General features: G+C 37.5%; 50 protein-coding genes (1 of these 50 running past the window's edge). 6 read left to right on the top strand and 44 right to left on the bottom strand.

Annotated elements, in window-relative coordinates:
- The 13 genes from uvrA to Q0R51_RS05740 form a co-directional block, all read right to left on the bottom strand.
- Positions 1-2,543, bottom strand: partial view of an excinuclease ABC subunit UvrA gene (uvrA, locus tag Q0R51_RS05800; RefSeq protein WP_294757302.1) — the 5' portion only. It extends 307 nt beyond the left edge of the window; the window shows 2,543 of its 2,850 coding nt (coding positions 1-2,543); its start codon is at positions 2,541-2,543; its stop codon lies off the left edge, out of view.
- Entirely contained in the window at positions 2,533-4,575 is a 2,043-nt protein-coding gene (gene uvrB, locus Q0R51_RS05795) for an excinuclease ABC subunit UvrB (RefSeq protein ID WP_294757300.1), read from the bottom strand. Before uvrB ends, uvrA begins: the two co-directional genes overlap by 11 nt.
- 99 nt (positions 4,576-4,674) lie before the next feature.
- Positions 4,675-6,399, bottom strand: coding sequence for a phospho-sugar mutase (locus Q0R51_RS05790; protein ID WP_294757298.1), 1,725 nt, complete (start codon positions 6,397-6,399; stop codon positions 4,675-4,677).
- A gap of 126 nt (positions 6,400-6,525) precedes the next feature.
- Positions 6,526-7,461: a thioredoxin-disulfide reductase gene (trxB, locus tag Q0R51_RS05785; protein WP_046324612.1), complete on the bottom strand. Its 936-nt coding sequence runs from the start codon at positions 7,459-7,461 to the stop codon at positions 6,526-6,528.
- Between the two features lie 58 nt (positions 7,462-7,519).
- Positions 7,520-8,539, bottom strand: coding sequence for an NAD(P)H-dependent glycerol-3-phosphate dehydrogenase (locus tag Q0R51_RS05780; protein WP_294757296.1), 1,020 nt, complete (start codon positions 8,537-8,539; stop codon positions 7,520-7,522).
- Positions 8,540-8,567: 28 nt separating this feature from the next.
- Complete coding sequence (gene lgt, locus Q0R51_RS05775) at positions 8,568-9,404, bottom strand: prolipoprotein diacylglyceryl transferase (protein ID WP_294757295.1); 837 nt, start codon at positions 9,402-9,404, stop codon at positions 8,568-8,570.
- Positions 9,401-10,363 carry an HPr(Ser) kinase/phosphatase gene (gene hprK, locus Q0R51_RS05770; RefSeq protein WP_294757294.1) on the bottom strand — a complete coding sequence of 321 codons (963 nt, stop codon included), beginning with the start codon at positions 10,361-10,363 and terminating at the stop codon, positions 9,401-9,403. Before hprK ends, lgt begins: the two co-directional genes overlap by 4 nt.
- Before the next feature lie 17 nt (positions 10,364-10,380).
- A complete protein-coding gene (locus tag Q0R51_RS05765; protein WP_046324608.1) occupies positions 10,381-10,662 on the bottom strand; it encodes a hypothetical protein in 282 nt (93 codons plus the stop codon).
- Positions 10,663-10,670: 8 nt separating this feature from the next.
- Positions 10,671-11,787, bottom strand: a protein-coding gene (gene prfB / locus Q0R51_RS05760) for a peptide chain release factor 2 (protein WP_294757293.1) whose coding sequence is annotated in 2 segments (ribosomal slippage) — positions 10,671-11,714 and positions 11,716-11,787 — 1,116 coding nt in all. Because the reading frame shifts where the segments join, the coding sequence is not laid out codon by codon here.
- Between the two features lie 80 nt (positions 11,788-11,867).
- Positions 11,868-14,267: a preprotein translocase subunit SecA gene (gene secA / locus Q0R51_RS05755; RefSeq protein ID WP_294757291.1), complete on the bottom strand. Its 2,400-nt coding sequence runs from the start codon at positions 14,265-14,267 to the stop codon at positions 11,868-11,870.
- A 130-nt stretch (positions 14,268-14,397) separates the two neighbouring features.
- A complete protein-coding gene (raiA, locus tag Q0R51_RS05750; RefSeq protein WP_122037414.1) occupies positions 14,398-14,946 on the bottom strand; it encodes a ribosome hibernation-promoting factor, HPF/YfiA family in 549 nt (182 codons plus the stop codon).
- 94 nt (positions 14,947-15,040) lie between these two features.
- Positions 15,041-15,730: a ComF family protein gene (locus tag Q0R51_RS05745; protein ID WP_294757289.1), complete on the bottom strand. Its 690-nt coding sequence runs from the start codon at positions 15,728-15,730 to the stop codon at positions 15,041-15,043.
- Positions 15,727-17,010 carry a DEAD/DEAH box helicase gene (locus Q0R51_RS05740; protein WP_294757287.1) on the bottom strand — a complete coding sequence of 428 codons (1,284 nt, stop codon included), beginning with the start codon at positions 17,008-17,010 and terminating at the stop codon, positions 15,727-15,729. The genes Q0R51_RS05745 and Q0R51_RS05740 overlap by 4 nt, the downstream gene beginning before the upstream one ends.
- A gap of 42 nt (positions 17,011-17,052) precedes the next feature.
- Between Q0R51_RS05740 and Q0R51_RS05735 the strand changes: the two genes are divergently transcribed.
- Complete coding sequence (locus tag Q0R51_RS05735; RefSeq protein WP_294757285.1) at positions 17,053-17,715, top strand: YigZ family protein; 663 nt, start codon at positions 17,053-17,055, stop codon at positions 17,713-17,715.
- A 37-nt stretch (positions 17,716-17,752) separates the two neighbouring features.
- Here Q0R51_RS05735 and Q0R51_RS05730 read toward each other — a convergent pair whose 3' ends face one another.
- The 19 genes from Q0R51_RS05730 to Q0R51_RS05640 all read right to left on the bottom strand — a co-directional run bounded on the left by Q0R51_RS05730 (position 17,753) and on the right by Q0R51_RS05640 (position 41,001).
- On the bottom strand, positions 17,753-18,907 hold the full coding sequence (locus Q0R51_RS05730) for a glycosyltransferase family 4 protein (protein WP_046324601.1): 1,155 nt from the start codon (positions 18,905-18,907) through the stop codon (positions 17,753-17,755).
- A 141-nt stretch (positions 18,908-19,048) separates the two neighbouring features.
- Positions 19,049-20,845 carry an FAD-binding protein gene (locus Q0R51_RS05725; protein WP_294757283.1) on the bottom strand — a complete coding sequence of 599 codons (1,797 nt, stop codon included), beginning with the start codon at positions 20,843-20,845 and terminating at the stop codon, positions 19,049-19,051.
- Between the two features lie 21 nt (positions 20,846-20,866).
- Positions 20,867-22,672: an FAD-dependent oxidoreductase gene (locus Q0R51_RS05720; RefSeq protein ID WP_294757282.1), complete on the bottom strand. Its 1,806-nt coding sequence runs from the start codon at positions 22,670-22,672 to the stop codon at positions 20,867-20,869.
- Between the two features lie 15 nt (positions 22,673-22,687).
- Complete coding sequence (locus Q0R51_RS05715; RefSeq protein WP_294757280.1) at positions 22,688-23,683, bottom strand: helix-turn-helix transcriptional regulator; 996 nt, start codon at positions 23,681-23,683, stop codon at positions 22,688-22,690.
- Positions 23,684-23,830: 147 nt separating this feature from the next.
- Positions 23,831-25,462: a ribonuclease Y gene (gene rny, locus Q0R51_RS05710; protein ID WP_122037410.1), complete on the bottom strand. Its 1,632-nt coding sequence runs from the start codon at positions 25,460-25,462 to the stop codon at positions 23,831-23,833.
- A 130-nt stretch (positions 25,463-25,592) separates the two neighbouring features.
- On the bottom strand, positions 25,593-26,702 hold the full coding sequence (recA, locus tag Q0R51_RS05705) for a recombinase RecA (protein WP_122037409.1): 1,110 nt from the start codon (positions 26,700-26,702) through the stop codon (positions 25,593-25,595).
- 151 nt (positions 26,703-26,853) lie between these two features.
- Positions 26,854-27,513, bottom strand: a complete 660-nt coding sequence (locus Q0R51_RS05700; RefSeq protein ID WP_294757277.1) for an ABC transporter permease — start codon at positions 27,511-27,513, stop codon at positions 26,854-26,856.
- Positions 27,513-28,448, bottom strand: coding sequence for an osmoprotectant ABC transporter substrate-binding protein (locus tag Q0R51_RS05695; RefSeq protein WP_294757275.1), 936 nt, complete (start codon positions 28,446-28,448; stop codon positions 27,513-27,515). Before Q0R51_RS05695 ends, Q0R51_RS05700 begins: the two co-directional genes overlap by 1 nt.
- 13 nt (positions 28,449-28,461) lie before the next feature.
- On the bottom strand, positions 28,462-29,085 hold the full coding sequence (locus Q0R51_RS05690; protein ID WP_294757273.1) for an ABC transporter permease: 624 nt from the start codon (positions 29,083-29,085) through the stop codon (positions 28,462-28,464).
- Between the two features lies 1 nt (position 29,086).
- Positions 29,087-30,265, bottom strand: coding sequence for a betaine/proline/choline family ABC transporter ATP-binding protein (locus Q0R51_RS05685; protein ID WP_046324593.1), 1,179 nt, complete (start codon positions 30,263-30,265; stop codon positions 29,087-29,089).
- A 157-nt stretch (positions 30,266-30,422) separates the two neighbouring features.
- Complete coding sequence (pgsA, locus tag Q0R51_RS05680; RefSeq protein WP_294757270.1) at positions 30,423-30,983, bottom strand: CDP-diacylglycerol--glycerol-3-phosphate 3-phosphatidyltransferase; 561 nt, start codon at positions 30,981-30,983, stop codon at positions 30,423-30,425.
- A gap of 27 nt (positions 30,984-31,010) precedes the next feature.
- On the bottom strand, positions 31,011-32,129 hold the full coding sequence (locus Q0R51_RS05675) for a RodZ family helix-turn-helix domain-containing protein (protein WP_294757268.1): 1,119 nt from the start codon (positions 32,127-32,129) through the stop codon (positions 31,011-31,013).
- Positions 32,130-32,194: 65 nt separating this feature from the next.
- Positions 32,195-32,923 carry an elongation factor P 5-aminopentanone reductase gene (locus Q0R51_RS05670; protein WP_046324590.1) on the bottom strand — a complete coding sequence of 243 codons (729 nt, stop codon included), beginning with the start codon at positions 32,921-32,923 and terminating at the stop codon, positions 32,195-32,197.
- A 171-nt stretch (positions 32,924-33,094) separates the two neighbouring features.
- Positions 33,095-35,545: a DNA translocase FtsK gene (locus Q0R51_RS05665; RefSeq protein ID WP_294757266.1), complete on the bottom strand. Its 2,451-nt coding sequence runs from the start codon at positions 35,543-35,545 to the stop codon at positions 33,095-33,097.
- A 19-nt stretch (positions 35,546-35,564) separates the two neighbouring features.
- Complete coding sequence (locus Q0R51_RS05660) at positions 35,565-35,957, bottom strand: DUF1149 family protein (RefSeq protein WP_122025839.1); 393 nt, start codon at positions 35,955-35,957, stop codon at positions 35,565-35,567.
- Position 35,958: 1 nt separating this feature from the next.
- On the bottom strand, positions 35,959-36,516 hold the full coding sequence (locus Q0R51_RS05655) for a tRNA (cytidine(34)-2'-O)-methyltransferase (RefSeq protein WP_294757263.1): 558 nt from the start codon (positions 36,514-36,516) through the stop codon (positions 35,959-35,961).
- 57 nt (positions 36,517-36,573) lie between these two features.
- On the bottom strand, positions 36,574-37,770 hold the full coding sequence (locus tag Q0R51_RS05650; protein ID WP_294757261.1) for an AI-2E family transporter: 1,197 nt from the start codon (positions 37,768-37,770) through the stop codon (positions 36,574-36,576).
- Positions 37,771-37,783: 13 nt separating this feature from the next.
- Positions 37,784-38,164 carry a PTS glucitol/sorbitol transporter subunit IIA gene (locus tag Q0R51_RS05645; RefSeq protein ID WP_122025836.1) on the bottom strand — a complete coding sequence of 127 codons (381 nt, stop codon included), beginning with the start codon at positions 38,162-38,164 and terminating at the stop codon, positions 37,784-37,786.
- 80 nt (positions 38,165-38,244) lie between these two features.
- On the bottom strand, positions 38,245-41,001 hold the full coding sequence (locus Q0R51_RS05640) for a cation-transporting P-type ATPase (protein WP_294757259.1): 2,757 nt from the start codon (positions 40,999-41,001) through the stop codon (positions 38,245-38,247).
- A gap of 164 nt (positions 41,002-41,165) precedes the next feature.
- Between Q0R51_RS05640 and Q0R51_RS05635 the strand changes: the two genes are divergently transcribed.
- Entirely contained in the window at positions 41,166-42,200 is a 1,035-nt protein-coding gene (locus Q0R51_RS05635) for a lactonase family protein (protein ID WP_122025834.1), read from the top strand.
- A gap of 65 nt (positions 42,201-42,265) precedes the next feature.
- Here Q0R51_RS05635 and Q0R51_RS05630 read toward each other — a convergent pair whose 3' ends face one another.
- The 3 genes from Q0R51_RS05630 to Q0R51_RS05620 are packed head-to-tail and all read right to left on the bottom strand — an operon-like array spanning position 42,266 to position 44,572.
- A complete protein-coding gene (locus Q0R51_RS05630) occupies positions 42,266-43,150 on the bottom strand; it encodes an RluA family pseudouridine synthase (protein WP_294757257.1) in 885 nt (294 codons plus the stop codon).
- Positions 43,137-43,943 carry an NAD kinase gene (locus Q0R51_RS05625; protein ID WP_122025832.1) on the bottom strand — a complete coding sequence of 269 codons (807 nt, stop codon included), beginning with the start codon at positions 43,941-43,943 and terminating at the stop codon, positions 43,137-43,139. The genes Q0R51_RS05630 and Q0R51_RS05625 overlap by 14 nt, the downstream gene beginning before the upstream one ends.
- A complete protein-coding gene (locus Q0R51_RS05620) occupies positions 43,943-44,572 on the bottom strand; it encodes a GTP pyrophosphokinase family protein (protein ID WP_294757254.1) in 630 nt (209 codons plus the stop codon). Before Q0R51_RS05620 ends, Q0R51_RS05625 begins: the two co-directional genes overlap by 1 nt.
- Before the next feature lie 337 nt (positions 44,573-44,909).
- On the opposite strand from Q0R51_RS05620, the gene Q0R51_RS05615 reads away from it, so the two are divergent.
- Positions 44,910-45,533: a CYTH domain-containing protein gene (locus Q0R51_RS05615; RefSeq protein ID WP_294757252.1), complete on the top strand. Its 624-nt coding sequence runs from the start codon at positions 44,910-44,912 to the stop codon at positions 45,531-45,533.
- A gap of 71 nt (positions 45,534-45,604) precedes the next feature.
- A complete protein-coding gene (locus tag Q0R51_RS05610; RefSeq protein WP_294757251.1) occupies positions 45,605-46,225 on the top strand; it encodes a DsbA family protein in 621 nt (206 codons plus the stop codon).
- Here the strand turns inward: Q0R51_RS05610 and Q0R51_RS05605 are convergent.
- The 7 genes from Q0R51_RS05605 to Q0R51_RS05575 form a co-directional block, all read right to left on the bottom strand.
- A complete protein-coding gene (locus tag Q0R51_RS05605) occupies positions 46,211-47,047 on the bottom strand; it encodes a competence protein CoiA (RefSeq protein ID WP_294757249.1) in 837 nt (278 codons plus the stop codon). The two genes, Q0R51_RS05610 and Q0R51_RS05605, sit on opposite strands and share 15 nt — an antisense overlap.
- A 74-nt stretch (positions 47,048-47,121) precedes the next feature.
- Positions 47,122-47,844: an adaptor protein MecA gene (locus Q0R51_RS05600; protein ID WP_294757247.1), complete on the bottom strand. Its 723-nt coding sequence runs from the start codon at positions 47,842-47,844 to the stop codon at positions 47,122-47,124.
- Positions 47,845-47,961: 117 nt separating this feature from the next.
- The gene (locus tag Q0R51_RS05595; RefSeq protein WP_367178620.1) at positions 47,962-49,356 is read right to left on the bottom strand and encodes an IS3 family transposase; all 1,395 of its coding nucleotides are present in this window, start codon (positions 49,354-49,356) and stop codon (positions 47,962-47,964) included.
- Positions 49,357-49,430: 74 nt separating this feature from the next.
- Positions 49,431-49,829 (bottom strand): transcriptional regulator SpxA, encoded by a 399-nt coding sequence (gene spxA / locus Q0R51_RS05590; protein ID WP_046324575.1) that lies wholly within the window; start codon positions 49,827-49,829, stop codon positions 49,431-49,433.
- A gap of 195 nt (positions 49,830-50,024) precedes the next feature.
- Positions 50,025-51,758: a phosphoenolpyruvate--protein phosphotransferase gene (ptsP, locus tag Q0R51_RS05585; protein WP_294757245.1), complete on the bottom strand. Its 1,734-nt coding sequence runs from the start codon at positions 51,756-51,758 to the stop codon at positions 50,025-50,027.
- Positions 51,758-52,024, bottom strand: coding sequence for a phosphocarrier protein HPr (locus Q0R51_RS05580; protein ID WP_046324573.1), 267 nt, complete (start codon positions 52,022-52,024; stop codon positions 51,758-51,760). The genes ptsP and Q0R51_RS05580 overlap by 1 nt, the downstream gene beginning before the upstream one ends.
- A gap of 113 nt (positions 52,025-52,137) precedes the next feature.
- Positions 52,138-52,320 carry a hypothetical protein gene (locus tag Q0R51_RS05575; protein ID WP_181413642.1) on the bottom strand — a complete coding sequence of 61 codons (183 nt, stop codon included), beginning with the start codon at positions 52,318-52,320 and terminating at the stop codon, positions 52,138-52,140.
- Positions 52,321-52,490: 170 nt separating this feature from the next.
- Between Q0R51_RS05575 and Q0R51_RS05570 the strand changes: the two genes are divergently transcribed.
- Both Q0R51_RS05570 and Q0R51_RS05565 read left to right on the top strand, forming a co-directional pair.
- A complete protein-coding gene (locus Q0R51_RS05570) occupies positions 52,491-54,695 on the top strand; it encodes an ATP-dependent Clp protease ATP-binding subunit (protein WP_294757243.1) in 2,205 nt (734 codons plus the stop codon).
- Between the two features lie 129 nt (positions 54,696-54,824).
- Positions 54,825-55,106 carry a DUF1827 family protein gene (locus Q0R51_RS05565; RefSeq protein ID WP_294757240.1) on the top strand — a complete coding sequence of 94 codons (282 nt, stop codon included), beginning with the start codon at positions 54,825-54,827 and terminating at the stop codon, positions 55,104-55,106.
- Positions 55,107-55,134: 28 nt separating this feature from the next.
- Here Q0R51_RS05565 and Q0R51_RS05560 read toward each other — a convergent pair whose 3' ends face one another.
- Both Q0R51_RS05560 and Q0R51_RS05555 read right to left on the bottom strand, forming a co-directional pair.
- The gene (locus Q0R51_RS05560; protein WP_294757238.1) at positions 55,135-56,706 is read right to left on the bottom strand and encodes a peptide chain release factor 3; all 1,572 of its coding nucleotides are present in this window, start codon (positions 56,704-56,706) and stop codon (positions 55,135-55,137) included.
- Complete coding sequence (locus tag Q0R51_RS05555) at positions 56,706-57,578, bottom strand: hemolysin family protein (RefSeq protein ID WP_294757237.1); 873 nt, start codon at positions 57,576-57,578, stop codon at positions 56,706-56,708. The genes Q0R51_RS05560 and Q0R51_RS05555 overlap by 1 nt, the downstream gene beginning before the upstream one ends.
- Between the last annotated feature and the right edge of the window lie 93 nt (positions 57,579-57,671).

Below are 57,671 nucleotides of genomic sequence, written 5' to 3'. Positions count from 1 at the left end.
TAAAAGTTCTTACCTGTTGATAACTTCTGCAACTCCGCAGCAAGCTTCATCCTTTGCGCTTCACCACCAGATAAGGTAGTAGCAGACTGACCTAGTTTGACATAACCTAAACCGACATCCACAATTGTTTGTAATTTGCGCGCAATTTTAGGAATATTTTTAAAGAACAAGCAAGCCTCACTAATTGTCATATCTAAAACCTGTGCAATATTTTTCTTGCGATAGGTTACTTCAAGAGTTTCAGAATTATAACGACTGCCATGACAAACTTCACACGGAACATAGACGTCCGGTAAAAAATTCATTTCTATTTTAATAATGCCATCGCCATGGCAGGCTTCACAACGGCCGCCTTTAACATTAAAGGAAAAGCGCGCCTTAGTGTAACCACGGAGTTTGGCTTCATTTGTTTGGGCAAATAAAGCTCTAATATCATCAAAAACACTGGTATAAGTAGCGGGATTACTTCGAGGAGTGCGACCGATCGGACTTTGATCAATATCAATGATTTTTTCAATGTTTTGGTAGCCACTGATAGTTTTATATTTGCCAGGTTTAGTTTGATTTCGATTCAATTTTTGTGCTAAAGCACGTTTTAATATCATATTTACCAAGGTTGATTTACCAGAACCTGAAACTCCAGTAACCACAATTAATTTGCCTAAAGGAAATTCAACCTTTAAATTCTTGAGATTATTTTCAGTTGCACCGGTAATTGTAATTTTTTTACCATTACCTTTACGCCTTTTTAACGGAACAGGTACAAACTTTTTACCTGCCATATATTGTCCAGTTAGAGATTTTTCATTCTGTTCAACTTCTTCAGGCGTACCGGCAGCCATAACTTCACCGCCGTAAGTCCCGGCACCCGGACCCATATCGATCAGGTAATCGGCTTGTCTCATAGTCTCGTCATCATGTTCAACTACAATTAAGGAATTACCTAAATCACGCATGCGCTTTAAAGCAGCTATCAGCCGGTCATTATCACGCTGATGTAAACCAATTGACGGCTCATCCAAAACATACATGACCCCAGAAAGATTAGAACCAATTTGGGTCGCAAGTCGGATTCTCTGAGCTTCCCCACCAGATAAAGTATTAGCAGAACGTGACAAGGTCAAATAATCTAGGCCCACGCTATTTAAGAAAGTAAGCCTGTCGCGCACCTCCTTTAATATCGGCTTAGCAATGACAGATTCCTGCTCATCAAGTTTGATATTATTGAAAAATTCAAGGGCATGACTGATTGCCAATTCCGATGCTTCAGCAATATCCTTGCCATTAACCTTTACCGCTAATGCTTTACGATTTAATCTTTTGCCATGACAGGTTGAGCAAGTAAGTTCTGTCATATATTTGCCCATCACATCTCTCATGAACTTGGACATCGGATGATAATAACGTCTTTCAACGTTATCCATAGCGCCTTCAAAAGGCGCTGTCGTATCATTAACTCCGAAATCACCGGTAACATGAAACTTAATTTTTTTAGTTGAGCCGTGTAAAATTGTCTCTTTTTGCTTCTTAGTCAACTTAGAAAATGGTTTATCAAGCGGAATTTTCAAAGCCGTACATGCCTGTTCAAGCATTTGTCCGTAATACTTGGAATTTTTCCAAGGTGCAACTGCGCCTTGGGCTAAAGTTTTGCTTTGATCTGGAACAACCAAGTCCTCATCAACTGCTAACTTGACACCTAACCCGTCACAATCAGGACAAGCGCCAAACGGTGCATTAAAAGAGAAAAGCCGTGGTTCCATTTCTCCTACAGTAAAGCCGCATTTAGGACAAGCATAGTATTCTGAAAAGTTGATCGTTTCTGCGCCGATCACATCAACATTCATATAGCCGTCTGATAGGCGCAGAGCTGCCTCTACCGAATCAAAAAGCCGTGACCGAATGCCTTCTTTAACAATCAAACGGTCAACCACGATATCAATTGAATGGCGCTTATTTTTTTCTAAATCAAATTTTTCACCGATTTCATGCATAGTGCCATCAACGATTACACGAACATAGCCTGCTCTTTGTACGCGTTTAAAGACTTCCTTATGTGCTCCTCTTTTAGCTCTAATTACTGGTGCCAAAATTTGAATACGGCTCCGTTCAGGCAAAGTCAAAATGCGATTAACCATTTGTTCAACCGACTGTCTTTCAATTAAAGTACCATCGTTAGGACAAACTGGATGCCCAACTCGAGCCCATAATAATCTGAGATAGTCATTTATTTCAGTAACCGTGCCCACGGTTGATCTTGGGTTATGCGATGTCGTTTTTTGGTCAATTGAGATTGCAGGATTTAAGCCATCAATTGAATCAACATCTGGCTTATCCATTTGTCCTAAAAATTGGCGCGCATAGCTTGACAGTGATTGAACATATCTTCTGCGCCCTTCGGCATACAAAGTATCAAAAGCCAAAGAACTTTTGCCAGAACCCGACAACCCAGTAATAACAACTAATTTATCCTTAGGTATTGACAGGTTAATGTCTTTTAAATTGTGTTCACGCGCACCCCGAATAACAATTTTATCATTTACCATTTAATGCTTTCCCTTTTTTCTTAATTGGACTTCTAGTTGAACTTTCCAGTTCCATGATAGCATCCCGCAAGGTTGCAGCGCCTTCGAAATCAAGCTTCTTAGCAGCTTCCTGCATTTGCTTGCGCAAGTCTTTAATCATAGTTCTCTTTTGTTTAACGGTTAATTCGTCAAAATTCAAATCAGCAAAACTATCAGTTTGTGTATCTTCATCAGCCACTTTTGTGGCAGAAATAACATCTCTGATTGGTTTAACAATAGTTTTCGGTTTCATACCGTGCTCTTCATTAAATTTAATCTGTAATTTACGTCTTCTCTGCGTTGCATCAATAGCTTCCCGCATTGAGTCTGTGATTGTATCGGCATACATAATTACAGCCCCATCTGCGTTTCTGGAAGCACGCCCCATTGTTTGCACTAGTGGCCGGTATGCACGTAGAAAGCCTTCCTTATCAGCATCAAGAATTGCAACAAGTGAAACTTCCGGTACATCAATACCCTCACGCAATAAGTTAATACCAATTAAAACGTCATACTTGCCAGTACGCAAGTCACGCAATATTTGCATCCGTTCCAAAGTTTTAACATCTGAATGAAGATATTGCACTTTAATCCCGAGATCTTTTAAATAATCTGTTAAGTCCTCAGCCATTTTTTTCGTTAATGTAGTAACGAAAACACGTTCATTCTTTTCAATCCGCTTGTTAATTTCAGCAACTAGATCATCAATTTGACCCTCAACCGGTTTAACCTCAATTTTAGGATCAAGCAAACCAGTTGGTCTGATGATTTGTTCGACCTTATGATTTGTCCGTTCGAGCTCATAATCTCCCGGGGTTGCTGAAACATATAATATTTGGTTAACGTGTTTTTCAAATTCAGCCAGCTTCAAGGGCCTGTTATCAAGCGCAGAAGGTAAACGAAAGCCGTAATCAATCAAAGTCTTTTTACGGTTGCGATCTCCGTTGTACATTGCCCTAATTTCCGGCATAGTGGCGTGAGACTCATCAATTAGAATGAGAAAATCATCCGGAAAGAAGTCAAGTAAAGTATAAGGGGGTTCTCCTTCTTTTCTTCCTTCCATATGACGAGAATAGTTTTCAATACCGTTGGTATAGCCAACTTCACCCATCATTTCCATATCGAAAGTGGTCCGCTGTTTAATACGTTCGGCTTCCAGCAACTTTCCCTCGCCTTCAAACTTTTTCACCTGAATATTCATTTCTTGTGAAATGGCCTTAAGAGCCCGTCTCATTTGCTCTTCATTGGTCATGAAGTGCGTTGCTGGGAAAAGTGAAATACTCTCCCTTTCACCAATAACTTCACCGGTTAAGGCATCAACTTCTACAATTCTGTCAATTTCATCACCGAAAAATTCGATCCGATAAGCGTGATTAGAATTACCTGCAGGAAAAACTTCCACAACATCTCCGCGGACGCGAAAACGACCACGTTGAAAGTCAATATCATTGCGATCATATTGAATATTAACTAAATCACGCAGCAAAGTATTCCTGTTATATTCTTCACCTTCATGAACCGTAATCACACTCGCAGCATATTCTTTCGGGTCACCTAAGCCGTAAATGCATGAAACTGACGCTACGACAATAACATCGTTACGTTCCATTAAGTCGCTGGTAGCTTGGTGACGCAACTGGTCAATTTCATCATTAATTGCTGAGTCCTTTTCAATATATGTGTCTGATTGCGGCACATATGCTTCAGGTTGGTAATAATCATAGTATGATACGAAATAGTCAACGGCATTATGTGGGAAAAACTCTTTAAATTCTCCATATAGCTGTCCCACCAAAGTCTTATTATGAGAAATGACTAAAGTGGGTTTATTTAGCTTAGCAATAATATTAGCCATAGTGAAAGTTTTGCCAGTACCGGTGGCACCTTCCAAAATCTGTTCTTTATACCCTTTTTTAAAGCCAGCAGCCAATTTGTCAATAGCTTGTTGCTGATCACCTGCTGGATTAAATTTAGAAACGAGTTCAAATTTACGTTCTTCTTGTCGTTTAATCATCGAAAGACTCCTCGTAGAAAAAGTTGGACAAAATTGCCCAACTCTTGTTTGACTTATTATATTTTACACTCTCGAACGTATTTTCGCATTATTTTTGTCTTATTTTAACAGTTTTGCCATTGCCTTTTGATAACTTTCAGCCGTTTCATGAGCAGTTGCAATATCGGGTTTATTAACTCCGACATAGGCTTTAATTACTGGTTCCGTACCAGATGGTCTTAAGGCCAGCCAAGTTTCATCTGCTAAATAATATTTTAATACATTGGATTTAGGTAATCCTGCTAGCGGTTTAACACCATTCTCGGTAATTTCTTGCTGCTTTAAAAAGTCTTGAATTTTGTTAACCTTAACCCCATTTATTTCTTCTAAATGCTCTGAACGTAATTTTGACATCAAAAGCGCCATTTTCTTTTGTCCACCAATACCGGGCATTTCAACAGCTTTAGTAATTTCGTATGAAGTACCGTATTTTTGCCAAATTTCATTGAGACCATCTAGTACGGTCATGCTGCGTGAAGCATAATAAGAAGCTACTTCAGCAAACATTAGTGCACCCTGCATAGCGTCTTTATCTCGCGCAAAAGGCTTAAAAAGATAGCCGTAGCTTTCCTCAAAGCCCATCAAGAATTTGCCATCATGCATCTTACTCATGCGATCGATTTCTTCGCCAATAAACTTGAAACCGGTCAAAACATATTTGGTTTTAATACCAAAATCTTGGGCAATTTTAAACGGCATGCTACTGGAAACTACCGAGGTAATTAACTCATAATCGCTGGATAATTGTCCCTTATTTTTTAAATTAACCAGCAAATAATAAATCATCAGCGTGGCAATTTGGTTACCAGTTAGTACCTGAAAATCACCGTTTTTAGTGCGCACGCATGCACCCATTCGATCAGCATCAGGATCCGTGGCAATGATTAAGTCTGCCTGTTTTTCATTTGCTAATTTTATTCCCGGATCAAAAACATCACGGTATTCCGGATTTGGTTTTTTAGTTGTTGGAAATTCCGGATCAATGATTGTCTGGCTGGGAACCGGAATTACATTAGTAAAACCTCCTTGCCTGAATGCGCGATCATAAATCATTTTACCTGTACCATGCAATGGGGTATAAATAATGGTTAATTTGTCGGCATTTTGCCGTATAAGGTCGGTGTTAACATTTACCGTTTTTAATTCTGCTAAATATGCTTCATCAATGTCTTCACCAATCAGCTGTAAAGTTTTTCGTGCACGGAGTTGCACTACTGGCGCTGCTTTAACGTTAAAAATATCTGTTACTCTTTGAGAATACTCAAAAACTCGCTCTGCATCTTCAGGACCCATTTGGGCGCCATCGGCACCATAAACCTTGTAACCATTATATTGTTTGGCATTATGAGAAGCAGTAATATTAATTCCGGCTGCAGCGTGTAAGTACCTAACCGCAAATGATAATTCGGGAGTTGGTCTTAAATCATCAAACAGATAAACATGGATATTATGGCTTCCTAAGATTCGCGCCGCATGTTCCGCAAATTCACGAGAATGATAACGTGAATCAAAAGAAATTACCACCCCATTATTTTGAGCTTGCTCACCTTTTTCATCTATCAACCGAGCTAAGCCATCTGTTACACGGCCAACAGTGTACAAATTGATGCGATTAGTTCCAGGCTCTAGTCTGCCCCTCATGCCGGCTGTACCGAAATTAATATCTTGCCCAAACGCATCTTCAACCCAATTTGGATTTTGACCAAGTTCAGACAGTTGATCTTTTAAATAATCGGGCAGATCTGGTGCCTGTTGCCATTTTTGAAATGTTTCTCTTGCTTTCATTTCAGTAAAGTTCCTCTTTTTCTAGCTTTTAATTCGTTTTCATAAATTATATTCTAGCATTTATCACTATCGCTATCTGTAAAAATAAAAAAAGAATTCATTTAAGCTGAATTCTTTTTATAATCCTTATATTTTCCGATCATTTAAATCTTGCAAGTAATTGTATGCCTGTTGGCCAGCAATACTGCCGTCACCAACTGCATTAGCAATTTGGCGTAAGTCTTTTGCCCTTACATCACCCAGGGCAAAAATACCATCAACCTTAGTTCTCATATGCTCATCTGTTGGAATCCAACCATTCTCATCAGTTACGCCCAAATCTTTAAAAGGAGCAGTTTGAGGAATAACGCCAACGTAGATAAAAACACCGCGAGTCTTTAAGTGTTTTTCTTCACCGGTCTCTTTATCTTTATAGGTAACGCCAGTCACCTTATTGCCGTCACCATCAATAGATTGAGTTAAGCCATTCCAAATGAAATGCATTTTAGGATTGGCAAAAGCACGTTTTTGCAGAGTTGGTTGAGCGCGTAGTTGATCCCGCCGGTGAATAACCGTAACAGATTTAGCACTTTGAGCCAAGTAAATTCCTTCTTCAATAGCTGAATCGCCGCCACCTATAACCGCAATATCTTCATCTTTAAAAAAGGCAGCATCACAAACAGCGCAATAAGAAACACCCTTACCGGAATATTCATCTTCACCAGGAACACCTAAATGACGATGATCCGCTCCGGTAGCAATAATTAAGGCAGGTGCACTGTACTCGCCAGTATCTGTTTTAACTATTTTTAGGTCACCATCAGTGGTTACTGTTTGAACATCACCATATTCAAATTTGGCACCAAACTTCATAACAGAATTGTACATTTTTTCGCCCAACTCTGGTCCTTTAATTTCACTAAAGCCGGGATAGTTATCAATTGCATCGGTGTTATTCATTTGCCCACCATACAAACCACGATCAAGCATTAACACTGAAAGGTTTGCACGAGAAGCATAAAGAGCAGCAGTTAAGCCACCAGGTCCTGCTCCGATAATGATTACGTCATATTTTTCCGTCATAGTTTTACCCCCAGTACTTTCTTATTTTTCGTAAGTAAATATTACAACGATTTGCATGTTAAAGTCTAATCTCCTGTTTAGGACTTCTACCCATCATCTGGGTAATTTCATCATCTACATTAGAATTTTGGTATAAAACGCGGTAGATAGCTTCACTAATCGGCATATCAATATGCTTTTCTGCGCATAATTCGTGCACAGCCTTTACTGTTGTAGCACCTTCAACAACCTGACCCATATTTTGCAAGACATAGTCAAGACTCTTGCCCTCACCTAATTGCTTACCACAGCGCCAATTACGCGAATTAACAGATGTGCAAGTCACAATTAGATCACCAATTCCTGCAAGGCCACTAAAAGTCATTGGATCGGCACCAAAGTAATTAACTCCTAAACGCGTAATCTCTGCTAATCCTCTGGTCATTAAAGCCGCTTTAGCATCGTCGCCATAGTGTTTACCAACTAAAATTCCTGCCGCAATAGCAATAACATTTTTAACCGCACCGGCCACTTCGACACCAATTAAGTCGCTATTGGTATATAAACGGAAATAGTCATTTGAAAATAACTGCTGCACTTTTTGTGCATTTTCCATGCTGCTTGAAGCACATGAAATGGCAGTCAAATCTTTTTGAGCAACACTTTCAGCATGGCTAGGTCCTGAAATAGCTACAATTTTATCCTCATCATCTGGATAGATTTCTTCAGTTAAAATTTCCGATATCAGTTTTTTGGAACCCGGTTCAATACCTTTCGTAGCAGTGACTATAAGCGGCTTTGAATTAGTTTGTCTTAAAATTTTACTTACATTCTGAGCAACACTGCGAATAGCTTGAGTAGGTAAAACAAATAATACAATTTCGGCTTCCGTTAAAGCTTCATTTAAATCACCTGTCGCAACAGCCGTTTTATTTACCTGCCAGTTTCTCATGTAGTGCTCATTGGTATGATTCTGGTTAATTTCGGCATTAACTTTTTCGTTATTACCATACAGAACGATATTATATCCTTTATCAGCAAGCATTGATCCTAAAACCGTGCCCCATGAACCTGCTCCTAAAACTGCAATTTTCGTCATTTTTTACTCTCTTTCACTTAAATAATTATTAATCTCGACTATAAGGGTATTTCAAGCCACTGCCTTCTAGATACCATTTAGGTTTAACAACTCGTCTGCGATAAATAAATAATACTATAACCACAATCAGCAATATGACACTAAGCATTTGCGAAACCCGAATTGATCCCAAAAGGTAAAGGCTATCTGTCCGCATACCTTCTACAAAAAAACGCACGACAGAATACCATGCCAAATAGAGCATAAATATTTCGCCTTGTTTAAACAGATGCTTTCTGTGTCTTAATAACAATATTATCAGTAAACCAATCAAATTAAAGAAAGATTCATATAAAAAAGTAGGCTGATAGTATACTCCACCGATTTTCATCTGATTAATAATAAAATCAGGTAAGTGTAAGCTTTGTAAAAACGCCAAGGTTGTGGGCCCACCATGAGCTTCTTGATTAATAAAATTACCCCAGCGGCCTAATATTTGAGCAGCCATTACTCCTGGAGTGATGATGTCCAGCATCAGAAATGGTGGCAACATTCTCTTATAACAAAATACCAGTAAAACTGCCAAACCGGCCAGTAAGCCGCCATAGATAGCAATGCCACCATTCCAAATAGCAATTATCTCGTCAAGATGCTGAGAATAATAATGCCATTCAAAAATAACATAGTAAATGCGAGCACCCACATAACCAATAGGAACAGCCCATAACAGCAAATCCATGAAGTCATCACTTTCAATTTGACGTTTGCGACCTTCAAAAATTGCCATTGAGACAGCTAAAATAATTGCTACAGCCATAATAATGCCATACCACTTGACACTTAGGTTTCCAAATTTAAATGCTACAGGATTGATGGTCAATATCATTTATTCTTATCCTTTGCTGTGTCTGCTTGAGAGTTTTTCTTAATTAATTTCGTTAAATTATTGTCAAAAGTTTTGGTAGCATTATAGCCGCTTCTCTTGGCGCGGAAATTCATAGTTGCAATTTCAATAATATCTTCCATATTACGACCAACTTTAACAGGAATAGTGATTTGGGGAACTTCAACATTACAAATATCTCGTTTGCTTTCCTCAAAACCCAAGCGATCATAATTAGCTTTCTTATCCCAGTTGACAAGTTTGATAACTAGCTGAATGCTTTCACGGTTTTTAACGGCACCAACACCGAATAAATCCATAACATCAATGATACCAATACCACGAATTTCCATTAGGTGTTTTAATATTTCCGGAGCTTCACCCATCACGGTTTCCACGTCTTTTTGATAAACATCAACTCGATCATCAGCAATTAAACGGTGACCGCGATGAATTAAACCTAAGGCAGTTTCAGATTTCCCTACACCCGAATCACCAGTCAGTAACACGCCCATACCTTTAACTTCGACTAAGACGCCATGAATCGTATCACGTACAGCTAGCCGCTCTCTTAAATATTCCGTCAAAATACTGGAAACATAGGTAGTTGACTCTGGCGAAGAAAGAATAGGAATCTCCGCCTCATCAGCAGCTTGAGCTAGTTCCGGTGGTATTCGCAGAGAACGCGATACAAAAAAGCAGGGCGTATCAGGGGTACAAAGTTTTTTAAAAACCTCCACTAAACTATCGTGGTCTAGTCTAGCAGCATAAGAAATTTCTGTGCGCCCAAGTAACTGAATACGCTGGCGGGGGTAAAAGTCAAAGTAGCCTGTTAACTCCAGTCCTGGTCTATAAATATCAGATACAACAATCTCCTTATTATTGATATATTGTTTTCCCTGCACAACATGAACAATTTTATTATCACGAATTAAATTTCTTAATTTAACAGCGTTTGTCATTTCAAAATGCCCCTTTATTATTTGTCGACATCTTTGGTTTTAGCATCGCGTACTTTTTTCCGTTTTGGTTTAGTTTGATTATTTTCATTCCAATTGTCCCAGCTATAAGAACCAGAATTAAGATCAGAGTGTCCAGCATTATTATCATCATTTTTGGTAAAATGATTGATTAACCAGATAATACCAATAATTACTAAGGCTGCCGGTAATATCATGAAAAAGATGTGAAATATGGCAAAAATAATACTTAAAATAACAACTGCCAATAATACTAAACCAACAATTCCCCAAAAACTCATCTAATCACCTACTCTGGATTTTCCTGGCTCAAAAGCCATTGTAAATATGCATAAACAAACGGTTGCAGCTTGCCATCCATTACACCACTTGTATCGGAAGTTTCATAGCCTGTGCGCAGATCTTTAACCAAATTATAAGGATGAAAAACATAAGATCTAATTTGTGAGCCCCAACCAATTTCTTTTTGGTCACCTTTAAGCTCCTGCTTGTGCTTACGTTTCTTTTCTTCTTCCAGGTGAAATAATTTTGCTCGCAGTTCATTCATTGCGGTTTCCCGATTCTGCAACTGTGAACGCTGCGCCTGAGACGTAGTTACGATTCCTGTCGGTAAATGAGTGATTCTGACAGCGCTTGATGTTTTATTAATATGCTGGCCGCCTGCACCACTCGACCGGTAAACGTCAACACGGAGATCTTTAGGATCGATATCCACCTTAATACTCTCATCAATTTCCGGAATAACTTCAACCGAAGCAAAAGATGTATGTCTCCTCTTGGCCGAATCGAAGGGAGAAATTCTCACCAAGCGGTGAACACCATTTTCCGATTTCATCAGGCCGTAGGCATTTTTACCAGTAATCTTGGCACTAACGCTTTTAAGACCAGCTTCTTCTCCAGGTTCATAATTACTAATTTCAAATTTAAAGCCGCGAATATCAGCATATCTCTGGTACATCCGCAAGAGCATTTGGCCCCAGTCCATCGCTTCAGTGCCACCTGCTCCCGGATGAATTTCAATCAGCGCATTGTGATCATCATATTTGCCAGATAAGAGTAAATCTAGCTCATAATCATGAAACTCGGTTTGCAATTTTTGCAGATCGGTTTCAACTTCTTTTTGTAAATCTTGATCTGCTTCTTCACGCAGTAATTCTAGTGCTGTTATTTCATTTTGATAATCCTTTTCCAACTTGACAAAAGAATCACGTTTTTCTTTCAACACATTTGTCTCACTAATCAAACGTTGTGCTTTTTCCTGATCATCCCAAAAAGTCGGATCTTGCATCTTATTTTCATTGACAATGATACTTTCGTTTATTGAATCTAAGTCAAAGAGACCCCCTAAAGTGGTCTAACCGCTTTTTCAAACTATCCAATTCATTTTGAATGTCACTTATTTCCATATTTTACAATAGCTCCTTTATTTTTAATAAAATTTCAGTAAAAAAGAGAAAGCAGCTGCTTTCTCCTCCCATCTTAACTATTAACGACTAAGATTTTGTCTAATTTCAGCTTTCATAAATAAACGAGTCACGTCAAATTCAATATTTGATACCATTTCTTCAAACATGTTGTAGCCAGAATCCTGGTATTCTACCAGCGGATTAAGTTGACCGTAGCCACGTAAACTGATTGATTGCCGTAATTGGTCCATAGCATCTATATGATCAGTCCAGCGATCGTCAACTACCCGCAAGATAACTACTTTTTCAAATTCAAGCATTTCTGAAGGATCAGCCAAAATCGCTTCTTTTTCTTCATAGTTGGCTTCAACGATATCATACAGCTTTTGCTTTAAGTCAGGAACCGTAATTGTCTTGAAGTCAATTGCATCAGTTTCTTCTTCGTTCGTCAAACTTGAAGAAATGAAGTCACGCAGTGAATCAAGCCGCCATTTACTACGATCACCCTGTGTAAACATATCAACTTGACTATTAATAGTACGGCGAATCATTGGGATTAAAACATCCTTAAGTGACTTTTCTTCACCAATAACCTGCATCCGTTCACCATAAATAATCTCCCGTTGAATACGCATAACATCATCATACTGCAATGTTTGCTTACGGGTATCATAGTTATTACCTTCAACACGTTTTTGAGCAGACTCAACTTGTCTAGTGATCAAGCGACTCTCAATTACCTTGTCATCATCATTGTCAGACAAACGGTCAAGGAAGTCTTTGACTCTGTCGCCACCAAAGCGTTTCATCAAATCATCTTCAAGTGAGAGATAGAAACGAGTAACACCAGGGTCACCTTGACGACCTGAACGTCCACGGAGCTGGTTATCAATTCTACGAGACTCATGACGTTCAGTACCGATGACAGAAAGTCCACCTAGTTCTTTCACACCTGGCCCTAATTTAATGTCGGTACCACGGCCAGCCATGTTAGTCGCAATAGTGACCGCACCGCGTTGACCGGCATTCATGATAATCTGAGCTTCCTTAGCATGGTTTTTAGCATTCAAAACAGCGTGAGGAATTCCTTCTTTGTCAAGTAACTTACTCAGTCTTTCAGAACTTTCAACCGCAACGGTACCAACTAATACCGGTTGGCCCTTTGAGTGCCGGTCTTTAATTTCATTGACAACTGCCGCAAACTTGGATGACAAAGTAGGATAAAGAATATCCGGATTATCTTTCCTGATCAAAGGACGGTTAGTCGGGATAGTAATTACCTGCATGTTGTAAATTTCACGGAACTCTTCTTCTTCAGTTTTAGCAGTACCTGTCATACCGGCAAGTTTTTTATACATTCTGAAGAAGTTCTGATAAGTAATTGTTGCCTGTGTCTTAGATTCTTCCTGAATCTTAACGCCTTCTTTAGCTTCAATAGCCTGGTGCAGGCCATCAGAATAGCGCCGTCCCTGCATAACACGACCGGTGAAAGAATCAACGATTAAAACTTCCCCGTTTTGCACAACATAATCGATGTCTTTAAGCATAATGTAATTTGCTCTTAAAGCCTGATCAAGGTGGTGCACTAATTTCTGATTTTCAACGTCATACAAGTTTTTAAGGCCAAAATGATCACAAGCTTTTTGGATACCAGTTCTAGTTAAAGAAATGGTCTTAGTTGGCCAGTCAATTTTATAATCACCATAGTCCTTATCATCATCCGCATCATCATCACTTTTGTCTTCTTTAAGAGTTTTAACAAAGCGATCAGCACGAATATAGTCACCATTAGCCTGTTCTGCTTCGCCGGAAATAATTAATGGTGTCCTAGCCTCATCGATTAAAATTGAGTCAACCTCATCGATAATAGCATAGTTAAGTTCACGTTGAACCATTTGTTCTTTATAAACGACCATATTATCACGCAGATAATCAAAGCCTAGTTCTGAGTTAGTGGAATAAGTAACATCACAATTATAAGCTTCACGCTTTTCATCAGGAGACATAGCATTCAAGTTAAGACCAACTGTTAAGCCTAACCATTTGTATAACTGACCCATTTCTTCGGCATCACGACTGGACAAATATTCGTTAACGGTAACAACGTGAACGCCTTTTCCTGTTAGTGCATTCAGATAAACAGGCATAGTCGCAGTTAAGGTCTTACCTTCACCAGTCATCATTTCGGCAATATTACCGTAGTGCAGCGCAATACCACCTAATACTTGAACGTGAAATGGGTATAGGCCTAAAACTCTTTTAGCTCCTTCACGAGAAACTGCAAAAGCTTCCGGCAAGAGCGAATCTAAGCTTTCGCCATTTTTCAATCTATCACGAAATTCAGGTGTTTTTGCCTGTAATTCTTCGTCTGAAAGCCGACTGTATTCGTCTGCATGACTTTCAACTTTATCTGCAATTTTTTCAAATTTTTTCAGTTCTCTTTTATCGTTATTGTATAGTTTCTTTAAAATGTTTACCATTTAATCGATCCTTATATGTAGTTAAAGTATAAAAACACATTATAATTTTACCATGATTAGCGCTAAATGAAAAATAAACAAAACAAAGACCTCACACTAAATGTGGGGCCCTTACTTGATAATATTATTGCTATTTGGTCTCAATCAAACCATAACGGCCGTCATTTCTGCGATAGACAACACTTGTACCGCTGGTTTCACCATCTTGGAAAACAAAGAAATCATGCTCAAGCATATTCATTTGCAAAATTGCTTCTTCAGGACTCATTGGTTTCAAGCCAATTTGCTTATTACGAACAATTGTAAATTCATTACTTTCTTTGTCTTTTGAATCTTCCTGCGCGCTTTCAACGAAGAAATCATTAATTCCTTTTTCACGGCTCTTACGATTTACACGTGTCTTATATTTTCTGATTTGTCTTTCCAATTTTTCAGAAACAAAATCAATACTGCGATACATATCGTCAGTTGTTTCTTCAGCTCTCAATACTAAGTATGGCAGTGGTATAGTTACCTCAACTTTAGCCTTATGATCACGATACACCTTTAAATTAACATGAGCAATCATATCTTGATTTAAATCGAAATATTTTTCTAATTTTTTAAGGCGCTTTTCTACGTAACTTCTTAAAGCATCCGTTACCTCGATATTTTCACCACGAACATTATACTTTAACATATGAGATTCTCCTTTCAACTGCTTGAGGCAGTCTGATGTTATCTATATTATAGCAAAATTATAACAAAACATGAAAGCGCTGAACAATTTTGTTTTATCTACATAAGGTAAAACTACTAATTTTCGCATTGGGAAAAATATTTGCTAGCGCATCTCGAGCATGATAAAGCGTTCTGCCAGTAGTGTATATGTCATCCAGCAAGAGAACAGTGCATTTTTGAAAATTAATCGTAAAGTTTTCCTTAACAAAAAAACTTTGCTTACTTCTTAATCTTTCAGCACGATTTTTCTCCCCCTGGGCTCCTAGTCCTGATTTTTTACCCAGCATGTTTGTTAAAGGAACAAGACCACCGTATAATGCAGTGATTGTATCGAATTGTCTTTTAGCGATGTGCTCAGAAGAAGTTGGAACTGGGACATAAACATCAGCTTTATATTCAGACAGTTCTTTAACACACAATTCTTGTAGTGCAGCGTATAAAACGTAGTCACCATAACGTTTATAGTTAACCATTAAATCATGGAATGCTCTGTTATATAAATACACAGAGTGATTAATTAACAACTTTTCGCCATATATTTTTTGCCAATTCATACAGTCTGAACAAATCTGATTTTGATTTAAATTTCCCGAGCATATTGGGCAATGCTTTTCAGGTATATGAATGAACTTTTTTAAACAGTGGTCGCAAATACTTTTTCGATCCTCCTGGTGCCAGGAAAATAGACTTAAAAATGACATTTTTGAAATGAAATATTGTTCACACAATAGGCATTTTTTCATTTATTCATCTCACGGATTTGTTTCATCGCATTACGCAGACTTGAAGTATATTTTTGGTAGCAAAATAATATTAAACCCGTTGGATCAGTTTTAGCCCGACCAACTCTTCCCGCAATTTGGACCAAACTAGAAGTATTATAAATTTTATCATCAGCCTGGACCACAATTACCCAAACATGATTAAAGGTTACGCCACGTTCCAAAATAGTAGTGGTAACAAGCAATTGTATTTGTCCCTGCCTGAATTTATCAACTTTTGCAATTCTCTGCACATCATTTGCATTTACACCCTCTATTGTTATTTGCTTAAATTCAGGCTCATTTCTAAGTGCGCTAACATATGGCTTAATCAAATCAATTCTGGGCAAGAATAAGAGTAGTGGATGCTTAGCCTTAATTACTTTGCTAATTTCTTGCACAAGTTTTGGATTAATTCTTTTACCTTTTAAAAATGGACGTAAAAACAGTTTTTCTTTTGGTACGGGCAAAAGATGACCATGAAAACGTCTATTTAACTTTAATTGCTGAATTTGACCCTTTTTAACAAGTTTTAACAGTTCTTTTGTAGGCGTTGCTGTTAGATAGACTATCTGACCATTATTCTTAAGCGCATTTTTCGCTGCAAAATTAAGTTCAGGATTCTGTACATATGGAAAAGAATCAGCTTCATCAATAATCAATAAGTCAAAAGCACGAAAAAATTTCAATAATTGATGGGTGGTACAGATGGTTAACTGCTCTAAGCCTGGCTCTTGGTATTCATGCCCATGGTATTTACCAATTCTAATTTTAGTGAATGCCATCTGCAAGCGGGGAAATAATTCATTAACTACATCTATTCTCGGTGCAGCTATGCAGCACCGCTTCCCTTCCGCTAAACAGTGCGCAATCAAAGGAAACATCATCTCAGTTTTACCAGCACCGGTTACTGCATGAACTAAAGTATTTTGCTTATTTATGTAGTTCTGAACCAAATCCTTAGCGATTTTTTCTTGTTGAACTGTTAATTTACCATTCCAAGTCAAACCACCGTTTCTTGTTCGCGGGAAGTTTACTTTCTCCTCATTACGAATAAGATAATCGCCTTCAACTACTCTTCCTAAACCAATACATTCGCGACAATATCTTTTGCCATTGGGCAATTTAGCCCAAACCTTAGCATTGCATCGTGAACACCGACCATTGATAACAGCCTTGATTTTTGTTATACCTTTCTTTGTGCTAAAATCCAGTTGACTACTAAGCCATTGACGACCAGCAAGATGAGAAATATTTTCCATTTTGTCCTCCAATGATAAATACGCAAAAAAGGGCTGATTGTTTTGAATGAAGAAGAAAATTATTTAACCATTAAGGAAAATGGTAACCACGAATTAGTAATTAAAAAAAGTCGCTTTATTGCTACTGTTATAAGAACTTTAACCGTTAAAGAGGCCGAAAGTGCAATTAATGCTGTCACTCAAAAATACCGTGACGCTACCCATAACACTTTTGCTTACACTATTGGATTAAACGACGAGCATGTCAAAGCAAGCGATAATGGTGAACCATCCGGAACTGCAGGTGTTCCAGAGTTAAAGGCACTTCAATTAATGAATCTGAAAAACGTTACTGTGGTAGTAACGCGCTATTTTGGTGGGATAAAGTTGGGAGCTGGCGGCTTAATCCGTGCATATTCCAACAGTGTCACTAAGGCTGTTGAAGCTATTGGAGTGGTTAAGCGCGTGCAACAACAGGGCTTGAAATTTCAAGTCGATTATAAAAAATTTGACGAAACTCAGCATTATCTTAATCAAAAAAAGATTTTCATTGATAATATCGACTATGAAGCGAAAGTCACAATTTCCATTTTTATTGATGAAAACAAATTAAAGCAGCTTGAAAATGACTTAATTAATATTTTGGCGGGCAAAGTAAAATTTGAGCTTCTTCCCCAAAGATATAACGAAGTACCTGTCACTAAACACAACTATCATGAGCAGTAAAAAAACTCACATGTGAAATGTGAGTCAAGTTTAAAATTTATTCTTTTTTCTTCTTTTTTAATTGCTCAGGTTTATCCTGTCCCAGATGCCATACCTCAACTGTTGGATCTTTTTTACTGCGCGAATTAATTAATTTTTGGGTTAAATTCAGCAAGGGTTTATATTTTTCACCTAAAAGCCCAATGGACTCTACAAAAAATTCAAGGGCAACTGCCAGACCAGCAATTAAGACCCACATGCCCCACATTGGTGACAATAAAAATAACAGGGAAATAAAAGAGAAGACTAATGATATTGCATAAATACTTAAAACCGTTTGTCTGTGGGTCAAGCCCATTCTCATTAGTTGATGATGCAAATGGTGCTTATCAGCTTGGGAAACGGGTCGATTATTAAGCTTCCGCCGAATCATAGCATAAAGCGTATCGGTAATCGGCACGCCTAGAATAGTAACCGGCACAAGCAGCGAAATGAAAGTTACGTTCTTCAAGCCTTTTAGAGAAAATACGGCAATCATGAATCCGATGTATAAAGCACCGGTATCACCTAAAAATATTTTAGCCGGGTGAAAGTTATATGGTAAAAAGCCCAGTAAACAAGCTGCCAGCATAAAACAGCCGATCGGAATATAGAGTTGGCCGGTGTGCAAAAAGAAATAGCCGACAATTCCCATAGTTATGAGTGAAATCATAGAGACACCATCAGCCAATCCGTCAAGCCCATCAATTAAGTCAACAGCATTAGTTAAAGCTAAGATCCAAAAAATAGTAATTGGCAGACTCCACCATCCCAAATTTATTTGTTTGTTCAAGAATGGCAGATTGAGAACATTCATTTTAATACCGGCAAGAAAATAAATTACTAAAGCACCGATAAAAATACCCAGCATTTTTTGTCTTGGTTTCAGCTCCATAATATCATCGATTATGCCAGTCAAGACAATTACACTTGAGCCTAAAAGTATGCTAAATGCTTCATGAGTTGGAAACTGATCGCGCAGAAGAATAAAAGCTCCTATATTGAAGGTGACAAAAATACCCAAACCCCCTAGGGTTGGCATTGGCTTTTTATTTACTCTTCTTTTATTGGGAATGTCGACAGCACCTAATACAAAAGCTAATCGCCTAATAAAAGGTGTGATCGCAGCCTGTATAATCACTAAAAAGAATAATTCAACAATAATTTTAAACATAGTCGGCTACTTTCATTTAAAGTTGTCTTAATTATACAGGGTAGAGCAAAAATGCACAAATTAGGTTGATTATCATAAATATTTCCAAATAAAAAACTGGATGCAAATGTATCCAGTTTTAATTATATTTAACTCCAAAAACTAATTCTGTGAAGCACCAGAATTAGTATCAGTTTTTACTTGAGCATTCTTTGCAGCACTTTCACCGGCAATTCTGCCAAAAACAATAGCGTTTGTAATACCCATTCCGCAACCTGGATAGGTCATTCCTCGCCATCCGCCTGTCGTACTACCAGCAGCAAAGAGATTACTAATTTTTCTATCAAAATTATCCAAAACTTCTGCTTTAGTATTGATGCACAATCCTCCAGCCATATCCGGTGTTGATGGCGCAAGTTTAGCGGCATAGTATGGAGCCTTAAAAGCAGTTAAATCTTTTTGGCGACCAAATTCCGTATCTTGACCATTGTTTACATCATTATTCCATTTAGCAATTGTTTTCTCTAACACATTAGGGTTTAAATTAATTTGCTCTGCTAATTCCGCGATAGTATCTGCTTTTTTAAAGTAGCCATCTTCTACTTCGCGTTTTAAATGCGGTGAAGGAGCTGGGGCAGAAAAGGCAGCTGGCATTTCATTTGCCATTCCTTCATCGAAAATCAGCCACACGAAACCATGATCTAGGTCAGCAATTTTCTTAGAAGCGTATTCGAAATACATATCTTCTCTAAAGTGTCTTCTAGCATCTGTTCCAACCCAAATATAAGGTTTTGTCCAAGCTGTGCACAAAGGACCAATACAAACATTATCGCCTGATTGAGTTCCAATAGAATTTGCTATTGGCATCCACATATCTTTTAACCTGGCGCCAATTTCAGCACCCATTGTGATACCATCACCCATTTGCCTAATAGAACCATATGATTCCCCTACAGCAAAATCTGGTGCAAAGCTTTTAAGCATTTCTTTATTGCGTGAAAAACCTGCAGTTGCAATAACAACGCTTTGAGCTTTGTAGTTACCTTTATTAGTATGTACACCAACTACATTATTTTTCTCATCAGTAATTAAGTTCTCAGCTGTAATATTAAAAATAAATTTTGTGCCAACTGCTTTTGCCTTATTGTAAAGTGGCTTTGAAAGACCATAGCCACTTTTTTCGACAGTTAAATGAGACCTTGCTGCCGGAGTCGCATATTCTTTCATTGCTTCTTCATTGCCAATTTCTTGTACTTCTTGGAAATTGACCCCAACTTCTCCAGCAAGCCATTCATAATCTTCAGCAGCATGTTCTACTATTGTTTCACGCATATCCGCATCTTCGTATCCTTGACCGACTGCCTTCAAATAATTATTCCAATTGTCTTTAGAGTCTTTAATACCTTGCGCTTTTTGCAAGCTAGTACCACCACCAGCATTGTAATAACCTCCAGACAGAGTCATATCAGAGAGCATATAGCTTGATGTATATTCCAAACATATTACGGAAGCACTTTTTTGCCTTGCTGTAATGGAAGCTGCAAGTCCAGCAGCTCCAGCACCAATTACCAACACGTCAGCATGATCTTCAAATTGCAAATCATCTGGATTGACGTTACGGTAGTCCTTACCATCATCCTTTTTCACTGTATTTCTAAGATCAACTCTTTTATCAAGACCACTGGGATCTCCAGCTTTTGAAACAGCATCTTTGACTGCTTTTTGTACAGCTTGAAAACTAATAGTTGCTCCGGTTACTGCGTCAATATTATATGACTGATGCTCAACAATTAGCTTCGGTGCTTTTTTTAAAGCAGCAGTGCTTATGCCAGAAGTTTCATCTTGTTGATCAATTGTTATATCCGTAATTTTATTATCTTTGACTTTTACCGAAACCCTGACTTCACCACGATTACCAGAGCCTTTTCCCTGATAAATACCATCTTTTAAATTTGCCATTTCTTACCCTTTCGTTAAAATCTATGCCTGCTTCAAAGCAGATTCTACAGCTTCTTTAAATGCGCGACTTGATGCAGAAGCTCCAGAAACAGCATCTACGTTAGCTGTTTTCTGAGCTAGCATTTCTGTTTTCATTTCCTTAATTGCTTTTTCACCGTAGTCAGGTGATTCGCTTTCTTTTAAAACTTCAATATTGCTTGGACGCTTATCACTGTCAACTGTCACTCGCACTATGATTTCATTGCCCATGCCACTTGAAGATTTACCAATGTATTGATTTTCAGCAGTTGAATAACTTTCTTCTTTAACATCTGATTCAGGAAATGCAGTATCAGCATTATTTTCACTAACACTGGCACCTGAAACAACTTGATCATCTTTAATTTTGGCGGCATTTTCTCCTGCTATCTTACCAAATATTAAGCAGTCAGCCATGTCACCCCCGCCATTATATTGATTTGCACCTATATGACCCAGTTCACCAGCAGCATATAAGTGTGGCAAAACTTTCTGATCTGTATCTAATACTTCAGCATTTTTATTTCGGCGTGGGCCACCCTGGGTGTTTAACATGGTGTGTTGTTGAGCTAACGAATAAAATGGACCCGTAAGTGAAATTTTGGTCATTGACTCTGGCTTACGTCCACATTGGTAATCAACTCCACGATCAACGAAGAAATTATACGTGTTCAAAGTATTTTCTAAAACTGCCGGATCAACTTTTATTTCTTGAGCTAAATCAGCGATAGTTTCTGACTTAACCACTTTGCTTAAAGCTTCCTTTTGAAATTCATCATTCTCAGCTGAGAATAGTTCATCGTATTTATTCTGATCAAAAATCATATGAGGATGCACTTGGGCTAAAGGAATTCTCCAAATACCATGATTATAGCGATGACCATGACGGGTTGGATCGTCTTCTGCTACATAACGTGTACCATCATCGCCAACTGTGATCAGTGAACCGGCAAATAATGCTTTCCAGGCCATAATGTTATGAGCTCTTTGGCCTTTGGGAGCAGCTAAATTAACAGTTCCACCTGGTTCATAATTATTCATGTGCCACAAATCTGCACCAACTTCTATAGCCATTTTGATGCCATCGCCATTGTTATAAAGCGTACCATATGGTAATAAATTAGTTTCACCTAAATAATCCTGCACCATTTGTTCGTTATTTTCAAATCCACCAAGTGCTAAAACTACACCATTTTTTGCATGGACGTTGAACAACTTGCCTTTATTTTCAATCTGTACACCTATTATTGTCTTATCAGTATCCTGAATTAAATGCTTTGCTGGCGTTGAATAAAGCACATCAATCTTGTCGCTGCGGTCTAAAACATTCTGGCGCAATTTTTTCCAAAGAGCAGCATCGAATATTTGATCATGCACTAACAAGTCGTCGTTTGTATCTGCACCTTCAAATTCGGGATATTCAGCACTCATGTATGCCAACATGGCAACATTTTTGTTACCTGGGTTATTTTTAACGCTGAATGCTTTACCACCGAGATACTTTTCGAAGTAATCTGGTAAATTGACCATCCCTTTTACAAAAGTTTCTAGCACCTGCTCATCTAAATCAAGTGGAGCAGTCATTTTTTGATAATACTTTTTTAGCTTTTCATAATCATAACCTGCTTCAACAATCTGTCCACAATATCTGGTATTACCACCTTCATGTCCCTCTGGTGCACTATCTACTAAAAGGACTTTTGCTCCTTTATCTGCTGCGAAACGTGCTGCTGTAGCACCTGCTCCACCAAAACCGATTACCACAACATCATAAGTTGCATTCCATGATTCGTTATCTTTTAAAAACATTTTGTTTCCTCCTAATTAAATTACCGCATTTATACTATTAGTTTTTAATATTGCTTGAAGCCTATATTCTTTAACAGTCACTCCTGTCCATTTCTTAAAGGCTTTATAGAACGAAGAAACACTATTAAAGCCAACTAGAAAACTTACTTCTGCAGTATTTAAAGTTCTGTCTTGAAGTAGATTTTGAGCCAAAATTTTCTGCACAATACTTAACTGTTTTTTAAAAGTTGTGCCTTCATTTTGCAGCCATCTTTGTAATGTTCTTGATGAAATACCCAGTTTATTTGCTACGTCTTTTACCTGAAAATTACCTCCGGCTATCAATTTAAACAGAGTGTTTTGTACAACTGCAGAAATTGGAGGATTTATATTTAATTCTTTTATGTACTTTTTCAAACCAGGCTCCATGAAATTCCACATTACATCATTTTTGGTTACAAATGACTGCTCCAAATCATACTTTCTAAACACCAAATAATTGTCTAAGCTATTTTGAGCTTCAATACCTAAATATTTATTTATTCTTGATCCATACTCATATTTGCTCCCAATAGATACGGGTATAACACATTTATTTGTACCTGCTCTAATCAGACTTACTAAAGAAATTTGATCTACTAATAGGCTAAAACGTGAAAATTTACGATATTTGTCCAAATATTTAATATGAATTCTTAATTTTTCACCTTCCTCAAAAGTTCCCATTTCAATTGGACCTATAAGCTGCTGGTAAGCTGCTAGGCGGGAAATTGCCTGTAAGCCATTTTTGCTTGACAAAGCTGCAAAATATGGAGGAACAAATTGGTAAAAATTACGAACATCACTACACTTCAACAGCTGTTTATCATTTGCTTCTTTGTCTAACATTTCAAATACATGAGAATTTTTAATCCACTTTGCATTCAGATATTTGTCCATTACGCTAGAATCAAGTAAACCAGAAATTGAATTAAATGGGTAACCTAATTCTAGTAGGAAATCTTTTAATTCAGTTGTTATTTTTAGATTCATAGCAGGTTCCTCCATTCAATCCGTATTGTATACCCTTTCATTTTACCAAAATGTGCTTTTTTGCGCTTTTTTATGTTAATTTGCGCCATATTTTGAAGATATATTACAAAACAAAAAAAGATTGAATTTTGCATTCAATCCTTTTATTTACTTTGCAATTGATACAGCACGTTTTTCACGAATAACTGTTATTTTAATATTACCCGGGTAATCAAGTTCTTTTTCAATTTGATTGCGAATGTCGCGTGCTAAAACTGTAATGCGATCATCTGAAATCTTGTCAGGTTCAACCATCACACGGACTTCTCGTCCAGCCTGAATAGCATACGCCTGTTTGACACCGTCATACCTATTTGCTATTTGCTCGAGGTCGGTAAGTCTTCTGATATAATTTTCCAAACTTTCGCTTCTAGCACCAGGTCTTGCAGAAGAAATGGTATCTGCTGCAACTACCAATTCAGCAATAAATGATAACTTAGGCACATCCCCATGGTGTGCTGCAATTGCATTAACAACCACATCCGGCTCATGATACTTCCTTGTCAGTTCTACACCAATTTCTACGTGCGAACCTTCAATGTCATGGTCGACTGCTTTTCCAATATCGTGTAATAATCCCGCGCGAACGGCTAATTTTTCATTTAATCCAAGCTCTGCAGCCATTGTACCAGCTAATTTTGCAACTTCAATTGAATGACCCAAAACATTTTGACCATAAGATGTCCGGTATTTGAGTCTACCCAATATTTTAACCAGTTCTGGATTCATTTTATGAATTCCCAGCTCCATTAGAGCGCTTTCTCCAGCTTCGTAAATATCATCGTTTACTTCTTTACGGGCTTTATCAACTGTTTCCTCTATTCGAGCCGGATGAATGCGTCCATCCTTAATCAAACGTTCCATTGCCCTTTTCGCAATTTCACGCCTAATGGCATCAAAACCACTTAAAGTTACAACCTTTGGAGTGTCATCAATTATAAGATCAACTCCAGTAAGTGCTTCAAAAGATCTGATATTACGTCCTTCACGACCAATAATCCGACCTTTCATTTCCTCATTAGGCAAATCAACTACAGATACAGTTGTTTCAGCTACTGTATCTGCCGAGCTGCTTTGAATTGCATCAATAATTATTTTGCGCGCATAATGGTCAGCTTTAGCTTTTACTTCTTGATTACTATTACTAATCAACTCTGCCCGTTCTTTAACTAATTCGTCTGCTAATTGATCTAATACGAGCTTTTTTGCCTGCTCTTTGTCTAAATGAGCCACTTCGTAAAGCTTCTGCGTAGTCTGTTCAACTAATGCATCAGCTTTTTGCAATTTAGCAGCTAATTCTGTTTGCTTTTGCTCTAGCTGTTCATCTTTTTTAGTTAAATCATCCTCTTTTTCTTTTAGCAAAGAGTTCTTATGATCAAGAGTATCCTCTCGTTGGGTTAAGCGATTTTGATCGCGTGCAATTTTATCACGTTTGTCGTTTAATTCATCTTCAACTTTTTGTCGGTAGTCTTGAATTTGTTCTTGAGCTTCAAGAATTTTTTCTTTTTTAGTGTTTTGCGCACTCTGTTTAATAGCATCAGCTGCTTGCTTTTGTGCATTGACTTCAGCTTTAGCAGCATCAACTCGTGCTTTTGCTTCGGTTAAAATATGGTCGGCATCGTTTTGAGCGTTCTGAGCCTTTTTCTCCCAGATCCTTTTACGAATAGAGTATCCTCCAACAACGCCAACAATAATTGAAATTATAGCTATCGCGACGGGAATCAAAAATTTACTTATCATGATTTCTATCGCCTTTTTTATTTTTTAGATTATTCACACAATATTAATAATAAAGAACGATGGGACTTATGTCAAACGACATGAAAAAACCTTAACCCATTTTCACAGGTCAAGGTTTATTTCCTCGTAATTAGCTTTTGCTGTCTGCTTCTTTTTTAGCAGAAGCTTCCTTTTCTGTATCAGCAGCTTTTTGGGCTTTTTTGGCTTTGACTTTTTCAGGATCTTCTCTTTCAGCAACTGATTCTTCATCAATACCGAAAGCTTGACGAACCTGCTTTTGAACATCGTCATAGACATCAGGGTGATCTTCAAGGTACTTCTTGGCATTTTCTCGGCCCTGCCCAATTCGTTCATCGTGATATGAATACCACGAGCCGGCCTTGGCTATAATGTCCTTGTCGGCCGCCATATCCAACAGCTCACCACTCTGTGAAATACCCTTGCCATACATCATGTCAACTTCAGCAACTTTAAAAGGTGGTGCAACTTTGTTTTTAACTACCTTGATTTTTACACGGTTACCGGTAATTTCTCCTCCGGTTTGCTTGATCTTTTCCGCTCTTCTGATTTCCAAGCGAATAGTGGCATAAAATTTCAGTGCCCGACCACCAGGAGTAGTTTCAGGATTACCAAACATAATTCCAACTTTTTCACGAATTTGATTGATAAAAATTGCAATAGTTTTGGTCTTATTAATATTACCCGAAAGCTTACGCAGAGCTTGACTCATTAAACGAGCCTGCAGACCAACATGACTGTCACCCATTTCTCCGTCAATTTCAGCTTGAGGCACAAGTGCTGCAACAGAGTCAACAACTAAAATATCAATTGCACCACTGGTAATCAACGTATCAGCAATTTGTAAACCTTCTTCTCCAGTATTTGGCTGAGACAAAATAAGTGAATCAACATCAACACCTAATGCCTCCGCATAAGCCGGATCCATAGCATTTTCGGCATCGATATAAGCGGCTGTACCACCTCTTTTTTGCACTTCAGCTACTGCATGTAATGCAACGGTTGTTTTACCAGAAGATTCCGGTCCGTAAATTTCTACTATTCTACCCCGGGGATAGCCGCCAACTCCCAGAGCTGCATCAAGAGCAAGCGAACCTGAGGGAACGGTCGAGATTTTGGTGTCAGCTTTATCACCCATACGCATAACAGCGCCTTTACCAAAATTCTTTTCAATTTTCTTAAGCGCATTTTCCAGTGCAGCTTGTTTTTCATCCTTGGCCAAGACTCTTGTCCTCCTCTATCATAATTTCTTTAATTTAGTACGTATTAATTATACTTTGCTTTAGTGTATATTTGCAAGAAAAAAGGCGAACAAATGTTTATTATTTTTATTCACATTATTAAATACGAAAAAGCTGCAAAAAACTTTTTATTTATTTTTTAAGACCTTTGGGTTCCAAAACTTTTTGCAGGAAATTTAAAATCACATCTGCCAAGATTGCCATTAATGCTGTAGGAAGTGCACCAGCTAGGATAATGGCACTGCCATTAGTAGCATTGGTGCCGCGAATAATTATGTCTCCTAAGCCACCTGCTCCAACGAACGAACCAATTGAAGTGATACCAATTGCTATGACCAAAGCATTTTTTAAGCCAGCTATAATAACAGACATTGAGAGTGGTAATCTCACCATATAAAGTAGTTGCAGTTTTGTCATGCCCATTCCTTTTCCTGAATCAATGACATTCTTATTAACGCTTCTCATACCAGTATATGTATTCTTAATAATTGGCAAAAGTGAATAAAGCGTAACGGTAACAATAACGGTCATAACGCCCAGGCCTAAACCAATCATTACAATAGACAAAAGGGCAAGCGAAGGAATTGTTTGGATAAAGTTCGCAATTTCTACAACAAAGTCTCCTAAATGTCCATTGCGCGAAATAAAAATTCCAACTGGTATACCAATAATAGCTGCAAATAAAACGCCATAGATTGAAATCAAAAAAGTACGGTTAAATTGTGCTAATACATAACTACCATTATGGACATAATAATAAATAAATTGCTGCCATAAAGATAAATGAGACATTATTTCTCCCCCCTAAAGTAATTATGTTTTTCTAAAAATTGCTTTGCAACCGTAGCAGGTTCAAGTAGCTTGTCATCTACTTGGAAGTTCATTTTACGGATATCATGAACACTCACATTACCCACTAATCTTGCCAGAATTGCCTTTAATTCAGGATGCTCTCTTAATAAATAGTTATTAATTAGCATGCCACAATTATATGGCGGAAAGAAATGCTTATCATCCTTCAACAGGTGCAAATTGTAGCTATCAATTCGGCCATCAGTAGAATAGCCTAGAATAACATCCATCTTACCGCTTTTCAGGGCTGAATATACTAAACCGATATTCATGGGATGTGCTTTAGAAAAGGTTAATCCATAGGCTGTTTGAAAAGCAGGATAACCAACTCCTGGAGCATTTACCCATTCGGATGCTACCCCAAAAGAAAATTTATCCTTAACTTTCTTTAAATCAGAAATCTGATACAGATGGTACTTCTTTTGGTCTTTTGCTCTCACCATAAAAGCATAATTATTAGCAAAACCATATGTATGCAAATAAGTTTGGTCCCATCTCTTTTTTACTTCACGTCTGACTGTATCATTTGCCTTTTTGGAATCCTTAATAGCTGGTAATAAAAGATTTGCAGTTAATTCACCACCATCATAAGCAGCAGCTTGAATATCGGCATCATGACGAATTAGAGCTTGATGCTGCATCGGAGCAGAACCTAAATTATTAACAATGGAAGTTTTATATGAAGTTTCATGTTCAATCAATTGGGCAACAATATTGGCCATAATTTGCGATTCAGTAGTTGTTAGTGCCGTAATTCTAATATTTTCCTGACTGCCTTGACTATCAGAAAGTCCAGGCAAGCCACAAGCACTAGTAGTTAACATAATAATCAAGGCTGTTATCATCAGGAATATCTTTTTAAAATACTTTTTCATGATGAATACCTCCTTATATTCCTTTTGGTGTTAATTTACGTTCAAGCTTACCCAAGAGATAATCAGTTAGAAGTGCCAATATGATGACTGGAATGGTACCACCAAAAATTAGATCAGTCTGATATAGACTAAGGCCATTAAAGATGAAGTCACCAAGGCCCCCAGCACCTATATAAGAGGCCAAAGTCGCCCACGCAATAACATAAATAGCAGAAAGTCTTATTCCCGCCATGATCACAGGCATCGCTAACGGAATATCAACTTTCAAGATTAATTGTATATTCGTCATACCTAAGCCGCGAGCTGAATCAATAGTGTCTGGGGAAACCCCCATCAGACCCACATATGTGTTACGCAAAATTGGCATTAAACTATAGAGAAAAAGTGCAATAATTGCGGGCAGTTTACCAACACCAAAAAATGGAATCATGATCGCAAGCAATGCCAAAGCTGGTATGGTCTGTAACATACTGGCAATAGCAATCACGACTTTTGCCACTCGCGGAAATTTCATTAATATGATACTTAATGGAACTGCTACAACAATTCCCAAGGCCAGTGAAATAGCTGAAATATATATTTGTTGCCAAGTTTTTACCAATAATTCTGAGCCATGTTGTGCAAAAAAGGCTGACATTTTAGTTCGCCTCTTTTCCCGTATTATTTTGCGTGTGGCCCTTATCGCCCCATATTTTTTGATAAACGACATTAACCAAACTTGCACGAGTAACTATACCGACTAATTTATTATCCGAATCAATTACCGGAATATAACTCTTGTTACGGCTCATGATGCGGCTAAAATTGTCTCGCAAATATTCATCCGGACCAACTGTGCTTACTTTAGTAATCAAGATATCACTAACGCTGCTTGCCTTAGAATAATTTCGTTGCAAATCATCAATTGAAATATAGCCTTTCAGGTGATCGCTGTTATCAACCACTAAAAGGGTATCAACACGGTTTTCCTTCATCATGGTTAAGGCATCAGATAAAGAAGCACCCAAGTCAATCTTAATCGGATTAGTTAGCATCACGTTTTTAACTTTTACGGTTTCATATTTTGCTTCGGACAGGCGCTCTTCACCGATCAAACTTTTAACATAGTCATTTGCAGGATGATGTAAAATTTCCTCAGGCGTTCCTACTTGAATCAACTGCCCATCATGCAAAACAACTACTTTAGTTGCAAGCTTTAATGCCTCATCCATGTCATGAGTGACAAAAACAATTGTTTTGCCTAATCGCACTTGTAAGTTTTGTACCAAATTCTGTAAACTTTCGCGAGTTATCGGATCTAATGCTCCAAAAGGCTCATCCATTAATATGAGATTTTGGTTTGCTGCCAGTGCGCGTACAACTCCGATTCTTTGTTGTTGACCACCAGACAGCTCAGTCGGATACCTGTCTAAATATGATTCCGGCAATTCAGCCATTTGAATTAACTTTTGCGCTTCACCAGCTAATTTTTCCTTAGGCCATTTTAATAGCTTGGGTACCAAAATAATGTTTTCTCTAATAGTCATATGAGGCATCAAACCATTATTTTGAATAACATATCCAATATGACGTCTCAAGTTGACGGGATTAAAACTTTTAACGTTTTTACCATTAACCAGCACCTCGCCTTTAGTTACGCTGTTCATGCGATTAATCATCCGCATCAAAGTAGTCTTTCCTGAACCGGAGGTGCCAATTAGGCAGCAAAAATCACCTTTATCTATTTCAAAACTGATATGATTAACAGCCGGATTTTTCATTTTAGGATATATCTTGGATACATCTTTGAACTCAACCATTGGTATTTTTTCTCCCATAAATTTTCCTCCTTTTCAATATTTCCTTAATTTAATCCTAACAAGTAAATGGAGCATAATCAACAATTGACCATTTTATGCTCTTTTTATATTAAAAAAGAAGCACAAAAAAGCACTGCCTTGCAGTGCTTTTTAATAAAACTAAATTTTTCTTTAATTACATTGAACCTTCAAAGACATCCCATGAACTGTGGAAATAGTCCCAGCCAGAATAGATAGTAAAAATCAGTGCAATATAAAGTAAGATAGTGCCTATATGATAAAAGTCTCCAATTAGCAAAAAGATAATTGAAAGCATTTGACATGTCGTTTTGATTTTACCCGGCATAGCTGCAGCCATAACTTGTCCCTTATTCTCCGCCAAAATCAAACGCAATCCAGTTACTGCCAATTCACGACAAACAATTATTGCTACAACCCAGGCCGGAGCAAGTTTTAAAGAAATTAACATTATAAATGCAGTCATAGTAAGCATTTTGTCAGCCAAAGGATCCGCAAATTTTCCAAAATTTGTAACCAAGTTGCGTGACCTAGCAATATGACCATCAAACCAATCAGTTGCAGAAGCAACTGCAAACACAATCGCAGCTATTACAAATCTCCAATATACAGTAGTGCCAGCAACTTTAAAACTGGCATCACCACCAAAAATGACAATTAGCATGAAAACCGGAATCAATAATATTCTAAAAACCGTTAACTTATTAGGCAAATTCATTCTTAACTTTTCCTCCAAAAATAGTTACTATTTTTTATCATCATTTCCACTAGAGGAAGTACCTCCGGAATGGCCAGAATCATTATTATGATCAGTGTTATTTGATTGATTATTATCATGATTCGATTGACCATTATTCTGGGAACTTTGATTATTTTGAGTATTTTGTTGACCATTATTTGTATTCGAACTTGCACCATTATTACCATTAGAATTATCAGTTTGGCTATGCTGTTGATTTTGCTGGTTCGAATTACTATGTCCTGAATTATTATTCGTAGTTCCAGAATTATTTTGACTTTGATGTGGTTGGTTGCTTTGAGTATTTTGAGTATTCCGATGTTTGCCAATATAAAAGGTTAAAGAAAGACTCGAATTTTGAGCTGTATATGGTACTTTTCTGCCACCAATCGTTACTGATGTTCCCAGAGCGTTGCTAAATGTAACAACGACAGTTTGCGCAGTTTCTGGAATTCGTAAAGTATGCTTTTGACCAGCTGTTAAAGTCTGACCACTTTGAGTTACGCCATTCATTGCAATCGAAACTGTAGTCGCTTGATCACCGGCTCTAACAACTAAATTGCGGTTATTTTTAAGGCCGGTAATCTGAAACTGATTTGCAGCCAGTTCCTTAATCTTAACTCTCTTCTTTTTAACTTTCTTAACTTTGCGGTGTCGTTTACCACTATCCGAAGAAACAGAAACATCATTTGCTTCGTTGTTATTTTCATTGCGACTAGAAGAAAAATGAGCAAATACAACGTAGCATACCAAAATTACTACAACTATCCCCAAACCGACAATGATTCGTGGCAGATAATCCTGCCAAATCTTTTTCTTATTACTGGTGGTTTTACGTACTTCCTCACTTTTATTGTCAATCGAGTCTTCGACAAATTCTTCAGGTTCGGCTTTAGGTATGTCTTCGTGGTATTCACTTAGCAACTTTTTGCCATCTAAACCAACTATCTGTGCATATTGTCTAATGAAGGCTCTAACGTAAAAATCACCAGGAAGTTTATCAAAATCGTTTTGCTCGATTGCAGTCAGATATCTACCTTGAATTTTGGTTGTTTTTTCAATGTCTTCAATTGAAAGTCCCTTAGCCTCTCTGGCACTGCGTAATTTATCTCCGATATCTGCCATAGTTACCTCTTCAAATTCTAAATTTACTCTTTGAGTATAACATATACTACATATAATTATTACATTTAAATAAGCCAGCCGCCACTAACATAAATGGTCTGACCAGTTAGATACCCAGACTGAACGTCAAGTAAAGTTTTGACCCAATAAGAAATGTCCTTACCCTCTGCTAAACGACCAACAGGTATTTCACCCTTAACTTCTTCCATCGTTTCAGGGCCAAGCACGGAATTCATTGCTGTATTGACAGCACCGGGTGCAACAACATTAACCGTCAGGTTAGCTGAAGCAACTTCGCGGGCATATGCTTGGGCAAACCCTTCAAGACCTGATTTGGAAGAACTGTATGCCGCTTCCATAGCACTACCTGAACCACCGTAAACTGATCCTAAATAAACAATACGACTATAATCATTTTTTATCAAATGAGGTTCAAATAGTCCTGTCAACTTAATTGGGGTAATCAAGTTTATGCGCATAATCTCATCAATTTTGGCCGTATCTTGACTACTAACAAAATTATAATCGGTAATTCCCTGGGCAAATACCACAGCGTTAACTGGCAGTAAATTATTAACAAATTCTTTTAAATCATTATTTTCAGCCAGAAAATCTAATTTGATGGGAATAAAATCCTGCTGAGGATATTTTTGACTCATTCCTTGAGCCAAAGAATAAGCTTTTCGCCAATTTTGACTGCAATGAATGTAAAGAGACCAACCAGCATTAGCCAACTCAACACAAATAGCTTGACCAATGCCACCTGTAGCACCAAATACAAGAGCTCGCTGCAATTAAAACATTCCTTTTATTCTATTTTTTCTTTAAATATTGAAAATGATCTTTAATAACTGAACTAATTTTCTTGAGAATAGTTCAGTTATGTATTCACATTCAATTTTATTTTACCATTATTTTTTCACAAATTTGAACTAATAAAACGACATGATAAACTTTCTTAAAAATTAGCTCTTATCTCCCTCTTTTTTAGGCGGTAATAAAACTTGGCGAGGCTTTGAACCTTCAGATGGGCCCACAATACCTTTTTCTTCCATTTCATCAACAATCCTAGCTGCACGATTATAACCAATACGAAATCTTCTTTGCAAGAGTGATACACTGGCCGTTTGTTGTTGCCTTACTAAATCCACTGCTTGCTCATAGAATTCATCTTTTGGCTCATCATCTTTATTTTCAGAATTTTCTTGGCCTTTTTGTGGAATCATACCTTTATCATATTCGGGTTTCTGCTGTTTCTTTACCCAGGAAATGATATTTTCAACCTCATGTGACGAAACATAGGCACCCTGAATACGTTCAGGCTTTGAAGCACCAACAGGCATATATAGCATATCGCCGCGGCCAAGTAATTTTTCAGCTCCAGTCTGATCTAAAATAGTCCGTGAATCAATACCACTCGAAACAGCAAAAGAAATTCGTGAAGGAACATTTGCTTTAATCAGGCCGGTTATAACATCAACACTTGGTCTTTGTGTGGCCAAAATCATGTGAATACCAGCTGCCCGAGCCATCTGGCCCAAACGGACAATTGCTCCTTCAACATCACGTCCGCCAACCATCATTAAGTCACTAAGTTCATCAACTACCACTAAGATATATGGTAACGGCTTCATTGCCGGTTTTGATTTATCTTGGTTATTCAACCGCACCTTTTCGTTAAATTCACTCATGTTACGAGCTCCACTTGCAGCAAACAGTTTATAGCGGCGTTCCATTTCTTTAACGGCTTTACTCAAAGCATTTGCAGCCAATTTTGCATCAGTAACTACCGGTATCAACAAATGAGGCACACCATTATAAACAGAAAGCTCCACCATCTTTGGGTCTATCAAGATTAACTTAACCTGATCCGGCAATGCTTTCATTAAAATACTGGTTAAAATCGTATTAATAGCAACAGATTTACCAGAACCGGTTGATCCAGCAATCAAAAGATGAGGCATTTTAGTCAAATTAGCCGAAACAGTTTGGCCACTGACATCCTTACCCAAAGGAACCTGCATAGGATCCTCTTTGGCCCTGGCACTCTGATTTTGCATTACATCCTTAAAAGCAACAACTGAAGTGTTCTTGTTAGGTACTTCTATTCCGATATACGGTTTACCGGGTATTGGTGCTTCTATTCTGATATCTTTTGCAGCTAACGCGAGGGCTAAATCGTCAGCGAGATTAACAATACGACTGACTTTGACACCAACAGCCGGTTGAACCTCATAACGCGTAATAGTCGGACCCAATATTGCCTTTTTAATAATAACGTTAACACCAAAACTCTTGAAGGTAGATTGTAATGTCTGAGTATTTTTGCGAATGAGAGCTTTATCAGTACTTTGGTCAATATTTTTTATATTATCAAGTAAAGTTAACGGCGGTTTTTGGTAATCCGGACTAACTTTTTGATCTTGTTTTAATTCACCGTGGTTTACTGCTCCTAATTCTTCCTTAATCTTTTTATCTTCTTCAACAAAAGAATATGATTTAGGTAATGATGAAACAGAAGAATTATTTTGTTGTGCTTTATCGCTATTATTTTGACTCGCAACTTGAATTTGCGGCTCAACAGGAGCATGTTCCGGAATATCACCGTATTCTGCCTTATCAGATGGAAAAGCAGTTACTTCGTTTTGATCTATGTTACTTACAGAAGAGTTATCATCCACAGTAAAATCATCCACGTCCGGAAAAACTGGAGCTTTTGTACCTACTGAATTGCTGTCTTCCTGTTCATGCAACTCGTTTTTTTTCTGCTCACGCTTCTCTTTGAAAGAGCCGTATTTATCTTTTATTTTGCTACCAGCTGCTTTGTTTTTATTAATAAAAAGCTGACTAACAGACTGAAATTTTTTGATAATTGTCGAGAATTTAACATCAAAAAACATCAAAATTCCACTCGGTATCAATAAAATTGCAATTACACGCAGTCCTATATGACCAAGTAAAGGGTAAAAAATCTGATAGCATAAGGCGCCTATGACTCCACCGCCGATATTTTTGGTAACAGCCATGCGACCGAATTCAGCTGAAATTTCATGCCAAAAGACATTCATAAAAGCATTATTAACGAATTCACGTTCAAAATAAATACTACTTTGAATCAATAAAATTCCCAAAATAGCAAAAAATAGTCCACAACTGCGTTTGAAGCTAAAGTGCATCGGCTTATTATAAATCAGCATAACCAAGCCGAACACAATGCAAATACCAGCTGCGAGCAAATAGGAATCGCCAAAGACCAGGCGAAAAGTATTTGCTACTTGCTTACCCAGGATCCCAAACTTGGCAAATGCTAAAGCTGAAATAACAATTTGTAAAAGTCCGACAATTGCCCATTTAATTCCAGTATTCTGATTTTTCTTTCGAGCCTTTGTGGTTTTTCTCCCTTTCTTTTTCGGCATGATATTACCTAGTCACTAGCTAAAAATTAGCTTGGAAGTTCAAGTTGACTGGTTTATCCAGCGTAATTTGAGTAACTTGATAAGTTAATGTTTCAATATACTCAACTAAAGGTCTACTAAGCAATTTGTAATCAGCCTTACTAAGATCACTGCCATCACCAAAATAATTTTTGATCTGAACGATTTGGCTAATCATCCCACTTACTGAGAATTCCCCTGGAGCAGGTGCCACATCAAAAATGATGGTGATATCAAAATAATTACCATCTACCCCTGCATCTGTTGTGCCATCATCATTTTGTTTTTCAACTTTTTTAAGGCCAAAATTAACTTGATCCTTAGTTTCAGGTTCTTCATTAATATCGTAGTGAAAATTTTTTACTAACACTGGTGTTTCTTTTGCAAAATCCATTTTAATTTCCTCCCAAATTTCTTTCATAGCGTTCAGGACGATTGTAGTTATCTTTTAACTTGTCATTTTCATAATGATGAGAAGTTTCCAGTTTAGGAAAACCTTGTTGACGTAATGCTTCAAGCAAAACTATTGCCACTGAATTAGCTAAATTGTAACAACGAATATTATTTGACATAGGTATGCGCAAATTACGTTCGTAATATTCTCGCATAAAAGTTTCAGGTAAGCCAGTAGTTTCCTTACCAAATATGAAGTAGTAATTTTTGGAAGAATCAGTGTAATCTACTTCAGCATAATTTTTGGAAGAAAATTTAGAAATAAGATAAAGCTCATCCTGCGGTCCTAACTGCTTCAAAAAGGCATTAAGATCATCATGAAGTCGCACATCAACTTTATCCCAATAATCAAGCCCGGCTCGTTTCATTTTTTTATTATCAATTTGAAAACCTAAGGGCTCAATTAAGTCAAGAACTGTATTAGTACCAGCACAAGTGCGAGCAATATTTCCCGTGTTTGCTGGCATTAATGGTTCGTATAACACTACATGATTTGTCAATCTTTTTTCTCCTTCAACATCAAACTTCTAAATAAACTAGCCTTATTCTTATTTTTTTCAATCAGCTTTTTTTTCATTTGGCGCAGCAATTTGAGTAGTTTCTTCGCCTTCATCTTCTCTAAAAACTTGAGAAACATTACGGTAATAATTATAAACACGTAAAATAATGATTTTTAAGATTGCATAAATAGGAATACCAAAAATGACACCCCAAAGTCCCCAAACCGCACTGGAACCAATTAACAATAAAATTGTAGTTACCGGATGCATTTCCATTTTATTACCCATTACGAGAGGACTGATAATTCTTGATTCAATTGTCTGCTCGATTGCAAAGACAATCAAAACTTTAATGACCATTGGAACTGAAAGCATGATTGCAATTACAATTGCAGGAATAAAGGAAATAAACGTACCAAAATATGGGATCAGGTTAAGTAAACCACTTAAAACAGCAAGTGCAATGCCATACGGTAAGCCCACTATGCTATAACCAATGGCAAACATAATTCCTACCCAAAAGGCAACTGTGATCTGTCCCCTGATATAAGAAGCTAAAGCGGTGTTAATATCATAGAGCAGTTCACCAAAACTCTTTTGCCAGCGCTTAGGTGCAAATTGGGTTAAATAGGGCCGTAAATTATGGGCATCTTTTAACATAAAGAAGAGAATAAAAGGTGCCGTAAGTAAAGTCATAACAATAATAGTTACTACACTGATTGCTGAAGAAATATTGCTCAAAGCGGCATTTATGGCTTCGTGACCAGATTTGAAAAGCATATCCTGTGCGCGATTAATAGCATCATTAATATTGCCTTTTACACTATGAAACTGCGGTTTGCTCAGTGCTTCTTGTACAGCATTACTTGCATCCTTCCAAATATGTGGCCAATGTGCAATTAATGAATTAATTTGACTTTGAACAATTGGCAATAGCGTATTAACAATCCACACCAGCAAAATTGCCACAAGAAGAAACAGTCCCAAGATCGTAACCAGTCTCGGCACTTTAAATTTCCGCTCTAAAATATCAACCAGTGGGTTCATGATATAAAATTGAATTAAAGCAAGCATTAGTGGTGGCAAGATTGCACTCACGAATACTTTAGCAGGGTTTAAGACAAATGAAATTTTGTTGAACAACCAGATTACAAGGAAGAACAACAAAATGTTTAGTAACGCAATACTAAACCGATTATTCAAAAACCATTTTTGAAAGATGGTTCTTTTTTTATGTTTTTTCTCAACTTCCATCAAATCATCCTAATCAAATATGTTCATAAATTATATCATCGCCAACGTTAAATTCAGGCAGAGTTTGCTTGTCACCTAATGTAAGATAAACAGCATTTGCCAAGGGATTTTTAGACTTTTTTTGATTAAAGAAAAGTGTGGCGTGTCCCAATGCCTTCATGTCACTGACAACCATGGCGCCAACATAATCAGCTACATATGTTTGACCATCAATTGTAATTGTATCCCCTTTTTTCAAAATAAAACCAGTCAGTGGCGACTCAGAGTCAAACTTTTGCATAATTGAAACATCCACCAGTTCAGCTGTAACATTTTCACCAAATAAAATCACCATATTGCTCTTAGGCTCTATAGCTTGTTTACCAATTTTTGTAATAGTTGCTGTCCACTTCATAATTTGTTCTCCTTAAGCTCTAATTTTAGCATAACAAAAACCGCTTAACTAATATATAAGCGGTTTTATTTGTTAGTTCTTTATTTCTGATGATAAAGGAGCCATTTTTTAATTTCATCAATTATGACTAATGGAATAGGTAGGCAGAACAGGAATAGCCAGTCAACTGGCAATAATCTCGTCGTATTGAATAATTGTTGCAATCCTGGAGTTACAGTTAAAGCTAAAAATAGCAGTATTTCAAAAATAATGCCATACCAGATATTGCGGTTACTAAAGATACCTTTCTTGAATAAAGAAACTTTGTTTGTTCTACAATTCAAGACATTTGCAATCTGAGTAAAAATAATTGCTCCCAAGACCATTGTGGTTGCACGCATGTATACCGAGCCCTTAGCAGCTAAAGGCACCTGCGGCCAACCATTTTGGAAGTTAACGAAGAAGTATGCGCCAATCGAAATGGCACTGGAAATGAGACCATACCATAAAAATGCTTTGATAATTACACTTTTATTAAGCAAGTGCTCATTGCGTTTACGTGGTGCCTGTTTCATAACATCTGGATCAACTGCTTCTCCTCCTAGCCCTAATGCTGGCAACATATCTGTTCCCAAATCGACTGTCAGAATCTGCATTACTGTCATTGGTAAGGGAATCATACCTCCTGAAAACAGGAATAAAATTGAAGGAAAGGCTTCCGGCACATTTGAAGTTAGGATATAAGTCAAGAACTTACGAATATTGCTATATACTGCCCGTCCTTCTTCAATTGCGGCTACAATTGAAGCAAAATTGTCATCAGTCAATATAATATTAGCAGCGTCCTTTGCCACGTCTGTGCCAGTGAGACCCATTGCGATACCGATATCAGCTTGCTTCAGTGCAGGGGCATCATTAACTCCATCACCGGTAGAGGCGACAATTTCACCGTTTTCCTGCAAGGTCTTAACAACCTTGTATTTTTGTTCAGGAGCAACCCGGGCAAAAATCACTTCTCCTTTTAGCGCTTCTCGCAAATCTGCATCACTCATACTTTCGAGTTCATCACCAGATATGACCCGCGCCTTGTCTGAAGTTAAACCGATTTGGACAGCCACTGACTTAGCCGTTAGCTTAGAGTCACCGGTAACCATAATAATCTTAATCTTGGCTTGGTGACACCTTTTAACAGCATTATAAATTTCTGGACGAGGAGGATCGCTCATCGTAGTCAAACCAACGAATACCAAGTGTTGTTCAGCCGTTTCGATCGTTAACTTAGTAACGTCAGTATTCTCTTTTTCGACAATGCGGTAAGCCATCGCCATACTGCGGAAACCCTTAGCAGCATAATCAGCATTGTGCTTTTCCGCACGCTTTTTATCATCTTCAGTCAGAGAGCGAACCTTACCGTCAACTTGAATCTGGTCACACTGCTTAATTACGTCACTGAAAGACCCCTTAGTAAAAATAATATACTGACTGTCATTCCAGCGATGAATAGTTGACATGCGTTTACGATTAGAGTCAAAAGGCAATTCACGTAAACGAGGGTATTTAACCAGAACTTTCTGACGATCAAAGCCTGCTTTTTCAGCCATAATAATTAAACAAGCTTCAGTTGGAGTTCCCAAAATTTTTGGTTTACCCCCTTTAACTTTGCTGGGTTGAACCGCAGTATCATTATCTAAAGAAGCTATCTGTACCAGCTTATGCAAGTCGGGGTTTTCTTCATACCATAACTGCTTCTTATTCAGCTCAATCTGACCATTATTAACATAGCCGTTACCCGTAACTGTATATTCATTTTGCAGCGTCCAAATGTAATGAATAGTCATTTGATTCTGGGTTAAAGTACCAGTTTTATCTGAACAAATAACTGTGGTTTCGCCTAAAGTTTCTACGGAATTCAATTCTTTAACTAAGGCATGCTTTTTAGCCATTCGCTTAACTCCTTGAGCTAAGCTTAAAGTAACAGTTGGAAGCAATCCTTCAGGAATAAAGGCAACAATCATACCTAACGCAAAGATAAAGGCCTTGGCAAAAGGATATTTGACGAAAAAGATTGCCGCAATTAAGAATAAAACCCCAATTGAAACTGCAATTATTGATAATTGCTTCGTCAGGCGATTTAGTTCCTGGGTTAGTGGACTATCAACTTTATTTTGCTTTTGGGTTAGCTGCGCAATTTTACCAAATTCAGTATTCATCCCTGTGGCAAAAGCAATAGCACGAGCAGTACCAGAGCCAACTGTTGTCCCAGAATAAACCAAGTTTGCTTCCGCATAACTGCCTTCGCCTGGGGCGTATTCTGTAGTTTTTGATTCTGGCACAGATTCACCATTCAACGCACTTTGATCAACCTGCATAGAACTAGCAGTAATCAGCCTGGCATCAGCCGGAATGGCATTACCGGCCTGAAGAATAAAAACATCTCCCGGAACCAATTCTTTGGCATCAATCTGCGTTTTTTTACCATCACGGATTGCTTGAACATAGGTGGGCAACATATTATTCAAAGCATCTGTCGCTCTTTTAGCAGCTCTTTCCTGCCAAAAGCTGAACAGTCCGTTAATGATATTGACCATCCAAATGGCAATTCCTAATTCAAGCGTCCCACTAAACATGGCTACGGCACCTGAGATCCAGAGCAAGATTGCCATCATACTAATGAAATTTTTGAAGAAAGTTTTCCACTCGGATTCTTCCTCGGACTTTTTAATTTCGTTACGACCATATTTTGCCAATCTTGCGGTTGCTTCAGCAGAAGTTAAGCCTGCCGAAGATGAGTGAAGATTAGTATAAACTTCAGAAATATCATTCTTAGCGTATAGCTCTCGAATTTTATTTTCTTCCATTTCCAACATACCTCTTGTTTAAATTTTTTGTTTTTATACTAATAAAGCCGACACCATACTTTACCACTTTTTAAAATGATAAAGTCACTCAATATTTTACAATTGCGTGTCATGCTATACTAATTATTGAGACAATTATAAATGAAATTGGAGGCTTTTCAAGCATGAAATTATTAATTGGTGGATACACCAAAAAAAAGGCAACGGGAATTTATGAGCTGCCGCTTACTCCGGCTACTAATGGCGTGGAAATGCAAATGGGACCAGCAAAAGAAGTAATCCAAGTTGGTGGACCTACTTATTTTGTTCAAGATGGCAACCTCATTTTTACCATTAACAATGCTGGAGCAAAAGGTGGAATCAGTTCTTTCGAGTTAGTTAATGGCAAATATTCAGAAAAGGACTCTTATTTAACTCCAGGATCTTCACCAGCCTATATTGGAATTAACCGCGAAAAGAAATTACTATATACGGCAAATTACCATACGGCTGTACTTAGTGTATTTTCATACGATGATGAGGGTAAACTGACTTTTTTAGATTCCGTAACTCATACGGCAGATACTCTTGGTCCCTGTCCAGAACAAGCAGATGGCCCTCACCCCCACTTTTTCGATCAAACACCACAAGGCAATTTAGTGAGTTGTGATCTAGGCAACGACTGTGTTGATTTTTACAGTTTCAAAAATAATAAGCTGAATCACCTGGCTAAATATCAAAACGAGCCAGGTTTTGGCACACGCCATATTGTATTTAGTCCTGATGGTAATTATTTTTATGTTATCGGTGAGCTTTCAAGTAAAGTTAACTTAGTTAAGTTCGATGAGACCCACTGGAATTTTAAAAACATTGCTACTTATTCAACTATTCCTGATGATTTTTCTGACCACAACGGCGCAGCTGCCATCAAAATTAGCCATGATGGTAAATTTATTTATACTTCCAACCGTGGTCATGATACTATCACTGTTTTTGCAGTTAATGATGACCATACCCTGCAACTACGTCAGAGAATTTCAACTTTTGGTGAATTTCCTCGTGATTTTAACTGGGACAAAGATGAAAAATATGTGGTGGCAACCAACCAAAATTCAGATAATGCCACTTTATATACACGAGATGCTGAAAATGGTTGTTTGACACCAGTTCAAAAAAATATTTTTGTTCCCGAAGGTACTCGCGTACTTTTTAGTGAATAAAATTTGTAAAATAAATAAAAGAGTTGTCTAACACAAGACAACTCTTTTATTTCTCTAAAGATCTATTAAAGTCTCTGCCATAATTTTTGCATATCAGGTGCATCAGGAATTTCAATACTAATTTGCTGGCTTTTAGTAAATGGATCAGGAAAGCCCAAATAAAAGCAGTTGAGTGCCTGGCGTTTAAACTCATCATTAACGCCATATAGAGGATCACCATACAAAGGATGACCCAAATATTGCATATGTATGCGAATCTGGTGAGTTCGACCGGTATATAGGCGCAGTTCGACTAAACTGGCCCCACTTTTTTGAGCAATCACTTTATAAGCAGTTTTAGCATTCTTGCCAGTGGAATCAATGCTGCGCACAATTGAGGTTCCTTTGCGGCCAATTGGCTGATCTATCATTCCTGTCAATTCTTCTGGTGCAAAATTGCCATGAACTATTGCGTGATATTTTTTAATAAATTGAGCTTTATCAATCTGGCTAAACCGAGCATGAGCAATAGCATTTTTCCCAACCAGAACCAGGCCAGAAGTATCACGATCTAGTCGCGTCACTATGTGCGGTTTAACGTCAACTTCTTCTTTACTGTTAAAATAACCTAAAACTTGGTTAACTAAAGCATCGTCATCATAACGAGATGGAATTGACAAAATGCCAGCTGGTTTATTCACTACCAAATAATTTTCAGTTTCCCGTATGACTGCTAGCGGCTTCTTTGAGGGGACTAGCCAGGGATTGGTCTTCTCTTTTCCCGGAATAAAGATTACTTCATCACCTTGATGCAACAGGTAGTTGGTGAAACGCCTTCTATGGTTTACCAAAAGCATGCCGCCGGAATTTTTAGCATTATTCACAGCTCTTTTTGAAAAACCGCTTTGCAGTAAAAAAGCTCCTAATTTCTTGGGAACTTTGTCTTGTACAATTACTTTAAATAGTGTCATCTTTATCTCCAATAAAGGCGCTCTGAACACGAGACCAAAAATGAGTATGCCCAAAGCGATCAAAATGAATTTCCTTACTAGAAATACGATACTCAATTTGTTTAGCATTGCGGACATTAATGCGGTGACCATCAACAGTCAAAACACAGTGATCAGCATTTGGTATGATAGTAATCCACTGCTCTGGTGCCAGCACTATTGGCGAAGATAGTGATCTGAAAATTCGGTTATTAATTGAGGCGATTTCTGCCATTTGCAAGGCTTTAAGTCTTGGGTGAATCACTGCACCACCAAGTGATTTATTATAACCGGTTGAACCAGTAGGAGTTGATATACATAAGCCATCTCCCCGAAAATTTTCAAACAATTGATCATCAATATAGACTTTTGCTTCTAATGTATGCGATACCCGTTTGACTGCAGATTCATTTAAGGCCAAAAAATGTTTCTTTTCATTCGCTTCGGTTAAAAGTTCTACTTCCAAAAGCGGATAATTTGCAGATTCCGGCTCTCTTAAAAGTAATGCATCTACCATTTTATCTACTTCTGGGCCACGCCAATCAGTGTAAAAACCTAAGTGCCCAGTGTGGATACCAATAAAGCGAATAGAACTAATTTGATTTTCATAACGGTGAAAAGCATTGATTAAAGTACCATCACCTCCGACAGTAATGACAACATCGGGGTATTTAGCATCAAAAACAATGCCCTCTTTGGCTTCCAACAGTTTTCGCAAGTGCGCCACAACTTTTAGCGTTTCAGGATTGGTGTTATGGGCAATTGTAATTCTCATTATTTTTCCTTACCCTTATTTTTGGTAAAAACCTTTTGAGCTTCCTGCACTTCATCTTTTATTAAAGACATTTCTTCATCAAGTTTATATGCTGTTTCCGCAGTAGATTTTAGTCTTTTAGAAATATCTTCTGGATAAGAACCTTGATATTTATAATTAAGAGTGTGCTCAACAGTAGCCCAAAAGTTCATAGCTAAAGTTCTGATTTGAATTTCTGCCAGCAACTTTTTAGGACCATTTGGCAAATAAACCGTATAAGAAATAACCATATGATAGGAGCGATAGCCTGAAGGTTTGGCGTTTTTAACATAATCACGTTCTTCAATGACTTCCATATCATCACGTGCATGTATTAAGTCTACCACCTTATAAATATCATCGACAAATTGACAAACTATCCTAATACCTGCAATGTCCTGCATATCGGTTTCGATCACGTCGAAACTGATTACACGCCTTTGCATCTTTTCTTTAATTGAGTCGACAGTTTTAACCCTGCCAACTACAAATTCTATTGGGGAATGTTCCCTTTGCGTTAAAAAACTTTGTCTTAGAGAACGAAATTTCACTTTCAATTCTCGGACGGCCTCTTCATAAGGCCATAAAAAATTATCCCAATCATTATTCATAGAAATAACCCTTTCTCAAACAGCATATCCATTTTAACATAAATTATATGATAGCAATTTCATATGACTAATAGCTTTAATAAAAGAAGCCGTTTTTTTCTATACAGCTTATATAATACCTTGTTTGATAAAGTTTTTTCTTGCATATTAAAGCTTTTAAGATTATGATAATTTTATTAATTCAGTATAGCCTATACTTTAATAGTTTTGCTGTCTTTTCTATAATTACGCAGAAACAGCAATTTTGACAATATGTCAATAAAAAAACTATACTTTCTTAATTAGTAGCATGGAACAAAAAGTAAATTCTATCACTGAATTTGGATGGGGAATTATTATGTCGAAGAATAATGAAATTGAAGCAAAAATTATCCTGCCAAAGACAATCTATCACAAGCTTTGCCATGATTTTGCTCCAAAAAGCTGTTTTAAACAGGAAAATTATTATTTTGATACCAAAGATGGTTTGCTAAAACAAAATCATATCAGTTGCCGCATTCGTCTTTTTGCTGATCATGCAGAACAAACACTTAAAGTTCCGAATGATGATCCCGTGCAGCACCAGTTTCATGAAGCAATCGAAATTAATGATGAGCTAAAACTAGCTGAAGCTAAAGCGCTGGTAAAAAAGGGGAGCAAAAATTTGCCAATCACTTTTAAATACACCATAGGAGACTACCTAAACGAGCACTTTTCAGACCAATTAAAGCTCAACTTGCAAACATTCAGTAAAACTAAGCGTATTTTAGCAATGGGTCCTGAAAATTGTGAATTAACATTTGATGATAGTACCTATCCTGACAACTATGAGGACTTTGAAATAGAGATTGAAAATCCTCATCCCCAATTAATTGCCCAAGTTCTGTTAGACTTAAAAAAGAAATATCATTTTACGCAAAATTCTGCTAATACTAATCAAGCAAAAATTGCACGCGCTTACAAGCATCGTGATAAAATATAGTCTAATGAGTAAATTTCTAAAAAGGATAGATAATTAGATTTACAAATAATCAGTATTGGAGGAGTCTGATCATGTTCGAAATTTTTCTCTTTGTCAATCCCGTTGGCATTTACTGCTATAACACAGAAGTTTTAATTCAAGATGCAATCGCTGAGCTTAATATCAACTCTTCTTTTAACTTCGTTCCTATCATTAATTCAAAAGTTATCAAAGAAGATATTATCAGAAGAAAAAAGAGCGGCCAAAGAATACTAGATATCCCGCAGTACACAATTGCTTCATTTCAAGCTTTACGAAATTACCATGCAATTAAGTTCGAATATGGCAACAAAAAGGCTCGAGCCTACCTAGTTGCTTTACAACAAGCTATCAGCGGTGATTTTAATAAATATTCTGAACAATTACCGCGAAAAATTGCTCAAGATTTAAATTTAAATTTTGATCGTATTACAGATCGCAGGATTGCTCCTTATGTAGATAATTCCATTCGCCAAGATAAGGAACTTGCCCATCAGTTTAATGTTTGTAACATTCCTACAACTATTATTTTTAATGAAAGCGGCAATTACAGTGGAGTAATGCTTGAAGGGATTTTGGCTCATGATAAGTTGATTCGACTTTTTAAAAATACTGGTTGTATTACAAAGGAAGACCAAGATTATTATCCTGCTAGGCACTTACGCCTGATCTAAAAATTTACTTGCATTATCTGGCGAATTAATTTTACGAAAATTGCTAAATACCCAAGGCGGCAAATCATCAATGGTTTGCCGCCTTTTATATAAGTTATTTGCAATCTTCATGCCATTAAGACTTTTTTGCATAAGCTGCATTTTTAGATATTGTTTTTGTTTTGCCGAATCAATATGGTATTTCCGTAAAGCTGGCCTAAAGTGCCACAGCTTTTTTAATCCCTTGGCATTTATAGTAAAATTCTGTTTCTGCCAATGAATTTTATTAGTCAGCGGCTCAAGCAAAACGTTATATTTCAAACTGATAACTAGCTTATCAGGATTAATTTCCAAATAATAATCATGCCAAGGTTTATTCCTTCGAAAAAAGATAAGTTGCGATTTTTTGATATATTGTCCTAAAAAATGTCTCTTTCCCACTATCCAGATATCTTTCACGCCTATTTGCCGATATAAAAGATGACGATGACGAAATTCAGATTTGTTGAGCGGAGCACATTGAATTTCAAATGCTAAATTTGGGCTTGCTAAGATATCAGCGCGTAATTGACCATTAGCTAATTGAACCTCCATCTGTGCGTTAAAATGGGCTGCTCTTAAAGCTGTGGTCAATAAGCTTTTACTTTGTGCATGCTCTTTATTTTCTCCACTTAAATTAACTTCACTCGGGATATGCTTAAAATAGGGTGTTTTACTATTATTTATCAGCTGGACTTCTCGATAACACTGAGGACAAAAATATTGCCTTTTTATATTCTTTTCACTTATCCGAGCTTCTGCTACAGCTAAAACTAAAACATTATTCAACAATGCCGCGTACATAATCATCACCTAATAATAAGTACGCAAAAGGGGCAGGATTTTACCTGCCCCCTTTTATTTTGCTATCTGGCATTTTAATTAATATCACTAAAATAATCTTGCAGCTTCTCTAAAGCTTCATGCGCTATCAAACATTTGCCATTAATGCGCACACGAGCCATTTCACTAGCTTTAACTTTAATACCATATTCATTTGCAATTGCCCATGCATCAGCTGGCCTTATTTCCAAGTAATCTTGATCAGTAAAGATTAACTCTAAGTAAAATTTACCGCGTTCAAAATAAAGACTGGAAGCCAAATCGTCTGCTTGAAGACTATCAGCCAGTTCAACTACCTGATTGAGGTCATTAAAACTATATGCCTGCTTTTTTTGCAGTTTCCAAAACTCTTTCTTCACCTTGGAGTGACCAGAGATTGCAGAACTAGTCGATTCGTCTTTATCGTTTTCATCTTCCTCAGGTTCTAAGTCGAGAAAAGACTTGCGAACATCATTCGTCTTTTTATTATTGTCAGTAAAACCATTATCAAATAACTGGGCCAGGTTATTCCGATCTTTGGCCGTAACTTTAGTGATGAGTAAATCAAGCCCACCATTATTAGGCATTACTTGAAAAGTAACAGGTGCATCTTGACTAAAAGAATGATCGGTATCAATTTCGTCTAAAATTGAATAAAAGAAATGCTGAATTTTATTTTTATCACCCAGTAAATCCAAAACTTTAAGACCACGATTTGCTAATTCTTGTTTACCTATTCTCACGCGAATCGTATTTTTGTTTATATGATCTACTTGCATGAGTTCTCACCTCCATCAGATGCTTTGTTCTATTGTAGCGTACTTTACTCATAAAATAAAAGCGTTAGTTTAAAAAACTGATGTGAACCCCAAAATTAGGACACTTTATATTAGCTGCTAACTGAGGACTAACTGCCGATATTCAAGCGGAGTTAGTCCTTTTAGTTTGATCTTGATTCTTTTCTGATTGTAATACTCAATGTAGTCTCTAATCGCATCTTCCAGTTCAGTGAGATTCTTATATTGCTTTTCAAAGCCATAAAACATTTCTCGTTTGAGTATCCCGAAGAAGCCTTCCATTAACCCATCATCAAGCGAATTGCCCTTGCGTGACATTGACTGGCTAATGCCATGGTTTTTCAGCCACGCTTGAAATTGCGGGTGTTGGTACTGCCAGCCTTGATCTGTGTGAAAGATCAAACCATTTAGTGCCGGATGTTTGTCCCAGGCCTTTCTTAACATATCCATGGTCTGCTTAAGATTAGGGCTGCGGGAAATAGTATAGGAAACAATCTCTTGGGTGCAGCCATCAATGATCGGTGATAAATAGGTCTTTTGCCCCTTGAGCTTAAACTCAGTTATATCTGAATACCATTTGTGATTGGGATAAACCGCACTGAAGCTGCGTTTAATCAGGTCAGGCTTAATCGGACCCTGAGTGCCGCGATAGCTGCTGTATTTGTGCCAGCGTTTACTGACTATGCCAAACAATTTCAGCTTGTTCATTAAGCGCTGCACCTTTTTATGATTGACTAATAAACCGCGACGCCTAAGCTCTGCAGTAATGCGGCGATAGCCATAGCGGTGCTTGTGTTCTTCATAAATAGCTTTGATTTCAGCCATTATTTCTCGATTGTCCCGCTCTTTGTCCTTCTTCTTTAAAGTGTAGTAATAATTACTGCGGGATAGATGGGGCAGATTGGGATTGGCATTAATGGTATCAAGAATAAAAGTTACGCTGACTTTAAGCTCGCGCCTTAGTTGGGTAACTGCCTGGGCTATTTCCGCGGCTTGCGGTTCTTGGTCCGCTGGTCGACTAAGACGCTCAATTTTTTTACGAATTCGTTCTCGATTTTCAGCTTCAAGTTCTGCTGGCGTAAGCGTTCGTTCTCTTGCTTGAGCCGATGATTTTCCTGTTTGATCAGCTGTTCTCTTTTGGTCATGGGGCGGTCGTCCTCTCTGCTTGTTAACGATATTATACCCATTTTTACGATATTCGCGCAGCCAATTAGACAACATGCCACGACTTTTTAAACCTAAATCTAGTGCTACGTGATAAAGGGGTTCATGGTCAACTATGATTCGCTTGAGAGCTTGCTCCTTAAAATTACTTGTATAAGCAGTGTAAGGCTGATCTAAAATGGCTAGACCGTGACGGTCAATTAAAGCCAACAAGTAACCAATATTAGTCCTGCCAACCCGATAACGCTGACTTAGCTCAGCAGGGCTGATTTGATAATCGTGCCAAAGATGATAGATTTCAATTTTATCTTGTTTAGATAATTTAGACATAAAGATGACCCCCAAATTTGTCCTAAATTTGGGGGTCATATCAAACCAACGCTTTTATTTTAAACTTACCTGATTTATAAGTCAGCTATCTTTTGCATTTCTTCAAGTTCGAGACGGCGTACTTTTCTAGGTAAAAAGCGCCTAATCTCATCTTCATTATATCCAACCTGTAAACGACGGTCATCCATAATAATAGGACGTCTTAACAAACTTGGATTCTTTTCTACCAGATCAAGCAATTGATCAATTGACATGTCATCCAGATTAACTTTAAGTTGCTGAAATGCTCTTGAACGAGTTGAAATAATTTCTTCGGTACCATTTTCAGTCATGCGCAAAATTTGCAACAATTCATCTTTTGTTAACGGTTCAGAAAAAATATTTCTTTCCTTAAAAGGAATGTCGTGCTTCTTTAACCAGGCCTTCGCTTTACGACAAGATGTACAGCTTGGAGAGATATATAAATTTACCATATATTTCACGCTCCCTTAATTAGTATCTATATAATTATATCATACTACTTCCTTTTTGTAAGTAGTTTTTTCAACTAATTTTATTATTATAGTATCTTTTAAACGTGAATATTCTGTGAACTTTTTATCAAGAAAAAATAAAGAAATAAAAAAGAATACATAATTTTTTGCTAATGTATCCTTTTTTTATTATTATTAGTTATTTACTTTCTTCATTAGGTCACTAACCAATTTCTCATTTTCTTCAGCAGTTTCTGAAACATAACAAGCTTTATTGGCTAATTCCTTAATATCTGCAGTATTGAGCTTCTTCATTAAGCTTCTAATACGCAAAATTGAAGTAGCACTCATTGAGTACTCATCTAAGCCCATTGAAAGCAAAATTGGAAACATGGTACTGTCCCCGGCAGCTTCGCCACACATGCCACACCAAATGTTGTTTTCATGCGCTGCATCAATCGTGTGCTTAATTAAACGTAAAACAGATGGGTTTGCCGGTTGATAAAGGTAAGAAACATTATCATTGCCCCTATCAGCGGCCATTGTATACTGAATTAAGTCATTAGTACCAATTGAGAAGAAATCAACTTCTTTGGCAAATTGATCAGCTAAAACTGCTGCAGCCGGAACTTCAATCATCATTCCGACTTCTAAGTTCGAACCAATCTTAACGCCTTTTGTAACTAACTTGTCTTTTTCTTCACCCAAAATTGCTTTAGCCTTACGCAACTCATTCAGAGTACCAATCATTGGGAACATAATGCCCAACTTGCCATAAGCTGATGCACGCAATAAAGCACGAAGCTGTGTCCGGAAAATCTGTTCATTTTGCAGTGAAAGTCTAATGGCGCGCACACCCAAGAACGGGTTCATTTCTTCTGGTAAATCCCAATAATCAAGGTGCTTATCACCACCAATATCCATGGTTCTGATAATTACCTGCTTACCATGCATACCTTCAATGACTTCCTTATAGGCTTCAAATTGTTCATCCTCAGTTGGGAAGTCCTTTGAATCCATATATAAGAATTCGGTTCTGTAAAGACCAACAGCTTCAGCACCATTATCGTTTACACCCTTCATGTCATTTGGCGTACCAATATTAGCAGCAATTGTAAACCTTTTACCGTCTGCAGTAACTGAAGGCTCGTTCTTTAATTTTTCCCACTCAGCTTTTTGTTGCAAAAAGTCAGAACTCTTCTGTTTATATTCAGCAACTTGACTGTCAGTAGGCTTAACAACTACATCACCGCTTAGACCGTCAACAGCAATAGTGTCGCCGTTTTCAACATCCTTGGTAATTGAATCAGTACCTACAACTGCTGGCAATTCAAGTGAACGTGCCATAATAGCAGAATGCGCAGTTCTTCCACCGATATCAGTAACAAAACCCTTAACAAATTTTTTGTTAAGTTGGGCAGTGTCACTAGGAGTTAAGTCATGAGCAACCACAATAACTTCGTGATCAATTGAAGCTGGGTTTGGTAATTCCTTGCCCAACAAGTGAGCCATAATTCTCTTAGAAACATCACGCACATCAGCAGCACGCTGCTGCATATAAGTGTTATCAGTCATTCCTTCAAAAATACTGATAAACTTTTGTGCAGTTTCGTCAAGTGCAGCTTCACTGTTTACTTTTTGTTCCTTGATTTCGTTTTCAATGGCACCAGTAAATTCAGGATCGTTCAAGATCATAAGGTGAGCTTCAAAGACTTGAGCTTCGTCTTCACCTAAACTCTTTTTTGCACTATCACGAATTTTTTCAACTTCAGCAGTCGATACTGAAATTGCTTTCTTATAGCGTGCTAATTCACTTTCAACGTCGCTAACTGTGGATTTTGAAAATGAAAGATCAGGTTCAACCAAGAGATAAGCTGGTGCTACAGCAATACCATCACTAGCAGCAATTCCTTTTAATGTCTTGGTCATTATTCAGCTAAGCCCTCTTTTTTCATAGTCTCTGAAATAGCGTTAATTGCATCTTTTTCGTCGTCACCACTAGCACTGATAGTAACATCGGCATTTTTGCCAACACCAAGTGACATAACGCCCATAATTGACTTTAAATTAACTGACTTACCATTGTATTCCAAATTGATATCTGAACCAAATTTAGAAGCAGCTTGTACTAGCAATGTAGCTGGACGAGCATGAATACCTGTTTCTGCAACAACATGAAAATCGCGTTTTTCCATTATATATATCTCCTTTGAATTCAAAAAATCAAACCGGTAATAAATACCTATTCGCCTACTTAGACTATCATTTTTTTGTGAATTAGACAACATAAATGTAACAGTTTACATCATTAAACTTCAGATTTCGATTTTGAATAAATTATTTTACCACCTCGCAATGCTTTCCCTGTAATATTTTGCCTTTTTTCAAAGGACCTTAATGCTGCTTGAAATTCAAAAGCATTTTTTGGCTCAACTTCATAATGATCGAGTTCGCCATTTGCTAATTGCACAAGAATTTTTTGATAATCCAAAAACTATCACCACTTTTTAATCAATTTTGTTTATGCAATCATCTGATCTTGCACTTATATTTTATCATATTAACGTTACTTACAAATAATAAGATTCAAGTTTTAGCACTTGATTATTGCGAGTGCTAATTATATAATTTAGTAAACTGATATGAAAGGCGGTAATACAATTGCTTTGTCAAAACTGTCAAAAACGACCAGCTTCCATTCATCTTTTTGCAAAGGTTAACGGACAAAGTCGTGAAATTAATTTGTGTGGACAATGTTATCAACAACTTAAACAACAAGGAAATATTAATATGAACAATGATAATAACGACTTCTTTGGTGATTTCAGCGACCTGTTTAATTATAACGGCAATGCGGGAAATCCAGGTGATCCCAGAATGGGCAATGGGAATCCAGGAAACGTCAATAACGGCAACAATGGTGCTGGGGGCGGACGCTCACTTCTTGATCAGTATGGAACCGATCTTACTGCTCTAGCCAGAAAAGGTAAAATCGACCCAGTTATTGGACGCGATAAAGAAATTGCGCGTGTCATTGAAATACTGAATCGCAGAACCAAGAACAACCCTGTCCTAATCGGTGAAGCCGGTGTTGGTAAAACTGCCGTGGTCGAAGGCTTAGCTCAGCAAATTGTCGATGGCTCAGTACCTGCCAAGCTGCAAGATAAAAGAATAATATCACTAAATGTTGTTTCTTTAGTTCAAGGTACAGGTATTCGTGGTCAATTTGAACAGCGTATGCAGCAACTGCTTAAAGAAGTTCAAGGCCATGATGATATTATCCTCTTTATTGACGAGATTCATGAAATCGTTGGTGCGGGTAATGCCGAAGGCGGAATGGATGCAGGTAACATCATTAAACCTGCTCTTGCTCGTGGTGACTTGCAACTTGTTGGTGCTACCACATTAAAAGAATACCGGGAAATTGAGAAAGACTCTGCTTTAGCAAGAAGATTCCAGCCTGTTGACGTCAAAGAGCCTTCTGTTGCAGAAACAATCCGCATTTTAAAGGGTATTCAAAAGCGCTACGAAGACTATCATCATGTTCATTATACTGACGATGCCATCAAGGCGGCAGCAGAATTATCTGAGCGTTACATTCAAGATCGCTTTTTACCTGACAAAGCCATTGACTTGTTAGATGAAGCAGGTTCAAGAATGAACTTGACAATTCCTTACGTCGACAAGGAAAAAATGAAGGAACGGATTGATGCGGCCCAGAAATTAAAACAAGAATCCCTAAAGAATGAAGATTATGAAAAAGCTGCATACTACCGCGACCAAATCGAAAAATATAACAAGATGAAGGATCAAAAGGTTGATCCGGACAAATCTCCTATTATTACCAGCAAGATCATGAACAAGATTGTTGAAGAAAAAACCGGCATCCCTGTTGGTGATTTACAAAAGCAAGAAGAAAACCAGTTACAAAACTTGGCACCAAATCTTAAGGCACACGTTATTGGTCAAGATAAGGCAGTCGATAAACTGGCTCGTGCAATTCGGCGTAACCGTATTGGCTTTAATAAATCCGGCAGACCTATCGGCTCCTTCCTCTTTGTGGGACCGACTGGTGTAGGTAAAACCGAATTAGCTAAGCAGTTAGCTCGGCAAATGTTTGGTTCAGAAAATGCCTTAATTCGCTTCGATATGTCAGAATATATGGAATCATATTCTGTTTCCAAGTTAATTGGTTCAGCACCTGGTTACGTAGGCTATGAAGAGGCCGGGCAACTAACAGAACGAGTTAGACGTCATCCATACAGTTTGATTTTACTTGACGAAATTGAAAAAGCTGATCCAGCTGTTATGAATCTTTTCTTACAGATTTTAGATGATGGTCGCTTAACTGATTCTCAAGGTAGAACTGTATCATTCAAGGATACGATTATTATCATGACCTCTAATGCTGGTCAAGGCATTAAGAACACCAGTGTTGGATTCACCGCTGAAAATTCTGCAGACCAACCAGATTCTGCCAGAAATTCAATGAGTCAATTCTTCAAGCCAGAATTTTTAAACCGGTTGGATGATGTGATTGAATTCAACGAACTGACTAAGGATGACTTAGTAAAAATTGTTAATTTGATGCTTGACGATGTAAACAGCATGGTTAAAAATCAAGGAATGCATATTAACGTTACCGAGGATGCTAAAAAGAAATTAGTTGATGAAGGATATAGTCCTGAAATGGGCGCAAGACCATTGCGTAGAACCATTCAGGAAGAAATTGAAGATAAAGTAGCTGACTATAAGCTTGATCATCCTGCAGTAAAGAATTTGCTAGCAAGTGTTTCTGAAGATAAGATTGTTATCAGTGAAGATGAGAACACTATTAGTTCGGCAAATGACACAACTAATAATTAAAGACGTCATTTTTTCTTAAGCATGATTATTGCAAAATATAATAATCATGCTTTTTATTAAAGAAAAAAGTTTATTTTAGTTGTATACTTAAATTAAAAAAAGAACTACTAGAAGAAACGGGTGAAATCCATGCATTTAATAGATGTAACCAATAGTTATAAAGACCTAGTTCATAGTCAATTAAATACGACCAACGTAAATTATGTCAAAGTTTACTCTCTAGGCAATACGTCCGTTATCTACACCGAAAGTGATCAAGCAATCGGAATTGTCTTGGAAAATCACAATCGACGTGTTCGTAAAGATGAAACGGACTTCGTTATTGAGCGACTTATTAAAGAAGAAAATCCTTCATATATGTTGACATTTGATAAAAGTCAACATGTAATTGAAATCCATATTGACAAATAAAAAAACTGGCTTAAAGCCAGTTTTTTGTTTACAATTTTTCAGTCAGTTTAACATCTGGGTATTTATCTTTGAAAAAGCGCTCCGCAAATTGATTTTCAAACAAGAACAGCGGTTGACCATAACGGTCTTTTACTAGTAAATTTCGACTGTTAGCCATAGCCGGATCAAGTTGCTCAGGATCAATCCAACGGGCTACTCTGTGACCAATATTAGTCATTTCAACATCAGAATTATATTCATTTTTCATTCTGAATTTAAAGACCTCAAATTGCAGTTGCCCAACAGCACCTAAGATATACTCATCAGTCTGATAATTCTGGTATAACTGAATTGCACCTTCTTGAACTAATTGAACCATACCCTTATGAAAGGATTTCTGTTTCATAACATTCTTAGCAGTAACTCGTACGAAAAGTTCAGGAGTAAATTCAGGCAGTGGCGGATAAACCACTTTATGTTTGCCGGCATAAATACTGTCACCTATTTGAAAATTACCAGTATCATACAAACCAACAATATCTCCTGCTACAGCATCGGAAACCTGCATTCTTTCACTAGACATAAATTCGGTAGCATTATTGAGACGAATTGGCTTGCCAGTGCGAGCCAAAGTTACATCTAGTCCTTTTTTAAACTCACCGCTGCCAATACGCACAAAGGCAATCCGGTCCCGGTGATGAGGATTCATATTAGCTTGAATTTTAAATACAAAACCGGAAAATTCTTCATTATCAGGGGCTAAGTCTTCAGTACCGTTAACTTTATGACCGGCTGGTGCAGGAGCCATTTTGACAAAACTCTGCAAAAAAGTTTCAACACCAAAATTAGTCAGAGCAGAGCCGAAGAATACTGGAGTCTGATCGCCGCGAGCAATTTTTTGCAAATCAAATTGATTTCCAGCTTCTTTAATTAAGTCAATTTCTCCTAATGTATCTTGAAATTGGGGATTCTGACTAAATGGTTCACTAGCTGGCAGTTTACCGTCTTTATCTAAAGGCAAAAAGCGGTCAGGTCCATCCTTGTGATACATTTCAATCTGATTGTTAGCAATATCATATAAACCTTGTAAGGTTTGACCTGAACCAATTGGCCAATTCATAGCCACACCCTCAATGCCAAGTAAGTCTTCTAATTCGGCTATTAAATCAAGTGGTGGTCTACCATCACGGTCCAATTTATTCATAAAGGTAAAAATAGGAATGCCTCTTTGTTTTACGACCTTAAATAATTTTTTGGTTTGCGGTTCAATACCTTTAGCTGAGTCTATAACCATGACAGCCGAGTCAACTGCCATTAAAGTACGGTAAGTATCTTCTGAAAAATCTTCGTGTCCTGGGGTATCAAGAATATTTATTCTTTTTCCCTGATATTCAAATTGCATGACAGAACTGGTAACGGAAATACCACGTTGCTTTTCAATTTCCATCCAGTCACTAGTAGCATAATGACCACTTTTACGGGCCTTAACCGTCCCCGCGCTGCGAATTACACCACCAAAAAGAAGCATTTGCTCCGTAATCGTAGTTTTTCCGGCATCAGGGTGCGATATTATAGCAAATGTTCTTCTCTTATTTACTTTATTCAACAGTTCGTTACTCATTAAGTATTTTGTTCTTCCTTCTTCTTAGGTTTTTCTTCTGGCACAGTCAACAAAACCGTCATTAATCTGGAACGCATCATTCTTCTAGTAGTCAACACCATGCCATTATCTAATTTAACAGATAACTTTTCACCTTTTGCTGGTATTATGCCTAACTTTGTAATCATATAGCCGGCAATAGTATCTACATCTTCCATTTCCAGATCAGTGCCGAATTGCTCGTTAAATTCATCAAGAGGCATTTTACCATATATCACATATTTGTTAGGGGCAATCTGGTGAACCAAAACTTCCGTCTGATCCACTTCATCATCAATATTACCCACTATTTCTTCAATTATATCCTCAATGGTTGCAAGACCGACAACTCCACCATATTCATCAGTTAAAATAGCCAATTGCTGCTGAGTTTGTTGCATTTCTACTAAAAGCTCTCTGAGCTCCGTTGTTTCTGGTGCAAAAAGTGGCGGATTCATGACATCATCATAAGTAATATTATCAAAGCCCTTTTCCCACGCCTTACGCAAGACAGTTCGAATATGAATAATGCCTACTATTTTGTCTTTATCACGTCGATAAACCGGTATTCTGGAATATGGTTCACGCAGTATTTCTTTAAGATGGTCCTGCAAACTTTCCTGGCAATCTACCATAAAAGCATCAATTCGCGGCACCATTACCTCACGTACCATCCGTCCCTGAAAATCCAAAACTGCATTTAACATTGTAAATTCATTGTCACTAAGCTTTTTTTGCTCGTGTAAATTAGCAATTTCTGTAATTAAGTGCTCTCTTGTTTCTTCATCATTTGTAGGGGAAAATTTATTTTTGAAACGCTCAAATAAATTCCCCTTGTCGGGGTCGCTAGCCATTTGTGTGCTCTCTTTCTTAAAATAACGTATTAAATACCAACATTATATCATGTACGCACACAATATGTTAGAATAGCACGTAAGAAATGAGGT

Origin of the sequence: uncultured Lactobacillus sp., assembly GCF_946477725.1 — a bacterium.
In the GTDB taxonomy this organism is placed as follows: Bacteria; Bacillota; Bacilli; order Lactobacillales; family Lactobacillaceae; genus Lactobacillus.
This window is presented reverse-complemented; position numbering and strand designations above follow the sequence as displayed.

What these genes read in the sequence shown, in the direction of transcription:
- uvrB (WP_294757300.1), bottom strand. Translation starts at nt 4,575, where the DNA reads ATGATTAAACGACAAGAAGAACGTAAATTTGAACTCGTTTCTAAATTT.
- Q0R51_RS05790 (WP_294757298.1), bottom strand. Translation starts at nt 6,399, where the DNA reads ATGAAAGCAAGAGAAACATTTCAAAAATGGCAACAGGCACCAGATCTG.
- trxB (WP_046324612.1), bottom strand. Translation starts at nt 7,461, where the DNA reads ATGACGGAAAAATATGACGTAATCATTATCGGAGCAGGACCTGGTGGC.
- Q0R51_RS05780 (WP_294757296.1), bottom strand. Translation starts at nt 8,539, where the DNA reads ATGACGAAAATTGCAGTTTTAGGAGCAGGTTCATGGGGCACGGTTTTA.
- lgt (WP_294757295.1), bottom strand. Translation starts at nt 9,404, where the DNA reads ATGATATTGACCATCAATCCTGTAGCATTTAAATTTGGAAACCTAAGT.
- hprK (WP_294757294.1), bottom strand. Translation starts at nt 10,363, where the DNA reads ATGACAAACGCTGTTAAATTAAGAAATTTAATTCGTGATAATAAAATT.
- Q0R51_RS05765 (WP_046324608.1), bottom strand. Translation starts at nt 10,662, where the DNA reads ATGAGTTTTTGGGGAATTGTTGGTTTAGTATTATTGGCAGTTGTTATT.
- secA (WP_294757291.1), bottom strand. Translation starts at nt 14,267, where the DNA reads ATGGTAAACATTTTAAAGAAACTATACAATAACGATAAAAGAGAACTG.
- raiA (WP_122037414.1), bottom strand. Translation starts at nt 14,946, where the DNA reads ATGTTAAAGTATAATGTTCGTGGTGAAAATATCGAGGTAACGGATGCT.
- Q0R51_RS05745 (WP_294757289.1), bottom strand. Translation starts at nt 15,730, where the DNA reads ATGAAAAAATGCCTATTGTGTGAACAATATTTCATTTCAAAAATGTCA.
- Q0R51_RS05740 (WP_294757287.1), bottom strand. Translation starts at nt 17,010, where the DNA reads ATGGAAAATATTTCTCATCTTGCTGGTCGTCAATGGCTTAGTAGTCAA.
- Q0R51_RS05730 (WP_046324601.1), bottom strand. Translation starts at nt 18,907, where the DNA reads ATGTTTAAAATTATTGTTGAATTATTCTTTTTAGTGATTATACAGGCT.
- Q0R51_RS05725 (WP_294757283.1), bottom strand. Translation starts at nt 20,845, where the DNA reads ATGGCAAATTTAAAAGATGGTATTTATCAGGGAAAAGGCTCTGGTAAT.
- Q0R51_RS05720 (WP_294757282.1), bottom strand. Translation starts at nt 22,672, where the DNA reads ATGTTTTTAAAAGATAACGAATCATGGAATGCAACTTATGATGTTGTG.
- Q0R51_RS05715 (WP_294757280.1), bottom strand. Translation starts at nt 23,683, where the DNA reads ATGAATCTAAAAATAACAACTGAATTAAAAGATTTCCTACTAGAATTA.
- rny (WP_122037410.1), bottom strand. Translation starts at nt 25,462, where the DNA reads ATGATAAGTAAATTTTTGATTCCCGTCGCGATAGCTATAATTTCAATT.
- Q0R51_RS05700 (WP_294757277.1), bottom strand. Translation starts at nt 27,513, where the DNA reads ATGTCTCATTTATCTTTATGGCAGCAATTTATTTATTATTATGTCCAT.
- Q0R51_RS05695 (WP_294757275.1), bottom strand. Translation starts at nt 28,448, where the DNA reads ATGAAAAAGTATTTTAAAAAGATATTCCTGATGATAACAGCCTTGATT.
- Q0R51_RS05690 (WP_294757273.1), bottom strand. Translation starts at nt 29,085, where the DNA reads ATGTCAGCCTTTTTTGCACAACATGGCTCAGAATTATTGGTAAAAACT.
- Q0R51_RS05685 (WP_046324593.1), bottom strand. Translation starts at nt 30,265, where the DNA reads ATGGGAGAAAAAATACCAATGGTTGAGTTCAAAGATGTATCCAAGATA.
- pgsA (WP_294757270.1), bottom strand. Translation starts at nt 30,983, where the DNA reads ATGAATTTGCCTAATAAGTTAACGGTTTTTAGAATATTATTGATTCCG.
- Q0R51_RS05675 (WP_294757268.1), bottom strand. Translation starts at nt 32,129, where the DNA reads ATGGCAGATATCGGAGATAAATTACGCAGTGCCAGAGAGGCTAAGGGA.
- Q0R51_RS05665 (WP_294757266.1), bottom strand. Translation starts at nt 35,545, where the DNA reads ATGCCGAAAAAGAAAGGGAGAAAAACCACAAAGGCTCGAAAGAAAAAT.
- Q0R51_RS05660 (WP_122025839.1), bottom strand. Translation starts at nt 35,957, where the DNA reads ATGGATTTTGCAAAAGAAACACCAGTGTTAGTAAAAAATTTTCACTAC.
- Q0R51_RS05650 (WP_294757261.1), bottom strand. Translation starts at nt 37,770, where the DNA reads ATGGAAGTTGAGAAAAAACATAAAAAAAGAACCATCTTTCAAAAATGG.
- Q0R51_RS05645 (WP_122025836.1), bottom strand. Translation starts at nt 38,164, where the DNA reads ATGAAGTGGACAGCAACTATTACAAAAATTGGTAAACAAGCTATAGAG.
- Q0R51_RS05640 (WP_294757259.1), bottom strand. Translation starts at nt 41,001, where the DNA reads ATGGAAGAAAATAAAATTCGAGAGCTATACGCTAAGAATGATATTTCT.
- Q0R51_RS05635 (WP_122025834.1), top strand. Translation starts at nt 41,166, where the DNA reads ATGAAATTATTAATTGGTGGATACACCAAAAAAAAGGCAACGGGAATT.
- Q0R51_RS05630 (WP_294757257.1), bottom strand. Translation starts at nt 43,150, where the DNA reads ATGACACTATTTAAAGTAATTGTACAAGACAAAGTTCCCAAGAAATTA.
- Q0R51_RS05625 (WP_122025832.1), bottom strand. Translation starts at nt 43,943, where the DNA reads ATGAGAATTACAATTGCCCATAACACCAATCCTGAAACGCTAAAAGTT.
- Q0R51_RS05620 (WP_294757254.1), bottom strand. Translation starts at nt 44,572, where the DNA reads ATGAATAATGATTGGGATAATTTTTTATGGCCTTATGAAGAGGCCGTC.
- Q0R51_RS05615 (WP_294757252.1), top strand. Translation starts at nt 44,910, where the DNA reads ATGTCGAAGAATAATGAAATTGAAGCAAAAATTATCCTGCCAAAGACA.
- Q0R51_RS05610 (WP_294757251.1), top strand. Translation starts at nt 45,605, where the DNA reads ATGTTCGAAATTTTTCTCTTTGTCAATCCCGTTGGCATTTACTGCTAT.
- Q0R51_RS05605 (WP_294757249.1), bottom strand. Translation starts at nt 47,047, where the DNA reads ATGTACGCGGCATTGTTGAATAATGTTTTAGTTTTAGCTGTAGCAGAA.
- Q0R51_RS05600 (WP_294757247.1), bottom strand. Translation starts at nt 47,844, where the DNA reads ATGCAAGTAGATCATATAAACAAAAATACGATTCGCGTGAGAATAGGT.
- Q0R51_RS05595 (WP_367178620.1), bottom strand. Translation starts at nt 49,356, where the DNA reads ATGTCTAAATTATCTAAACAAGATAAAATTGAAATCTATCATCTTTGG.
- spxA (WP_046324575.1), bottom strand. Translation starts at nt 49,829, where the DNA reads ATGGTAAATTTATATATCTCTCCAAGCTGTACATCTTGTCGTAAAGCG.
- ptsP (WP_294757245.1), bottom strand. Translation starts at nt 51,758, where the DNA reads ATGACCAAGACATTAAAAGGAATTGCTGCTAGTGATGGTATTGCTGTA.
- Q0R51_RS05580 (WP_046324573.1), bottom strand. Translation starts at nt 52,024, where the DNA reads ATGGAAAAACGCGATTTTCATGTTGTTGCAGAAACAGGTATTCATGCT.
- Q0R51_RS05565 (WP_294757240.1), top strand. Translation starts at nt 54,825, where the DNA reads ATGCATTTAATAGATGTAACCAATAGTTATAAAGACCTAGTTCATAGT.
- Q0R51_RS05560 (WP_294757238.1), bottom strand. Translation starts at nt 56,706, where the DNA reads ATGAGTAACGAACTGTTGAATAAAGTAAATAAGAGAAGAACATTTGCT.
- Q0R51_RS05555 (WP_294757237.1), bottom strand. Translation starts at nt 57,578, where the DNA reads ATGGCTAGCGACCCCGACAAGGGGAATTTATTTGAGCGTTTCAAAAAT.